This window comes from Actinoplanes couchii, from assembly GCF_016862075.1.
In the GTDB taxonomy this organism is placed as follows: Bacteria; Actinomycetota; Actinomycetes; order Mycobacteriales; family Micromonosporaceae; genus Actinoplanes; species Actinoplanes couchii.
The window spans coordinates 1-56421 of record NZ_BOMG01000102.1; the positions used below are offsets into that span (position 1 = coordinate 1).

51 protein-coding genes (1 of these 51 only partly in view) are annotated in these 56421 nt (G+C 71.1%); 22 read left to right on the forward strand and 29 right to left on the reverse strand.

Translation table 11 applies throughout. The annotated features are described in order from the left end of the window. Positions 1-88: 88 nt before the first annotated feature. Positions 89-1072, forward strand: a complete 984-nt coding sequence (locus Aco03nite_RS40500; protein WP_203806160.1) for a LacI family DNA-binding transcriptional regulator — start codon at positions 89-91, stop codon at positions 1070-1072. A 122-nt stretch (positions 1073-1194) separates the two neighbouring features. Here the strand turns inward: Aco03nite_RS40500 and Aco03nite_RS40505 are convergent, their stop codons facing one another. Next, a complete protein-coding gene (locus Aco03nite_RS40505) occupies positions 1195-2715 on the reverse strand; it encodes a UxaA family hydrolase (protein WP_203806163.1) in 1521 nt (506 codons plus the stop codon). Positions 2716-2872: 157 nt separating this feature from the next. Between Aco03nite_RS40505 and Aco03nite_RS40510 the strand changes: the two genes are divergently transcribed. The 7 genes from Aco03nite_RS40510 to Aco03nite_RS40540 all read left to right on the forward strand — a co-directional run bounded on the left by Aco03nite_RS40510 (position 2873) and on the right by Aco03nite_RS40540 (position 9182). Continuing rightward, positions 2873-3943, forward strand: coding sequence for a Gfo/Idh/MocA family protein (locus tag Aco03nite_RS40510; RefSeq protein ID WP_203806165.1), 1071 nt, complete (start codon positions 2873-2875; stop codon positions 3941-3943). Beyond that, positions 3928-4821, forward strand: a complete 894-nt coding sequence (locus Aco03nite_RS40515) for a DUF6807 domain-containing protein (protein ID WP_203806167.1) — start codon at positions 3928-3930, stop codon at positions 4819-4821. The genes Aco03nite_RS40510 and Aco03nite_RS40515 overlap by 16 nt, the downstream gene beginning before the upstream one ends. Beyond that, positions 4818-5495 (forward strand): cupin domain-containing protein, encoded by a 678-nt coding sequence (locus Aco03nite_RS40520; RefSeq protein WP_203806169.1) that lies wholly within the window; start codon positions 4818-4820, stop codon positions 5493-5495. Before Aco03nite_RS40515 ends, Aco03nite_RS40520 begins: the two co-directional genes overlap by 4 nt. Continuing rightward, entirely contained in the window at positions 5492-6718 is a 1227-nt protein-coding gene (locus tag Aco03nite_RS40525; RefSeq protein ID WP_203806171.1) for a Gfo/Idh/MocA family protein, read from the forward strand. Before Aco03nite_RS40520 ends, Aco03nite_RS40525 begins: the two co-directional genes overlap by 4 nt. Positions 6719-6783: 65 nt before the next feature. Further along, positions 6784-7719 carry a nucleotide-binding protein gene (locus Aco03nite_RS40530; protein WP_203806173.1) on the forward strand — a complete coding sequence of 312 codons (936 nt, stop codon included), beginning with the start codon at positions 6784-6786 and terminating at the stop codon, positions 7717-7719. 112 nt (positions 7720-7831) lie between these two features. After that, on the forward strand, positions 7832-8353 hold the full coding sequence (locus Aco03nite_RS40535) for a VanZ family protein (protein ID WP_203806175.1): 522 nt from the start codon (positions 7832-7834) through the stop codon (positions 8351-8353). Positions 8354-8408: 55 nt separating this feature from the next. Then, positions 8409-9182, forward strand: a complete 774-nt coding sequence (locus Aco03nite_RS40540) for a hypothetical protein (RefSeq protein ID WP_203806177.1) — start codon at positions 8409-8411, stop codon at positions 9180-9182. A gap of 124 nt (positions 9183-9306) precedes the next feature. On the opposite strand, the gene Aco03nite_RS40545 is transcribed toward Aco03nite_RS40540, so the two are convergent. From Aco03nite_RS40545 to Aco03nite_RS40555, 3 genes are all read right to left on the reverse strand, one after another. Next, a complete protein-coding gene (locus Aco03nite_RS40545; RefSeq protein WP_203806178.1) occupies positions 9307-10224 on the reverse strand; it encodes a dioxygenase family protein in 918 nt (305 codons plus the stop codon). Between the two features lie 99 nt (positions 10225-10323). Continuing rightward, a complete protein-coding gene (locus tag Aco03nite_RS40550; protein WP_203806180.1) occupies positions 10324-11211 on the reverse strand; it encodes an NAD(+)/NADH kinase in 888 nt (295 codons plus the stop codon). Then, a complete protein-coding gene (locus tag Aco03nite_RS40555) occupies positions 11208-12266 on the reverse strand; it encodes an SPFH domain-containing protein (RefSeq protein ID WP_203806182.1) in 1059 nt (352 codons plus the stop codon). Before Aco03nite_RS40555 ends, Aco03nite_RS40550 begins: the two co-directional genes overlap by 4 nt. Positions 12267-12338: 72 nt before the next feature. Here Aco03nite_RS40555 and Aco03nite_RS40560 point away from each other — a divergent pair, with 72 nt between their 5' ends. Then, on the forward strand, positions 12339-13058 hold the full coding sequence (locus tag Aco03nite_RS40560) for an NUDIX hydrolase (protein ID WP_203806184.1): 720 nt from the start codon (positions 12339-12341) through the stop codon (positions 13056-13058). On the opposite strand, the gene Aco03nite_RS40565 is transcribed toward Aco03nite_RS40560, so the two are convergent. Further along, entirely contained in the window at positions 13059-14684 is a 1626-nt protein-coding gene (locus tag Aco03nite_RS40565) for an FAD-dependent monooxygenase (RefSeq protein WP_203806186.1), read from the reverse strand. A 97-nt stretch (positions 14685-14781) separates the two neighbouring features. Here Aco03nite_RS40565 and Aco03nite_RS40570 point away from each other — a divergent pair, with 97 nt between their 5' ends. Next, a complete protein-coding gene (locus Aco03nite_RS40570; protein ID WP_203806188.1) occupies positions 14782-15555 on the forward strand; it encodes a TetR/AcrR family transcriptional regulator in 774 nt (257 codons plus the stop codon). Positions 15556-15682: 127 nt separating this feature from the next. Here Aco03nite_RS40570 and Aco03nite_RS40575 read toward each other — a convergent pair whose 3' ends face one another. After that, a complete protein-coding gene (locus Aco03nite_RS40575) occupies positions 15683-16618 on the reverse strand; it encodes an LLM class F420-dependent oxidoreductase (RefSeq protein ID WP_203806190.1) in 936 nt (311 codons plus the stop codon). A gap of 64 nt (positions 16619-16682) precedes the next feature. Here Aco03nite_RS40575 and Aco03nite_RS40580 point away from each other — a divergent pair, with 64 nt between their 5' ends. Next, the gene (locus Aco03nite_RS40580; protein WP_239145849.1) at positions 16683-17270 is read left to right on the forward strand and encodes a TetR/AcrR family transcriptional regulator; all 588 of its coding nucleotides are present in this window, start codon (positions 16683-16685) and stop codon (positions 17268-17270) included. Positions 17271-17273: 3 nt separating this feature from the next. Here the strand turns inward: Aco03nite_RS40580 and Aco03nite_RS40585 are convergent, their stop codons facing one another. Further along, a complete protein-coding gene (locus Aco03nite_RS40585) occupies positions 17274-18728 on the reverse strand; it encodes a cryptochrome/photolyase family protein (protein ID WP_203806194.1) in 1455 nt (484 codons plus the stop codon). Positions 18729-18827: 99 nt separating this feature from the next. Here Aco03nite_RS40585 and Aco03nite_RS40590 point away from each other — a divergent pair, with 99 nt between their 5' ends. Together Aco03nite_RS40590 and Aco03nite_RS40595 are read left to right on the forward strand one after the other, a co-directional pair. Next, positions 18828-20018, forward strand: coding sequence for a sensor domain-containing phosphodiesterase (locus tag Aco03nite_RS40590; RefSeq protein WP_239145850.1), 1191 nt, complete (start codon positions 18828-18830; stop codon positions 20016-20018). A 57-nt stretch (positions 20019-20075) separates the two neighbouring features. Then, positions 20076-20555 carry a hypothetical protein gene (locus tag Aco03nite_RS40595; protein ID WP_203806196.1) on the forward strand — a complete coding sequence of 160 codons (480 nt, stop codon included), beginning with the start codon at positions 20076-20078 and terminating at the stop codon, positions 20553-20555. Positions 20556-20559: 4 nt separating this feature from the next. Here the strand turns inward: Aco03nite_RS40595 and Aco03nite_RS40600 are convergent, their stop codons facing one another. Next, positions 20560-21555, reverse strand: a complete 996-nt coding sequence (locus tag Aco03nite_RS40600) for a hypothetical protein (RefSeq protein ID WP_203806198.1) — start codon at positions 21553-21555, stop codon at positions 20560-20562. A gap of 82 nt (positions 21556-21637) precedes the next feature. On the opposite strand from Aco03nite_RS40600, the gene Aco03nite_RS40605 reads away from it, so the two are divergent. Beyond that, positions 21638-23200 carry an MFS transporter gene (locus Aco03nite_RS40605; RefSeq protein ID WP_203806200.1) on the forward strand — a complete coding sequence of 521 codons (1563 nt, stop codon included), beginning with the start codon at positions 21638-21640 and terminating at the stop codon, positions 23198-23200. 4 nt (positions 23201-23204) lie between these two features. On the opposite strand, the gene Aco03nite_RS40610 is transcribed toward Aco03nite_RS40605, so the two are convergent. After that, positions 23205-24023, reverse strand: coding sequence for a transglutaminase-like domain-containing protein (locus Aco03nite_RS40610; protein ID WP_203806202.1), 819 nt, complete (start codon positions 24021-24023; stop codon positions 23205-23207). A 384-nt stretch (positions 24024-24407) separates the two neighbouring features. Here Aco03nite_RS40610 and Aco03nite_RS40615 point away from each other — a divergent pair, with 384 nt between their 5' ends. Continuing rightward, a complete protein-coding gene (locus Aco03nite_RS40615; RefSeq protein ID WP_203806204.1) occupies positions 24408-25400 on the forward strand; it encodes a nucleotidyltransferase domain-containing protein in 993 nt (330 codons plus the stop codon). Here Aco03nite_RS40615 and Aco03nite_RS40620 read toward each other — a convergent pair. Continuing rightward, positions 25373-26239 (reverse strand): sulfotransferase domain-containing protein, encoded by an 867-nt coding sequence (locus Aco03nite_RS40620; RefSeq protein ID WP_203806436.1) that lies wholly within the window; start codon positions 26237-26239, stop codon positions 25373-25375. The two genes, Aco03nite_RS40615 and Aco03nite_RS40620, sit on opposite strands and share 28 nt — an antisense overlap. 286 nt (positions 26240-26525) lie before the next feature. Next, complete coding sequence (locus Aco03nite_RS40625; RefSeq protein ID WP_203806206.1) at positions 26526-26996, reverse strand: hypothetical protein; 471 nt, start codon at positions 26994-26996, stop codon at positions 26526-26528. A gap of 133 nt (positions 26997-27129) precedes the next feature. On the opposite strand from Aco03nite_RS40625, the gene Aco03nite_RS40630 reads away from it, so the two are divergent. Both Aco03nite_RS40630 and Aco03nite_RS40635 read left to right on the forward strand, forming a co-directional pair. Beyond that, positions 27130-27810, forward strand: a complete 681-nt coding sequence (locus Aco03nite_RS40630; RefSeq protein WP_203806208.1) for an enhanced serine sensitivity protein SseB C-terminal domain-containing protein — start codon at positions 27130-27132, stop codon at positions 27808-27810. A gap of 109 nt (positions 27811-27919) precedes the next feature. Continuing rightward, the gene (locus Aco03nite_RS40635) at positions 27920-28921 is read left to right on the forward strand and encodes a LacI family DNA-binding transcriptional regulator (protein ID WP_203806210.1); all 1002 of its coding nucleotides are present in this window, start codon (positions 27920-27922) and stop codon (positions 28919-28921) included. Here the strand turns inward: Aco03nite_RS40635 and Aco03nite_RS40640 are convergent. From Aco03nite_RS40640 to Aco03nite_RS40685, 10 genes are read right to left on the reverse strand one after another with little or no spacing between them, the layout of a single operon-like run. Then, positions 28849-30087, reverse strand: coding sequence for an O-antigen ligase family protein (locus Aco03nite_RS40640; RefSeq protein ID WP_203806212.1), 1239 nt, complete (start codon positions 30085-30087; stop codon positions 28849-28851). The two genes, Aco03nite_RS40635 and Aco03nite_RS40640, sit on opposite strands and share 73 nt — an antisense overlap. Next, positions 30084-31349, reverse strand: coding sequence for a lipopolysaccharide biosynthesis protein (locus tag Aco03nite_RS40645; protein ID WP_203806214.1), 1266 nt, complete (start codon positions 31347-31349; stop codon positions 30084-30086). Before Aco03nite_RS40645 ends, Aco03nite_RS40640 begins: the two co-directional genes overlap by 4 nt. Further along, entirely contained in the window at positions 31336-32631 is a 1296-nt protein-coding gene (locus Aco03nite_RS53595; protein ID WP_239145851.1) for a GNAT family N-acetyltransferase, read from the reverse strand. The genes Aco03nite_RS40645 and Aco03nite_RS53595 overlap by 14 nt, the downstream gene beginning before the upstream one ends. Next, positions 32624-33670 carry a DegT/DnrJ/EryC1/StrS family aminotransferase gene (locus Aco03nite_RS40655; RefSeq protein ID WP_203806216.1) on the reverse strand — a complete coding sequence of 349 codons (1047 nt, stop codon included), beginning with the start codon at positions 33668-33670 and terminating at the stop codon, positions 32624-32626. Before Aco03nite_RS40655 ends, Aco03nite_RS53595 begins: the two co-directional genes overlap by 8 nt. Continuing rightward, positions 33667-34683: a glycosyltransferase family 2 protein gene (locus Aco03nite_RS40660; RefSeq protein ID WP_203806218.1), complete on the reverse strand. Its 1017-nt coding sequence runs from the start codon at positions 34681-34683 to the stop codon at positions 33667-33669. The genes Aco03nite_RS40655 and Aco03nite_RS40660 overlap by 4 nt, the downstream gene beginning before the upstream one ends. An 11-nt stretch (positions 34684-34694) precedes the next feature. Next, a complete protein-coding gene (locus Aco03nite_RS40665) occupies positions 34695-35807 on the reverse strand; it encodes a DegT/DnrJ/EryC1/StrS family aminotransferase (RefSeq protein WP_203806220.1) in 1113 nt (370 codons plus the stop codon). Then, complete coding sequence (locus tag Aco03nite_RS40670; RefSeq protein ID WP_203806223.1) at positions 35782-36729, reverse strand: transketolase family protein; 948 nt, start codon at positions 36727-36729, stop codon at positions 35782-35784. Before Aco03nite_RS40670 ends, Aco03nite_RS40665 begins: the two co-directional genes overlap by 26 nt. Beyond that, on the reverse strand, positions 36726-37532 hold the full coding sequence (locus Aco03nite_RS40675; protein WP_203806224.1) for a transketolase: 807 nt from the start codon (positions 37530-37532) through the stop codon (positions 36726-36728). Before Aco03nite_RS40675 ends, Aco03nite_RS40670 begins: the two co-directional genes overlap by 4 nt. Then, positions 37529-38269: a TylF/MycF/NovP-related O-methyltransferase gene (locus Aco03nite_RS40680; RefSeq protein ID WP_203806226.1), complete on the reverse strand. Its 741-nt coding sequence runs from the start codon at positions 38267-38269 to the stop codon at positions 37529-37531. The genes Aco03nite_RS40675 and Aco03nite_RS40680 overlap by 4 nt, the downstream gene beginning before the upstream one ends. After that, the gene (locus Aco03nite_RS40685; protein ID WP_203806228.1) at positions 38266-39660 is read right to left on the reverse strand and encodes a tyrosine-protein kinase domain-containing protein; all 1395 of its coding nucleotides are present in this window, start codon (positions 39658-39660) and stop codon (positions 38266-38268) included. The genes Aco03nite_RS40680 and Aco03nite_RS40685 overlap by 4 nt, the downstream gene beginning before the upstream one ends. An 86-nt stretch (positions 39661-39746) precedes the next feature. Here Aco03nite_RS40685 and Aco03nite_RS40690 point away from each other — a divergent pair, with 86 nt between their 5' ends. Further along, positions 39747-41201, forward strand: a complete 1455-nt coding sequence (locus Aco03nite_RS40690) for a polysaccharide biosynthesis protein (RefSeq protein ID WP_203806230.1) — start codon at positions 39747-39749, stop codon at positions 41199-41201. On the opposite strand, the gene Aco03nite_RS40695 is transcribed toward Aco03nite_RS40690, so the two are convergent. The 4 genes from Aco03nite_RS40695 to Aco03nite_RS40710 form a co-directional block, all read right to left on the reverse strand. Then, the gene (locus Aco03nite_RS40695) at positions 41178-45962 is read right to left on the reverse strand and encodes a PDDEXK-like endonuclease domain-containing protein (protein WP_203806232.1); all 4785 of its coding nucleotides are present in this window, start codon (positions 45960-45962) and stop codon (positions 41178-41180) included. The genes Aco03nite_RS40690 and Aco03nite_RS40695 overlap by 24 nt on opposite strands. Before the next feature lie 283 nt (positions 45963-46245). Then, the gene (locus Aco03nite_RS40700) at positions 46246-46956 is read right to left on the reverse strand and encodes an STAS domain-containing protein (protein WP_239145874.1); all 711 of its coding nucleotides are present in this window, start codon (positions 46954-46956) and stop codon (positions 46246-46248) included. Positions 46957-46975: 19 nt separating this feature from the next. Further along, positions 46976-47344 (reverse strand): STAS domain-containing protein, encoded by a 369-nt coding sequence (locus tag Aco03nite_RS40705; protein WP_203806235.1) that lies wholly within the window; start codon positions 47342-47344, stop codon positions 46976-46978. A gap of 116 nt (positions 47345-47460) precedes the next feature. Beyond that, positions 47461-48171 carry a TetR/AcrR family transcriptional regulator gene (locus Aco03nite_RS40710; RefSeq protein ID WP_239145852.1) on the reverse strand — a complete coding sequence of 237 codons (711 nt, stop codon included), beginning with the start codon at positions 48169-48171 and terminating at the stop codon, positions 47461-47463. 60 nt (positions 48172-48231) lie between these two features. On the opposite strand from Aco03nite_RS40710, the gene Aco03nite_RS40715 reads away from it, so the two are divergent. Further along, positions 48232-49311, forward strand: coding sequence for an alkene reductase (locus tag Aco03nite_RS40715; RefSeq protein WP_203806237.1), 1080 nt, complete (start codon positions 48232-48234; stop codon positions 49309-49311). Between the two features lie 190 nt (positions 49312-49501). Here the strand turns inward: Aco03nite_RS40715 and Aco03nite_RS40720 are convergent, their stop codons facing one another. Next, positions 49502-50635 (reverse strand): hypothetical protein, encoded by a 1134-nt coding sequence (locus tag Aco03nite_RS40720; protein WP_203806239.1) that lies wholly within the window; start codon positions 50633-50635, stop codon positions 49502-49504. A 106-nt stretch (positions 50636-50741) separates the two neighbouring features. Here Aco03nite_RS40720 and mptB point away from each other — a divergent pair, with 106 nt between their 5' ends. Continuing rightward, on the forward strand, positions 50742-52148 hold the full coding sequence (gene mptB, locus Aco03nite_RS40725) for a polyprenol phosphomannose-dependent alpha 1,6 mannosyltransferase MptB (RefSeq protein WP_239145853.1): 1407 nt from the start codon (positions 50742-50744) through the stop codon (positions 52146-52148). Between the two features lie 684 nt (positions 52149-52832). Here mptB and Aco03nite_RS40730 read toward each other — a convergent pair. Continuing rightward, complete coding sequence (locus Aco03nite_RS40730; protein ID WP_203806243.1) at positions 52833-53276, reverse strand: DUF6069 family protein; 444 nt, start codon at positions 53274-53276, stop codon at positions 52833-52835. 119 nt (positions 53277-53395) lie between these two features. Here Aco03nite_RS40730 and Aco03nite_RS40735 point away from each other — a divergent pair, with 119 nt between their 5' ends. Then, the gene (locus Aco03nite_RS40735; RefSeq protein ID WP_203806244.1) at positions 53396-53836 is read left to right on the forward strand and encodes a MarR family winged helix-turn-helix transcriptional regulator; all 441 of its coding nucleotides are present in this window, start codon (positions 53396-53398) and stop codon (positions 53834-53836) included. 281 nt (positions 53837-54117) lie between these two features. Here the strand turns inward: Aco03nite_RS40735 and Aco03nite_RS53600 are convergent, their stop codons facing one another. Further along, entirely contained in the window at positions 54118-54879 is a 762-nt protein-coding gene (locus Aco03nite_RS53600; RefSeq protein WP_239145854.1) for a TetR/AcrR family transcriptional regulator, read from the reverse strand. Between the two features lie 64 nt (positions 54880-54943). Here Aco03nite_RS53600 and Aco03nite_RS40745 point away from each other — a divergent pair, with 64 nt between their 5' ends. Next, complete coding sequence (locus tag Aco03nite_RS40745; RefSeq protein WP_239145855.1) at positions 54944-56050, forward strand: alpha/beta fold hydrolase; 1107 nt, start codon at positions 54944-54946, stop codon at positions 56048-56050. Positions 56051-56147: 97 nt separating this feature from the next. Here Aco03nite_RS40745 and Aco03nite_RS40750 read toward each other — a convergent pair whose 3' ends face one another. After that, a protein-coding gene (locus tag Aco03nite_RS40750) for a hypothetical protein (RefSeq protein WP_203806246.1) crosses the window boundary here: on the reverse strand, positions 56148-56421 show its 3' portion. It continues 74 nt past the right edge of the window; only the last 274 of its 348 coding nucleotides appear in the window; its start codon lies off the right edge, out of view — the gene reads right to left on this strand; it ends in the stop codon at positions 56148-56150.

Here is a 56421-nt window from a genome sequence, read left to right on the forward strand (position 1 = left end):
CATAAGCCGGCAGGCATACGAGGCCCGGGACCGTTCCCGGGCCTCGTTATGCTGACGCCACATTTGGTACGGAACTAGGGGTGGCTTGGTGCGCACGACCGTGCAGGATGTCGCGCGTGCGGCCGGGGTGTCGGTGTCGACGGTGTCGCGGGCGCTCACCGGCGGAGCGGTCAGCCCGTCGACGCGCGAGGCGGTCGTCGCGGTGGCGCACCGGCTCGGCTACCGGCCCAACCGGGCGGCCCGGGGGCTGATCACCGGGCGTACCGGCAACCTGGGTTTGATCGTCCCTGACCTGCGGAATCCGTTCTTCGCCGACGTCGCCAAGGGCGTGACCGCGCGGGCCCGGGCAGTGGACTGCGGCGTCTTCATCAGCGACACCGACGAGGATCCGGTCGCCGAGCTGGAGGCCGTCGCCACGTTGCGGCACAACACCGACGGCATCCTGCTGTGTTCGCCGCGGTCCACCGACGCGCAGATCCTGGCCGCCGCCGACCCGCAGAACACCGTGCTGCTGCACCGGCGGGTGCCGGGCATGACGTCGGTGGTCGCCGACGTCGCGGACGGGATCCGGCAGGCGGTGCAGCATCTGCGGGCGCTCGGGCACCGGCGGATCGCGTTCGTGTCCGGGCCGGAGGACTCGTGGGCGTCCCGGCAGCGGCTCGCCGGCCTGGCCGATTTCGATCGGGACGAGGAGTTGGTGATCCTGCCTGTCGGTTCGGTGGCGCCGACGTTCGACGGCGGGGTGCACGCGGCCGATCTGGTGCTGGCCGGTCCGGCGACCGCGGTCCTGGCGTACAACGACCTGGTCGCGATGGGGCTGTTGCACCGGCTGGCGGCGCGCGGGGCGGTGGTGCCGGACCGGATGAGCGTGGTCGGCTACGACGACGTCAGTCTCGCCGGGATGAGTCATCCGCCGCTGACCAGCGTCGCCGTGCCGAAGGACCGGGCCGGCGCGATCGGCCTGGACCTGCTGCTCGGCCGGGCCGGCACGGTGACCGCCGTCCACGGCGCCGAGGTGATCCTGCCGACGTCCCTGGTGATCCGCGCATCCTCCGGCCCGGCGCCCGCCTGATCAAAGCGCCTGGCCGAGAAGGACAAGGCCCCAGGACCGAGGCTAAGGAGGCAAGGCCGAAGTAACAATGCCAAGGAGGCAAGGCCGAAGAAGCGGGGCGGCGGCGAGCCCCGCCGGGTGGGTCAGGTGACCGCGCCCAGCTGCCACGGGACGAACTCGTCGCGGCCCAGGTCCAGGTCCTCGCTGGCGGTGGGCCTGCCGGAGGCGACCGCCAGGATCGCCTCGAAGATCTCCTGGCCGGAATCGGTCAGCGACAGAGCGCCGGTGACGATGCCTCCGGTGTCGATGTCCATGTCCTCGCGCATGCGCTGGTAGATCTCCGAGTTCGTGGCCACCTTCAGCACCGGCGCCGGTTTTCCGCCCAGCACCGAACCCCGGCCGGTGGTGAAGACGACGACAGTCGCGCCGCCGGCGACCAGCCCGGTCACCGACACCGGGTCGTAGCCGGGTGTGTCCATGAACGTGAATCCGGTGCCGGTGATCGGCTCGGCGTACTCGTACACCGCGGTCAGGGGTGCCGATCCGCCTTTGGCGACCGCACCCAGGGACTTCTCCAGGATCGTGGTCAGGCCGCCGGCCTTGTTGCCGGGGGACGGATTGTTGTCCAGGGTGCCCCCACCGGCCGACACGTAGGTGTGCCACCAGGCGATCCGGTCGAGCAGCCGCTGCCCGACCTCCTTGCTGACCGCGCGCCGGGTGAGCAGGTGCTCGGCGCCGAACACCTCGGGTGTCTCGGCGAGCACGGTGGTCGCGCCCTGCGCCACGAGCAGGTCGGAGGCGTGGCCGAGGGCGGGGTTCGCGGTGATGCCCGAGTAGCCGTCGGAGCCGCCGCAGTTCAGGCCCACCACCAGCGACGATGCGGGCACGGTCGCGCGGCGGCGTTCATTCAGACGATCCAGGAGGGTACGAATGACCTCGGTGCCGGCGCGCACTGTCGCCCGTACGCCGCCGGTGTCCTGAATGGTGAGTTTCTCGACGATCGTGTCCGAGTCGTCGGGCAGGCCGGCGAGGACCGTGTCCACCCCGATCATCTCGCAGCCCAGCCCGAGGACGAGCAGGCCGCCGATGTTGGGGTGGCTCGCGTAGCCGCGCAGGGTGCGCAGCAGGATCTGGCCGCCCTCGCTGGCCGGGACCAGTCCGCAGCCGGAGTCGTGGGCGAGCGCGACGACACCGTCCACGTTCGGCCAGGCGTCCATGATCGGGCCGCGGAACTGGTCGGCGATCATCCGGGCGGTGCTGGCGGAGCAGTTGACCGAGGTGACGATGCCGACGAAGTTGCGGGTGCCGACCCGGCCGTCGGCGCGCCGGTAGCCCTGGAAGGTGCGGGTCTCGGCCTTCTCCATCGGAATCAAGGCGGTGCCGAACTCATAGGCGTGGTCGACGGCGGCCATGCCGAGGTTGTGGGCGTGCACGTGCTCGCCGGCACGCACGGCGGTGGTGGTGCTGCCGATGACCTGGCCGTATTTGTGCACCGGGGCGCCGGCCGGCAGGTCGCGCAGGGCGATCTTGTGGCCGCGCGGGACGTCGGTCAGCACGGTCAGGTCCCGGTCGTCGAGGCGCAGGGTGTCACCGGCCGGCAGTTCCCGGGTCGCCACCGCGACATCGTCGTTCGCGCGGAGCAGCAGGAGGTCCAGGTGCGTCATCAGCAGTCCTTGACGATTTGCGGGAACGTTTGCAGGGTCCATCCTGACACGACCGGCACCGCGGGGAAACCCGCCGGAAACCCTTGACGGCCATCGAGGCGGATGAAAGTGTGGGAATGCGCTTTCCTGCAGGTGAACTTCTAGATCGAGGTCCTTGATGAAGCGATTCACCCGTCGAGCGGCGATCATCGGAACCGGGGCGATCGCGGCCGCCCACGCCGAAGCGTTGCGCGCCCACGGCGACCGTGTCCAGACCGTCGCGGTCCACGATCTGGCCCTGGACCGGGCCGAGGCGTTCGCCGAGGCCTGGCGGATCCCCAGCGTGCACGCGTCGATCGACGAGCTGCTGGCCAACGAGATCGACCTGGTCCACCTCTGCACACCGCCCTCCACCCACCTGCCGATCGCCCTGCGCTGCCTCGAGGCCGGGGTGACCGTGCTGGTGGAGAAACCGCCCACGCTGTCGCTGGCCGAACTCGATCGGCTGGCCGAGGCGGCGGCGAAGTCCGGGGCGTACCTGGCCACCGTCTTCCAGCACCGGTTCGGCTCCGGCGCCGCCCACCTGCGGGGCCTCGTCGACGCCGGCACCCTCGGGCCGTCGCTGCTCGCCACCTGCCACACGCTGTGGTACCGCGACGACGCGTACTTCCAGGTCCCGTGGCGCGGTAAGTGGGAGACCGAGGGCGGCGGGCCGACCATGGGCCACGGCATCCACCAGTTCGACCTGCTGCTGTCGGTGCTCGGCGACTGGGAGCGGGTCACCGCGATCGCCGCCCGCCGCAGCCGCCCGGTGCAGACCGAGGACGTGTCGATGGCGCTCGTCGAGTTCGCCGACGGCACGGTCGCGTCGGTGGTCAACTCGGTGGTCTCCGCGCGGCAGACATCGTCACTGCGGTTCGACTTCGAAAAGGCCACGATCGAACTCGACCATCTGTACGGGTACAGCGACGCCGACTGGACCGTCACGCCCGCACCCGGATCACCGGACGTCACCTGGCCCGCCGGGACGTCGAAGAGCGGGCACCACGATCAGATCGGGCTCCTGCTCGACGCCCTGGACGCCGGCATCGAACCGCCGGTCAGCGTCGGTGACACCCGCCGGACCATGGAGTTCATCGCCGCGCTGTACGCCTCCGCGGCCACCGGGCAGCAGGTGCGGCGCGGCGACATCAAGGACGGGCATCCCTTCTACGGCAGCATGAACGGAAACCGATGGACCTTCGGGTAGACCACCGCCTGGACCACTCGATCACCGTCTCCGCCGGGGAGGTGCCCATCGCGGAGTACGTCTACCGCCCGGACACCGTGCAGCTGGAGTCGCCGAAGCCCTACCTGCATCCGCTGCGGACCCTGGCCGGGGACGAGGTGTCGCTGTTCCGCCCGCACGATCACGTCTGGCACAAGGGCATCGCCTGGAGTCTGCCGCACGTGGGGGAGCACAACTTCTGGGGCGGCCCGACGTATGTGCACGGCTCGTTCTACGTCCAGAAGCCGAACAACGGCAGCGCCAAGCATGTCGAGGTGAAAAAGCTGGACTTGTCCGGATTTGAGCACGCCCTCGAATGGACGGCGCAGAGCGGCGAACCGGTGCTGACCGAGACCCGCGGGCTGACCTTCACGATCGTTGATCAGACCAGCTGGGTGCTCACCTTCGAGACCAGCATGACCAATGTGTCCGGGGCGACCCTCGCGTTCGGATCGCCGACCACGAAGGGCCGGGAGAACGCCGGCTACGGCGGCCTGTTCTGGCGCGGCCCCCGCTCGTTCACCGACGGCGTGATCCAGTCCCCGGACAAGGTCGGCGGCGACGACCTGCGCGGCACCCGGGCCGAGTGGTTCGCGTTCCGCGGCCGCCACGACGGCACCGGCCGGGCGTCCACCGTGCTGATCGTGGACGATACGGCGAACCCGCACCATCCGCCGCAGTGGTTCGCCCGTACCGAAAATTTCGCCTGTCTCAACCCCGCGCCGTTCTTCAGCGAGGAACTGGACCTGCCGGACGGCGAGACCGTGCGCTTCCGCTACGCCGTCGTGATCGCCTCCGGTGACCACGGCGAATCCGGCACGGCGGCCCTGGCCGCCCACGGCAGGGACGCCCTGGCATGAGCTCGTTCCCCGGCGGGACGTCGGTCACCCGGCTGCAGGTGTACGACGACGGCGGCGGCACCCCGCACCTGCACACCGTCTCCACCGAGGCGTACGTGGTGATCGGCGGCAAGGGCGCACTGCAGACCTTGGACACGTCCGGGTTCCGGGAGACCCCGCTGGCGGCGGGCAGCACCGTCTGGTTCACGCCGGGGGTGATCCACCGGGCGATCAACCACGGCGATCTGCAGGTGGTCGTGGTGATGTCGAACGCCGGGCTGCCCGAGGCCGGCGACGCCGTGATGACGTTCCCGCCCGAGGTGGTCGCCGACCCGGCCCGCTACCGGGAGGCGATCGCCCTCGGTGACGACCCGGCCGCGTCGGTACGCCGGCGCCGGGAGCTGGCCGTCGAGGGATTCGGCCGCCTGACCGCCGACCCGGTCGCGCTCGCCGCGTTCTACCGGGACGCCGCCGCTCTGGTCCGGCCCCGGATCGACGAGTGGCGGCGGATCTGGTCGCACACCGTCGAGGCACAGACCCGCCGGACCTCGGCCATGCTCGACGCCCTGGACCGGGGCGAGTTCCAGCACCTGCGCGACGCCGCGCTGCACGCCGCCGACCCCGATCCGGCGACCGCCTGGGGCATGTGCGGCCACCTGCATCCCCTCGAAGAGATCGGAAAGGGTGACTCATGACCCGTCGCTACGGCATCGTCGGACTCGGACACCGCGCCCAGCTCTACCTCGACGCCCTCGCGGGTGACTGGAGCGACGCCGGCACGGTCGTCGCGCTCTGCGACACCAACCACACCCGGATGAGCTACTACGACACCGGACTGCGGTTGTACGACGCCGCGGACTTCCCGGAGATGCTGGCCGGGATCGACGCCCTGATCGTCACCACGGTCGACGCCACCCACGCCGATTACGTCGTCACCGCCCTGGACGCCGGTGTCGACGTGATCGTGGAGAAGCCGCTGACCACCACCGAGGAGGGCTGCGCGCGGATCGCCGGAGCCGCCGCCCGCAGTTCGGCCCGGCTGATCGTGACGTTCAACTACCGCTACTCGCCGCGCAACTCCGCCGTCCGCGAGGTGCTCGCCTCCGGCCGGATCGGGCAGGTCACCGCGGTGCACTTCGAGTGGCTGCTGGACACCATCCACGGCGCCGACTACTTCCGGCGCTGGCACCGCGAGCACGATAAGTCCGGCGGGCTGCTGGTGCACAAGTCGACGCATCACTTCGACCTGGTCAACTGGTGGCTGGACAGCAGCCCGGCGACGGTGTTCGCGCAGGCGGGGCTGCGGTTCTACGGACCGGACGGCGCCGGGGTGGGCAGCGGGCCGTTCGATCTCGACCTCACCCGGGATCCGCGGCTGAAAGCGCTGTATCTGGACGCCCAGCACGAGGATGGCTACATCCGGAACCGGGACGTGTTCAGCGACGGCGTGACCATCGACGACACCATGTCGGTGCTGGTGCGGTACGCGAATCAGGCGGTGCTGACCTACTCGCTGACCGCGTACGCGCCGCGGGAGGGCTACCGGGTCGCGTTCTCCGGGACGCGCGGACGTCTCGACCTCGAGGTGTCGGAGCGGGCGTGGTGCTCCCCGGACGCCGCCATCGATCCGACCGCGGGCAAGAATGCGGAGGAGACGTACGAGCGGCTCACCGTCCAGGAGCACTGGAAACCGGCCGAGGAGATCGTCATCAAGCAGGGCGTGGGTGGCCACGGCGGTGGGGACGCGCTGCTGCTCGACGACGTGTTCCGCGGCGCCGGGACCGATCCTCTCGCGCGGCAGGCCGGCTGGCGGGACGGTATCCGCAGTGTGCTGACCGGGGTGGCGGCGGACCGTTCGGCGCGCTCGGGTCACCCGGTCCGGTTCATCGCGGACGGGCTGGCGCTCCGAAACGACTGACGGAACGAGTGACGGGGGTGTGGCGGTGCTTGCCATCGCACTGTGCCATCCTTAGCTTCGTGCAAATGAAAATCGCTTTCACTGGCAAAGGTGGCAGTGGGAAGAGCACGATGGCCGCGCTGTTCACGCAGTACCTGCGCACCGCCGGTCATCGTGTCCTCGCCGTCGACGCGGACGTCAACGTGCACCTCGCCCCGCTGCTCGGGGTGACCGCCGACGCCGGCACCGCCCTGTCCCACCCCGACAACACCCGGCGCGTCCGGACCCACCTGCTCGGCACCAACCCGCTCGTCGACGGCGTCGACCACTTCGTCGCCACCACCCCGCCCGGCCCCGGTTCGCACCTGGTCACCCTCGACCCGGCCGACCCGGTGCTGGCCGGCCACGCGACCGCCCTCGACCCGCTGACCCACGTCATGCACGTCGGCACGTACGAGCCCAAGGACATCGGCGCCGGCTGCTACCACGGCCACCTCGCCATCCTGGAGAACCTGCTCTCGCACCTGGACCCGGACAGTGACGGCTGGGTGGTCTGCGACATGGTCGCCGGGACCGACGCCTTCGCCAACTCGCTGCACGCCCAGTTCGACGTGATCGTGGTGGTCGCCGAACCCACCCCGGAATCCGTCTCGGTCGCCCGCCGCTACCTGTCGCTGGCCACCGCGGCCGGGGTCGCCGACGCCGTCGCGGTCGTCGGCAACAAGGTGGCCGACGACGTCGACCTGGAATACCTCACCGAGGAACTCGGGATCGCCCCGATCGGTGTGCTCGGCATGCAGACCGGGCTGCGCCGGGCCCGCCAGGCCGGTGTCCCGCCGCACCCGGGCGACCTCGACGACGCCTCCGCGCTGTCCGCGATCGCCGCGCACGCCGAGATCCGCTCCCTGCCACCCGCGCAGCGCGAGTCCCTGATGCGTACCCTGCACCTGAGACTGGCGAACAAGGGCTGGGTCAGGGCCGCCCACGGCGACGTGACAAGCCAACTGGGCGCCGTCCGATAAAGCCCACCGTAGGTCGCCGCGCGGTCGCTCTACGCGGCTCTACCTTTCGGCCGATCGGGGCTCTGCTCGGAGTGTGATGCGGGACGGGCCGGCGGAAAACGATCATGTGGGTATGCCCGAGATGCAGACCGAGATCCCCGCCTTGCCCGTCCTGGTTCCCCTCACCGCGGTGCTGCTGCTCGCCGCCTGGCTGAGGTTCCGGGGCGACCGGCCGCGCCTGCTGCCCGCCCTCGCCGGCGCGCTGTACCTGCCCGCGGTCGTCGGGGTCACCCTGCTTCCGCTGCAGATCGCCACCGGCATCTACGCGAACCAGGTCGCCTGGTACCAGAAGGCCAGCTACCTGCCGATCATCACGATCGACCCGCTGACGTTCGTACTCAATATCGTCATGGTGATGCCTTTCGGTTTTCTGCTGCCGATGCTGCGCCGGCAGACCTCGATCGCGACCGTCGCGTGGGCCTCACTGGCCCTCAGCGCGACGATCGAACTGACTCAGTTCGCCGCGAACGTTCTGGTCAGCAGCGGCCGGACGCCCGACGTCAACGACCTGATCGCGAACACCCTGGGTGGGGTCCTCGGCTTCCTGGTGTGGCGTGCGACCCGCCGTGTCCTCGAGCCCGCTTTGAGCGCGTGACGGCTTCTCTCGGTAGCATGTTCGCCGATCTTCGGTACGGCTGAGACGAGGCGACATGCGGTGGTTCCGGTTCGGGTCCGACAAGAACGCGGCCGAGCGGGATCCCGGCCGCCAGCAGGAGATCTACCGTGCACTGCAGCAGATGTCCGGGGCTGCACCGGCTCCGGCGCCCGGCGTCTACGGGCGGCCCGCCGGTGGCGGTGCTGTCTACGGCGCACCGGCCGGCGCCGTCTACGGTTCGCCGGCCGCCGGTGGGTTCGCGGAGAAAGCCGCCGAAGCGGTGCGGCTGCTCGACGGTGACGACGGCATCATGGTCGCCTCGGTGGTGCTGCACGAGTACGCCGACGCCGTCCACGCCGCCCTGCTGAACCAGGGTTTCGAAGTGGACCGCCGGCACTACCGGTGGACCTGGGAGGGCGCCGGGCCGCGGCTCCGCTCGCCGTTGCCGGCCGGGCCGACCGGGGCGTTCCACCCGTTCGTGCAGGTGGCCGCGGCGGTCACGGTCGTCGGCTCGCGGGCGAAGCAGGCGGTGAAGGTGGTCGCCGCCGGTCCGCTGCTGACGCACCTTCTGGAGATCCTGGACCTGGTGACCTCGGGCTGGGAGTACGGCGGGGTCCGCGCCGACACCGACCAGGCGACCCTGGCGGACTCGCTGATCCACGCGGCCAAGGAGATCCGGGACGCGATGTCCGACGAGCCGCCGCTGCCGAACCCGGTCCGTGAGCAGATGCGCCGCAACAACACCGTCGACGTCTGGGATCCCAGCGGCACCCGGGTGGTGGGCGGCTTCAACCCGGGCAAGGCGATGCGGGAGTCCCTGCTGGCCTGATCATCTCTGACTTTTCTGACTTTTCGGGCGGCTCGGGTTGCTCCGGCTCGGGTTGCTCCGGCTCGCGGGGGAGGAATCCGCGAACCGGAGCAGGTCTGCCCGAGGCCGGACCCGGGGCGGTTTCCTAGATGCCCGGCGTGGGTGTCTCGCTCGGTGTGGCGGATGCGGTCGGTGTGGCGGACTCGGTGGGGGAGGGCGACGCCGTCGGCGACGGGGACGCTGTCGGCGGGGGACCGGACGGCGGCGGGCCACCGGGACCGCCCGGACCGCCGCCGCTGTCGTCGTCGCCGACCGAGGTGTCGGACAGGTCCATGCCGATCGCGAAGCGGGCCGCGTACCCGCCGCGCACCCGTCGCGGGGTGAGCAGCATCTGTTCCCCGGCTTCCCGGTAGATGAAGTCGGTGGCGTTGGTGGTGTCCGGGGTGCCCTTGGCCGCGTACGGGTCGGTGGCCAGGAACGTCGTGTTGAACTCGTCGGTGAAGAACAGCTGGGACGTGAACTCGTACGGATTGCCGTCGGTCCCGGTGGTTCTGATCTTGATGTGGAAGTGCACGGTCCGGCCCTGGTACCAGCCGGGCAGCACGGTGATGAACCGGACCCGCCCGCACTCGTCGCTGACCTGGTAGCCGCGCAGGAACGTGTGCCCGACCGAGTCGTTGGCGGCCTGGTCGGAGTAGACCCCGTAGGCGTCGCAGTGCCAGAGGTCGACGATCGCGCCGGGCAGTGCGGTGCAGCCGCCGGCACCGATCTGCAGGACGTCGATGCCGAGGTCGAAGCGGGTGCCGTCGGAGATCGTGCCGTCGTAGGTGTCGATGCGGATGTCGGAGCGGTCGAGTCCTTCGTCGACGTAGTAGGGGCCTTCGGTCATCTCGGGTTTGGCCACGCAGTCGACGCTCAACGGTGTGCCGGTGGTGGTGCGGGGTTCGCCCGCGGCCTGGGCGGCGGTGCCGGCCAGTGCCAGGCCGGCGCCGGTGAGTCCGAGCACGGCGAGTGCCTGTCGCCGGCTCAGGACCCGACCGACCAGTTCGTCGTCGTTATCCATGGATCCTCCTCGTGGGATGGGACCCGGCCGACGCTAGGAATCGATACTCATAGATACCTCAACGATTCCTGTGCTGAGCCTGTGCGATGACCCCGCCGGCTACGACAGTCGCAGCTTCTTGTCGGCCACCCCGATCCGGAGACGCTGGCCCCAGGAGAGTTCCAGCGCGTCGGACTCCAGGCCGTCGGCGAAGACCACCAGGCGCTCGGACTCGCAGGTCAGCTCCAGCTCGGCACCGGCGGTGAGCAGGCCGGACGTCTGGGTCACGCCGGTCGCGGGGGAGGGCCACGCCTCCCGGACGAACCAGCACAGCGCCGGATCACCCGGACCCGGCAGCCGGGGCGGGGCCGGGCGCTCGCGGGCGATCGACGCGCACCAGCCGGTCGCCCCGGTGCCGGTGCCGACGATCAGACCCGACGACGACTGGCGTTCCCGGGCGCCGTCGGGAGTGCCCAGCACATAACGCGCCGACTGGTGGCCGGCGTGCCCGACATAGACCTCGTTCAGCCCGTACAACTCCTGGCCGTCGTCGAGCCGGGCCACCACCATGGTCCGCTCCTGGACCGCGCCCGGCCCGGACCGCAGCCGCGCGGCCAGACCGGCGGCCCGGTGCCGGGCGAGCACCCCCGGATTACGGCCCGGCTCCGGGTCGACCCCGATCACCGGCTGGCCGTCCAGATACTTCGCGACGTTCGCCACCAGGCCGTCCTGCCCGACCGCGACCACCACGTCCTCCGGCGCGAACAGGAACCGCGGCAGATCGGCGCGATCCACGTGACCACGCCGCCAGTCGACCGGCACCGCCGCGCCCACCTCGGTGAGCGCGGCCTGCAGAGCCTCGTGCCGGGCGGTGACCTCGTCCAGGTCACGGCCGCGCTGGCGCAGGAAGTAGGCGGCCGCGCCCATCGTGCCGTGCCGGGCGAGCAGCTCGGTCAGCTCGCTGCGCCGGGACACGATCACGATGCGCGGGGCCAGGGTGCTGCTCACTGCCCGAGCCGCCCGATCAGCTTCGTCAGCACGTCGGGGGTGATCGTCAGCTCGTTGACCTGCGGCAGCTGACCGGCAAGTTCCTTCAGAGCCAGTGCCTGCAGTACGGCCGGGGGCAGGTCCCGGTACGCCGCGAGTCGTGCCGCCTCCGCCTCGGCCTCGGCCAGACCGACCAGCCGGGCGCCGGTGGCCCGAGCCTCGTCACGGACCCGGGTCGCCTCCGACTCGGTGATCGCGCTGCGCTTGGACCGCTCGGCCGCCGCGATGCTCGCCACCTCCTTGCGGTCGACGTCCGCCTTCGCCGCGACCAGCTGGGTCTCGGCGTCCAGCTCGGCCTCCCGGCGGGTGTTGGCGCCGTGCTGCTCGACCAGCTCCTGCTGACGGCGGGCCAGCTCGATCTTGCTCTGCAGCTCGTTCTCGGCGATCTGGCGCTCCTGCTGCACGGCGTGGGCGCGGCGGGCGTACGTCGCCTTGTCCGCGTCCTGCTGCACCGCCTCACGGGTCGGGGTCTGCAGCGCCCGCTCCAGGTCCGGCTCCGGGCGGATCGCGACGACCCGGGCGCTGACCACCGACACGCCGGTCTCGATGAGCCGCGGATCGCCGGCGAGCGCGTCGGCGACCGACTGCCGCACCGGTGCGATCCCGGTGGTCAGAGCCTCGGCGAGCGGCACCCGGGCCAGCACGTCCAGGGCCGGCTGCTGGGCCAGCTCGGCGAGCAGGGTGGCCACCTGGTCCAGCGGCTGGCCGCGCCACTTGCCCCGGTAGGGGTCGATGGAGAAGTCGAGCCGGCCGGCGGCGGCCGCCGGGTCGCTGAACCGGTAGGTGACGGTGGCCTGCACTGTCACGTCGGCGAAGTCCTCGGTGCGGGCGTGGAACAGCAGCGGCAGCTCCCGGTCGTCGACCGGGACCTCGCTGAGCACGGCGGTCAACGGCCGGTACCAGAACGACAGGCCCTTGCCGGAACGCTTCTCCCTGCCCTTCACGGTGTGGCTGACCCAGCTGGTCGGGGCGCCACGCAGGTGCCGCAGGTGGAAGCGACGCGTCACGTCAGCCATCGGAGTTCCCTTCGTTCGGTGCCTTGCTTTTCGTCGTTATGACGATAATCCCGGGGCGCTATTATCGTCAACATGACGCGAACTGAGTTCTCCGTCACGGTGGATCTGGTGCTGCTGACGATCCGGCAGGCCGCGCTCCAGGTGATGCTCGTGAGCCGTGGCATCCCGCCCCACCAGGGGCGGTGGGCGCTACCCGGCGGATTTGTGCACGGCGACGAGGATCTCGGCGAGGCGGCGGCCCGGGAGTTGCGCGAGGAGACCGGGCTCGACCCGCGCGACGGATACTTCGAACAGCTCGCCACCTACGGGCGGCCGGGCCGGGATCCACGCGGCCGGGTGGTCACGGTGGCGTATCTGGCACTGCTGCCGGACCTGCCGACACCGGTCGCCGGCAGCGACGCGGCGGGCGCGGCCTGGCGTCCCGTGGACGAGGTGCGCGGCGACCTGGCCTTCGACCACGACGAGATCCTGGCCGACGGGATCGAGCGGGCCCGGTCCAAGCTGGAGTACACGCCGCTGGCCACGGCGTTCTGCCCGCCGGAGTTCACCGTGGCGGATCTGCGGGCGGTTTACGAGACGGTGTGGCGCGTTCGGCTGGATCCCCGGAATTTCCACCGCAAGGTGACCGGCGCCGACGGTTTTGTGGAACCGGCCGGCGGCACCGTGATCAGAGACCGGGGCCGCCCCGCACAGCTCTACCGCCGCGGCCCGGCCACGTCCCTGCACCCACCGTTGATGCGAGAGCCGACCAGACCCCCGGACCAGCGGCCCGACGGCAGGCGCACATCCTGATCATCGTTCCGGCAGTTCGATCGCGTTGGCTGCCCGGTGGATCGGCTCGATCACCTTGGCCATCAGACGGTCCCGGCCGGGCAGGTGCGCCATCAGCCTCAGCATCACCATCGACATGCGAACCTGACCACGGGTGCGCATCACCATGCGCTTGATGTTCGCCGGCCCCAGCTCCTGATTGCGAAGAGCGAAGGGCCGCATCCTTTCCTCGTACGCCAGGAAAGCGGTCGCAAGGTCCCCGAGGGCAAAGCCAGAAGCGGCCGCGCCACGAGAAGCGGCGGTGGAGACGGAGTCGGAAGCGGTCGCGCCACCAGAAGTGAAGGCGACGTCGGGAGCGGCCACCGAACCAGAAACGGTGGCCGTGGCGGAGTCGGCAGCGACCGCAAAACCGGAAGCGGCGACGGAGGCGGAGTCGGAAGTGGCCGCGGAGTTGGAAGCGGTGGTGGAGGTGGAGTTGGAAGTGGCCGCGGAGTTGGAAGCGGTGGCGGAACCGGAACCGGAAGTGGCGGTGGAGGCGGTGCGGGCCGCAGCTGCGGCGGTTGCCAGTTCGTGGGCCAGGAGGTAGCCGCCGACCAAGGCCAAGCTGGTGCCCTGGCCGGAAGCCGGTGACGCGCAGTGTGCGGCATCGCCGAGGAGTACCACCCGCCCGGTCGACCACCGCTCCATGTGGACCTGCGCGATCGCGTCGCAGTAGAAGTCGGGCGTGTCGTCGAGGCCGTCGAGCAGCCGCGGAACCTCCCAACCCTCCGCGGCATAGGCCCGGCGCAACGCCGCCTTCTGCGTGGCCGGATCACGACTTTCCACTGAGCCGGCGGGAGTGTCGCCCTTTCGTGAACCTGCCGGATCGCCGACCTCACCAGTTCCGGTGCTGACCTCTCCTGAGCCGGTGCCGATCTCTCCTGAGCCGGTGCCGATCTCTCCTGTCCCGTCGCTGACCTCTCCTGAGTCGGTATCGACCTCTTCTGAGCCGGTGTTGGTGAACAGGAACATCGCTTTGAGGGTGGCGTCGCGTGCTGTGCTGTAGACGAGAGCGGTGCGGCCCGGGCTGATGTAGGTCAGTTCTTCGCGGTCCAGTTTCAGATGGTTGGGCACGCTGAAGATGGCTATGCGATGGCCCAGGTCGCGGATGAAGTGTTCCTCGGGGCCGAACGCCAGTGCACGGGTCACCGAATGTGTCCCGTCCGCGCCGACCACCACGTCGAACTCCTCGACCCGGCCGCTCGCGAACGTCACCCGGCTGTCGTCGAGCGCGACGATCGAATCTCCGAACCGGTAGTCGGCGCTCTCCCGGGTCAGCTCGAACAGCACCCGCAGCAGATCACCGCGCAGCACCTCGGCGTCGTCGTGGACCCGGCCACCGAACGTGTCCGCGTCCATCGACGCGACCCGCTTGCCGGTGGTGTCGACCACCGAACCGGTGCGCACGTCGGTCCGCAACCGGCGCAACTCGTCCAGGATCCCCATCGAGCGGACCACGTCGAGGGCGGCGCCCCGAATGTCCACCTTGTAGCCGCCGACCCGGATCGCCGGCGCCTTCTCGACGACGGTCGGGGTGATGCCGTGCCTGGTCAGCCAGTGGGCGAGGGTGAGCCCGGCAACGCCGGCGCCGGAAATCAAAACCTTCATGCCCGGAACGGTACGGCCGTATCAGACGACTGTGCAATACGTTTGTATAAGACATATGTGCAAGACGTTTGTCTCAGACGGCGCGTAAGGTGAAAGCATGGGAAACCGGGAAGATCTGCTCGATGCGGCCAAGCGATGCCTGTACGACAAGGGCTATGCCCGCACCACCGCCCGCGACGTGGCGGCGGCGGCCGGGGTCAGTCTCGCGGCGATCGGCTACCACTTCGGTACCAAGGAGTTGCTGCTCAACGCCGCGCTCCGGCAGGCCCTCGAGGAGTGGGGCGACGACCTGGCCCGGGTGCTGAACACCGACCACGAAGAGACCCCCGCCCCGGGAACGCGAGACCCGGCGACGCGCGGCCCGGCGATGGCGGACTCAGGGTCGGCAGGATTAGCCCTTCCCGGCGCGGGCGCAACCGACCTCGGATCGGACGGGGCGGTGGCCAACGTGCGGATGACCGGCGCGGCGAGGGTCGGCGCGGGGGTGGGTGGGGCCGGGGCGGCGGAGCGGTTTGCGGTTGCCTGGGACAAAGTTATTGCCTCGTTTGTTCGGAACGAGGCTTTGTGGGCTGTGCAGTTCGAGATCATTGCGCACCTCGACCGTACGCCGGAATTGCGAACTGCTTTTTCCCAAGCCGGTAGTCAAGCTCGGCTCGGGCTGGTGGAGCTTTTTCAGGTCGTGGTCCCGGCGGGACTGGAAGAGGCGGCCGGGACGCTGCTGCAAGCCATGCTCGGCGGGCTGGCCGCGCAGTGGCTGGTCGATCCGCGTAGCGCCCCCACCGGCGCGGAACTGGTGGGAGCGCTACTGGCGATCGCGGAGGGGCTCACCGCGGGATCACCCGCGGAGGGGCCCACGACAAAATCGCCTTGAGGTCCGCAGGGTGTTACCGAGGAACAAGAGGTTCCGCCGGGTGCTACGGAACAACAAGAGGTTCCGCAAGGTGCTCACGAAATAACACCCTGAGGTTCGCGAGGACCTGCGAGAGAGGTGGCGAGGGCTACGACACCAGGGGCTTGAGGGCCGCCCCGACATGCGAGACGAAACCGGGGCGGTGGCCGTTTCGGGGGAGGTTGATGGTGATGCCGTCGATTCCGGCGTTCAGGACGCGCTCCTGGATCTGCTCGGCCACCTGGTCCGCCGTACCGAGAATGGTCCGGTTTCTGCGGTCCTCGGGGATCTGGGATCCGAGTTCCTTCACCTCCTGCTCGTCCTCGCCCACCAGGCCCATCACCAGGTAGCTGGTGGCCAGGGTCGCCGGGTCGCGGCCGATCTCCTCGCAGCGCTGGCGCAGCACCTGCACCTTGCGCGACAGGTCATCCGTGTCGCAGATGATGTTCATGTGGTCGGCGAACCTGGCGGCCAGCCGGAACGTCTTCTGCTCGCCGCTGCCGCCCAGCATGATCGGGATGTTCGGCCGGACCCGCGGGTTGTTCATCGCGCCGCGGGCGGTGTACCACTTGCCGTCCAGCACGCCGGGCTCGCCCTTCAGCATCGGCGTGATGATCTGCAGTGCCTCGTCGAGGCGTTCGAACCGCTGGCCGAAGGTGCCGAACTCGAAGCCCATGTCGTGGTGCTCGCGTTCGAACCAGCCGGCGCCGATGCCGAGGATCGCCCGGCCATGCGAGACCACGTCGAGAGTCGTGACGGTCTTCGCGAGAAGGGCCGGATTGCGGTACGTGTTACCGGTGACCAGTGTCGACAGTTGGATGGTCGACGTGCCACCGGACAGTGCCCCGAGGGTCGTGTACGCCTCGAGCATGGCGTTCTCCGGGGCTCCGATCCCGGGCAGTTGATAGAAGTGGTCCATCACCAGCACGGTGTCGAAGCCGGACGCCTCGGCCTCCTTGGCCTGCGCCAGGACGGTGTCGAAGAGGGTCTCGACCGGCCCGGGGTAGGTGTAGTTCGGAATCTGGTAACCGAGTCTGATGGTCACGATGTCTCCGATGTAAGAGGGCTATCACTTGCTAATGTAAGAGCCTACTCACATGGAGGCAAGCGTGTCGGCGAATCGGGCCTACCACCACGGTGATCTACGGGCCGCGTTGATCACGGCCACTTTCGAGCTTCTCGCCGAGCAGGGTCTGCAGAAGTTCTCGGTCGCCGCGGTGGCCCGCCGGCTCCAGGTCAGTTCGGCCGCGCCCTACCGGCACTTCCCCGATCGTGACCACCTGCTGGCCGCCGTGTCGGGGGTCGCCGCCCGCGAGCTGAACTCCGCTGTCGCCGAGGCCGCCGGCGCCGCCGGCCCCGACCCGGGCGACCGTCTCGCCGCGGCCGCCGGCGCCTACGTCCGGCACGTGTACCGCACCGGCGCCGGTCTCCCGGTGATCTACGCGGCCGGGCTGTCCCGGATCGAGGACGACGGCCGCCAGCAGCACACCCGCGCGCTGATGGCGACCCTGATGGACCTGGCCGCCGCCACCGGCACCCCCGACCAGCGGGAGACGTTGCTGCTGGTGGAGGCGACCATCGCGGTGGCGCACGGCTACATCGCGCTGTTCGCCGACGGCTTCTTCACCCGCGGTCATCACAGCGCCGACGACATCGCCGCCCGCGCCATCGAGGCGGCCCGCACCCTGACGAAGTGAAGTTCAGGGTGCTCGTGACCCGCGGGCGTTCTCCTGCTCGACCAGGGCGTCCAGATCGGACAGCCGGCGCAGGCCCCGCAGCGGCTGCCCCATCCGGTGATTGCCGGCCAGCCGCGGTTCGTTGCGGGCCAGGAAGTGCCAGTACCCGGCGGTGTACGGGCAGGCCGAGCTGCCGACGCGGGACCGTGGGTCGTACCGGCAGCCGGAGCAGTAGTCGCTCATCCGGTTGATGTAGGCGCCCCCGGCCGCGTACGGCTTGGTGCTCATCCGTCCACCGTCGGCGTACTGGCTCATCCCGATCACGTTGGCCGTCATCACCCACTCGTAGCCGTCGACGAAGTTGCGGTGGAACCAGTCGGCCATCGCCGCCGGGCGCCAGCCCCGCTGCATCGCGTAGTTGCCCAGCACCATCAGCCGCGGGATGTGGTGCACCCAGCCCCGGTCCCGGACCCCGGCCAGCACATCGGACAGGCACCGGGCCTCGACGGCGTCGGCGTCCAGGGTGGCGAACCACTTCGGCAGCCGCCCACCGGCGCCCAGTTCGTTCGCCGAGCGGTAGCGGGGTTCGAAGTACCAGTACAGGTGCCAGACGAAGTCGCGCCAGCCGAGGATCTGCCGGATGAACCCCTCGGCCCCGGCCAGCGGCGCCCGCCCGGCCCGGTAGGCGTCCTCGACCGCGGCGATCACCTCCACCGGATCGAGCAGTCCGAGATTGATCACCGGGCTGAGCATGCTGTGCGCCATCCACGGATCCCCGGCGAGCATCGCGTCCTCGTGCGGGCCGAACTCCGGCAGCCGGTGCTCGACGAAGTGCCGCAGCCGGGCCAGCGCCTCGTCCCGGGTCACCGGGAACAGACGGGGCCCGTCCCGGCCGGTGAACTCGATGCCCTCGGCCTGCCAGCGATCGAGGTCCGCGCGTACCTCGTCGTCGATCTCGTCCTCGATGATCTCCGGAGGGCTGGGGACGTCGAGCCGGTCCGCACCTTTCGGGGGTGGTTCGCGGTTGTCGGCGTCCAGGTTCCAGCGGCCACCGGCCGGTTCGGCGCCGTCCATCAGCACGTCGTGCCGCTGTCTGGCGAACCGGTAGAAGTCCTCCATCCGCAGGTGGTCCCGGCCGTCCGCCCAGGTGGTGAAGTCGCGGGGCGCGGTGACGAAGCCGCGCGGCGGCAGCATCTCGACATCAGGCATCCGGCGCACCAGGTCGCGGGCCGCCCGGGACGTCGGATGGCACACGGTGACCGGTTCGCCGACCGCCTCGCGGTACGTGCCGGCCCGGATCAGCCGCACGTCGCCGTCGCGGGCCCGGTGCCGCAGCGCGGACAGGATCAGGTGCGCCTTCTGCCGGTGGAAGGCCCGCCGCCGGAACGCCGCCTTCGACTCGACCAGCAGCACCGGCTGGCCGGGATCGTCGAGAAAGTGCGGGCCGAGTTGGTCGGCGAACAGCCAGCGACGTGTCATCCCCACATCGTCACCCCGGAACACCTTCAGGATTGCGTTTTCCTGACCGACATTGAGGGTCCGGCGGCGTGACCGCCGACGGATCGGGGGAGTGACGACGTGCAGACAGAGACGTTCGTGCCGTGGCAGCCGGCCGACGCCGACATCGCGGTGGTGGAGCGGATGCTGAACCTGGTCCGGTCCCATCTCGGGGTCGAGGTGGCCTGGGCGTCGACGCTCACCCCGGATCAGCAGACGATCTGGTCGGCGACCGGCGAGGTCGCGGCGATGGAGATCCCGATCGGCGAGGCGCTGGACGGGCGGGGTTCGTACTGTGCGCGGGTCCTGGCCGGCGTCATCCCGGCGGCGATCCCGGACGCCCGGCTGCACCCGGTCACCCGCGACCTCCCGGTGACCCGGGAACTGCACCTCGGGTCGTACGCCGGGGTGCCCTGGCGTGGCCCGGACGGCGCGGTGGCCGGCATGGTCTGTGCGGTCAGCCGGCAGCCCGACCCGTCGCTCGACGAGCAGGCGCTGCGGTACATGGCCCTGATCGCGGACGTGATCAGTGATCACATGAGCAGCCCGCTCGCGGTCCAGCGGCATGCGGCGGCGTCGGTCCGCCGCATCGTGCAGGGGGTTCTCGACGCCCAGTCGGTGCGGATGGTCTTCCAGCCGATCATGCGGATCAAGGACGGGGCGATGCTCGGGTACGAGGCCCTCGCCCGTTTCGACCCGAACGACTTCGCCGGCCCCGACAAGGCGTTCGCCGCCGCGTCGCGGTGCGGTCTCGGCGTACCGCTGGAGCTCCTGGCTCTTCGCCAGGCCCTGTGGCGTCTGCCGGACCTGCCGCCGGACGGCTGGCTCGCGGTCAACCTGTCCGCCGAGGCGCTGCTCGACCCGCACGTCCGTGACATCCTGCTGCTGCACGCCGAGCACCGTCTGGTCATCGAGGTCACCGAGCACACCCAGGTCGGCGACTACGAGCAGCTCGGCGAGGCGCTGGCCCGGCTGCGGCAGGCCGGGGTGCGGCTCAGCGTCGACGACGCGGGCGCCGGATACGCCAGCCTCCAGCACATCCTGCGGTTGCGCCCGGACCTGATCAAGCTCGACATGAGCCTGGTCCGGGGTGTCGACACCGATCCGGTCAAGGCGGCGCTGGCCCGCTCGCTGGCCGGTTTCGCCGCTCAGATCGGCGCCGAGTTGGTGGCCGAGGGTATCGAGACCGAGTCCGAGCTGGCCTGCCTCATCGACATCGGCGTCACCTACGGGCAGGGCTACCACCTGGGTAAACCCGCCGAGTTGTGCTGACCGGTGGGATGATTCAACCCTCGAGGGGCGGGTACTCGGCCCTCACAGGGGGTAGTCATGAAATCGATTCTTCTCGTGACGATGCTGGCCGGTGCCGGGCTGTCGATCGCCACGCCGGCGCAGGCCGAGACCACGTGCGGTCCGGCCAAGAACGTCGAACTGAGCACACCCGGCTTCGACACCGATCTGTCCGTGACGCTGTGTGTCACGCACGGTTCACTGGACGTCGGGGCCTACGCGATCGTCAACTGGAAGGACGGCGGCAGCGGCGGCGACGACGGCAACCGCAAGTTCGACTCGCTGCTGATCCACTACCAGCTCCAGGCGTACGACGAGGTTCTGGCCAGCGGCTCGTGCAACCTGTCCGGGCGGGTCAACGGCGCGGAGAAGGGCACCCGGGCCTGCAAGACCGTCTACCCGCAGACGTCCCGGGCGGGTGGCCTGAACGCGCGCGGCTACGTCGACTACAACGTCGACCGCGACGGCCTCGGGACGAAGCGGTTCGACCTCGTTCCGACGCCGTTCGTCACCAGCTGAGGCGTCACCTGTCGCTCCCGCCGTGGTCGAGCCACGCCGACACCGACGGCATCGCCAGCAGCAGCACCGCGACCAGGTGCAGCAGCGCGGCGACGACGGCGCCGGTGATGGTCACGGTCGCGAAGACGCCGCCGGCGCCGCCGGCCTCCCGGCCGGCCTGGTCGACCAGCACCGCGAAACAGAACGCCGCCGGTGCCATCGCCAGCGACGTGATCAGGCCGAGCACGTAGGCGGAGGCCCGGTAGGCCCGGCTGCCGGCCAGCCGGGCCATCAGCGTGCAGCCGAACACCACGACCTGCACGATCGCGGTGCCGCCGGCCAGGATCGTGGCCAGGGTGAGGTAGCTGGTCAGCTGCTCACCGTCGCCCGCACGTGGGCTGATCGCGGTGTACGCCGCCACCGACAGGTTGATCGCGGTGGCCAGCCCGAGCAGGACCACCGCCACGGTGATCGTCCGCCGTCCCCGCGGCGACCGGCCGGGATCCCGGTGGCGGCTGACGAACTCCCGCGCGGCCGGCATCAGCAGGATCGTCGCGCTGATGGTGAGCGCCGCGTAGTACAGCACCGCACCGGTGATGGACAGCACCCCCGCCACGATCTCCAGCGGTTGCACCCGCCGGACCCGGGAGACGCCGATCAGCATGGCCGTGGCCAGCGCGAGGACCGCCGTCGTGGCGGCCGGCCCGAGCGACCACAGCACCGCCCGGGCACCGCCCCGCCCGGCCGCGGCCCGCGACACCGCCCGGGACATCAGCACCAGCGGTGAACCGAGCACCGCGAACAGCGCCACCAGGGCGAGGGTCTCGCCGGGTTCGCCCCGCTGCAGCCCGTCCGCGACGATCAGCCCGAGGAAACTACCGACATGCAGCAGGCCGCCGGTCAGAGCGAGCCAGAAGATCCCATGAACGAACGTCATCTCCGCCGGTACGCCGGGAGCGGCGCTCGGTGGCGGCCCGGTCACCGGGGGCCGGCCGGAAAGCTGATCGAGGGGCGACGGCATGCGGTAGTCCTACCGGATCACCGGCGCTCGCGGCGACCCCGAGTGACCGGGTCCTCAACACCGGCCCCATAAGGTTCGCCGGATGAACTCATGGGCGCCGCTACGGCAACCGGTCTTCCGCATGCTGTGGCTGGCCGTGCTGGCCGGCAACGTCGGGACCTGGATGCAGACCGTCGGAGCGCAGTGGCGGGTCGTGCACGAACCGGATGCCGCCACCTGGGTCAGCCTGGTGCAGGCCGCCACCACGGCGCCGGTGCTGTTGCTCGCGCTGCCGGCGGGCACCCTCGCCGACGGGCTGGACCGGCGGCGCCTGTTGCTGGGCGTACAGCTGGGGCTGTTCGCCGTGGCGGCCGGCCTGGCCGTGCTCACCCACCTGGATCTGGTCGGACCTCCGCTGTTGTTGCTCTTCACCTTTCTGCTCGGGGCGGGGCAGGCGCTGACCCTGCCGTCCTGGCAGGCGCTGATCCCGGAGATCGTGCCGCGTGATCAGCTGGCCGGCGCGTCGGCGCTCGGGGCGGTCAACACCAACCTGGCGCGGGCCGCCGGGCCGGCCGCCGGTGGCCTGATCGTCGCCCAGGCCGGTCCGGCCGCGGTGTTCGCCCTCAACGCTGTTTCGTTCGCGGTGTTCGCGCTGGTCCTGGCCCGGTGGCGACGGGTGGCGCCACCGCCGCCGCGCCGCCCGGAACGGTTCGGGCCGGCCTTGCACGACGGCACCCATTACGTGCGCTACTCCGGCGATGTCCGTCGCATCCTCGGGCGGGTGCTGCTGTTCGTCCTGCCCGGCAGCGTGATCTGGAGCCTGCTGCCGCTGGTCGCCCGCCAGGGACTGGGCATGGGCGCGGACGGGTACGGCATCCTGCTGGCGGCGCTGGGCGCGGGCGCGGTGGCCGGCGCTCTGCTGATGCCGAGGGTGCGGGAGCTGCTCAGCCCGGACCGGCTGATCATCGGGACCGGTGCCGTCTATACGACCGCCCTCGTGGTGATCGCTCTGGTGCCGCGGGTGGCCGCGGTCGTCGCCGTGCTCGCCGCGGCCGGGCTGGCCTGGATGATGCTGGTGTCCCGGATGAACGCCGCCATGCAGCTGGTCCTGCCGAACTGGGTCCGGGCCCGGGCTCTCGCCGTCTACCAGGTGGTCTTCGCCGGCAGTCAGGCCGTCGGCGCGCTGGTCTGGGGGCAGGTCGCCTCGGCCTTCGGCCTGCGTGCCACGTTCCTCGCCGCGGCGTCGCTGATGGTCACCGGCCTTCTTCTGGTACGGGTGTGGCCGGTCCAGCCCCGGGAGGACCGCGACACCGACCCGGCCGTGTTCTGGCCCGAACCGCACCTGCTGACCCAGCCGGGTCTCGACCAGGGGCCGGTGCTGGTGCAGGTGACGTACCGGGTGACCGCCGAGGACGCGGCCGCCTTCACCGCCGCCCTGCTGGAGCTGCGCGAGTCGCGGTTGCGCACCGGTGCCACCCGCTGGGGCATCTTCCGGGATCCCGCCGATGCGGAGGTGATCGCCGAGGCGTATCTGGTGCCCACCTGGGAGGAGCATCTGCGCCAGCACGAGGGGCGCCTGACCGGCAGCGACGAGGCGGCCGAGGAGCGGGTGCGGGCGCTGGCGGCCGGCCCGCCGGTGATCAGTCATCTGCTGGGCATTCCGTGACCGGTCAGGTGGTGAGGGCGGGTGGGACCTCCAGGTCCTCGGATTTGTAGAGGGCCACCAGCGCGGCCGGGTCGCCCCCGGCGCAGGTGGTGGCGACCGTGTCGATCAGGTGGTCGTAGTCGGCGCCGGTACGGCCCTGGTAGGAGGCGTCCATCCGGCCCCACTCGTCCCACGGCAGGGTCTCCACCCGGTTCAGGGCGGCCAGGTCGCGGACGGCGTTGCCGCGGATCTCGGCGGGGCCGAAGTTCTCCGTCCCGTGGACCCCGAACCGGGTGGCGTCCAGCCGGCCCGCCCGGAACGCGGCCCACGCCTCGCCGCCGGTCAGGAACTGGCCGGGCACCAGGGCCTCGGGGTTGGCGAGCACGGACAGGCCCATCGCCTCGGGATCGGCCCGCACCCAGTCGGTGCTCGGCAGCCGGTACTCCACCACCCAGTGGTCCAGGCCGAAGCCGGGCTGGAAGTAGGTGGCGAACCCGCAGCGGGCCCGCGCCGCGATGCCCCGGTGACGCAGCAGGGCGCAGGTCAGGACGGCGAAATGGCGGCAGGTGCCGATCACCCGCTGTTCGGCCGGCCGGCCGGCGGCCAGCGGCGCCGGGTCCAGGGTGAGCAGGACGCGGATCAGGCTGGCGGCGGGGCGGAGCTGGTTCTCCGAGAACCGGCCGGGTGGCAGGTCGAGCTGGCCCGCGTCGGTCGGCTGGATGACTAGCCGGTGCGCCAGGGCGCAGACGGCGACCGGGTCCTCGGGCAGATCGTCGAGGGCGGCCCGGTGCACGGTGCCGAGGTCGGTCAACGGCCCGGCTGCTGCGTAATCGATCCCCGTCATCACCGCATCGTAGGCGCGTTCCGGCCGGTCAGACCGGCACCGTGAGGCCGCTTTCCGGGGCGGGACGGCAAAGTCTCAGGGGGCGTTACGACGAATCGGGCCGCCGGCTTGGCTCCGGCGGCCCGATTCGATCACTTCTTCTTGTCCTTCTTGGACTTCTTGTCCTTCTTGGACTTCTTCGACTTCTTCGCCATGGCAGCCTCCTCGGGTACCGCTGGGTTCTTCCGGTCCGATCCTAGGCGTGAAGATGACTGACGGTCGCCGTTTGGCTACGCCGAGTTAGTACGTCGTTCATCGGCTCGCCGCGACCGGGGCAAACCTTGCGAGCCGGGCACAAAACGGCTTGGGTGGGCGTACCGGATGATCGTGGAAAGGGTGGTGACCATGCGGCCTTCCGTCCGATGGCGGCAACTTCTGGACGAGCGGGTCGACGAGGCGGTCACCTACCTGGGGCGTGCTCCCGGGGTGTCCGGGTTCCTGATCGGGGGCAGCATCGGGCGGGGTGAGCCGTGGCCGATGTCCGACATCGATCTGCTGCCGGTCTATCCCGGTGACACGCCACCGGACGGCCCGCCGCCCGCTCTCGATCAGCGCCGGGCCGACCTGGTCGACTGGTGGACCGGCTCCGGGCGGGCCCAGGCGCTGGATCTGGCCCGGCTCTGTTTCACCGTCGGCGAGATCGGCCCGGCGATGCGGGGCGGGCCGGAGTGGGTCGCCGGGCGGATGGGCGAGCACCGCTGGTTCCACGGTTCCGACAAGGCGTACGGCGCCCGTCCGGTGGTCAGCGGCGACGATCCGGCCGATGCGGTGATCGGGGAGTTCGCCGAGTGGCTGACCGGGGTGCGGTTCCACCCGGCGGTGGTCGCGGCCCGGCTCACCGAGTGGCGACGGCAGGCGGAGGTCGCCTGGGCGGAGGCCGACCGGCTGCAGGGCGAGGACCCGGTGACCGCTACCTACCATCTGCGCGAGTCGGCCCGGGCGTACCGGATGATCCTGATCGAGGGGTGGGGTGACCGGCTCGGATCAATGGGACGGGAGTGGACCCGGTTCGAGCGGATGGCTGCCGGGAACGGGCAGGCCGACCTCGCCGGGCGGGTCGCGGTGCTGGCCGGGGCGGACGCCCGGGACGCCGCGGACCGGGCCCGGATCGCCCCGATCTGGCTGCGGGAGCGGATCGGGTTCTGCTGGGCCGCGCGCCGGGAGGTGGGCGAGGACGTCACTGAGGAACAGAACGCGCGCGACCAGCTCGCCGCGTACACCCTGCACGTGGTCCGCAAACGGCCCGAACTGGACGGACCGTGGACCGCGAGCCCCGATCCGCTGCTCGGCCGGCACCTGACCGAACTGCGTCAGTTGCTGACCGCGTCCTTGTCGTAACCGAGCTTGTCCATCAGATTGCCGGTGGCCCGGGCGAATTCCCGGGTCAGGTCGTCGTCGAAGTGGTTGCGCCAGTCGCCGGACTGCCCCTTGCGGTAGTGCGAGACGGCGCCCGCCTTCTTCCGGTCGTTCATCCGGTCGAAGCTGTACTTCTCCAGCAGAACGGTCAGTTCCGGGCGCGGCACCGCGATTCCGCAATGCCGCATCAGCGCTTCCATCTCGTCGAGCTGGTGCTCGCCGGTCAGATCCTCGTAACGCACCAGCCGCACCTTTTCCGACGGCGGCGCGTCGACCCAGGAACGGACCGCGTTGAACATGCCCTTCTTCGCGAGATGGTCGATCAGATGGAGCATCCCGTCCTTCTTCGACTTCTCCCGTAGGATTGCCCGGACTTCGAGCACGTCGCCCATCGGGGTGTGCGAGTCACGGGTCGAGAAATAGCTGGAGACGACGAGGTCGCGCGGGTCGCGGTAGATGAAGAATGCGCGATGGGCGTCGGGTTTCGGCATCTTGCTGAACCGCTTGTACGGGAAGTAGAGCGACAGGCCGATCCGGTTCGGCGGGACGACCCGCGGATCCTTCCAGCCGTAATAGCGTGGATCGTAGGTGACCAGGCCGGAATGCCGGTAGACGATCGGGTCGCTGAACACCGACTTCACCCATTGGCTGGCGGTCTTGCGAACCGCGCAGTGATAGATGTTCACCGACTCGCAACGGTTTGTCACCGGAACCGTCAGGCGGAGGCGGGCGTTGTGCGCCTCCAGTTGCGCGCGGCGGGCGATCACGCGCACGGAATCGGGGGAGTGCTGCTTGGCGAACATCATCGCGCGATTGAACATCGTCAAAGTCCCAATTCCTGCCAGGCGGAACGGCGCGCAGGCAGCGCGCACGCCGTCGTGCGTTAGTGCACTTTACAAGAACATCGAGACTGTTACGAGAGTGTCTCGTCTTGCAGCGCGCTTCCAGGCTGTGAAAAGGCTTGGGCGGAGCTGAGAAGGGGTGCCGGTTCGCGCTCCCGCAAAGCCGCCCTACCAGCTCAAACGATCGAGCCCGGTGAACGTGACGGCCGCCGTGAAGCTGAAAGGATTCACAGTTAACCGGTGTTGCGGGACAATCTCGCCGCCGTCAACGACCGATATTCGCGATGAATCGGCCCACGGTGGCCGGGTCGGTGGGCAGCACGAGGGCCCAGGCGTTGCTCCCGCGGGCGATGTCCAGGCGGATGGTGCTGTGCTCCCACTCCCGGTTGCGGGTGAACACCTCGGCGTAGGAACCGCCGCCTGTCGCGTCCCACTCGCGCAGCACCCCGACCGGCCGCCGGGCCGGGTCGTCCTCCCGGACCACCACCGAGTAGCGGAAGGCGATGCCGCTCTCCCGCTGCCGCCGGATGCGGGCGGCGTCCGCCGCGTCGATCGGCTGGAGTCGACAGTCGACCTCGCCGGCCGCGATGCGGTCCAACAGGGTCGTCCACTCCCAGGCGGCGTCCTCGTTGAGACGGGTGATCCCGTGCGGCCCGGCGCCCTCCAGCACCCGGATCACGGTGACCGGGTCGCGCACGTCGTGCCGGTCGTCGACGACGGCGAAGTAGCGCTTCATCACTGAAGCGTCCCAGACGGGTGACCGATGGTGAACCGGCCGGGGCCGGTGCTGGTACTCCCAGCCGGAGCCGTCGAAAAGGCCGGAGCCGTCGAAAAGGCGGAAAGGCGGGAGTCGCTGATCGGAGGGTGCGGTGCCGTTTCCTGACAACGCCCTGGAGGCGGTGCTGCTCGACGTCTGGCGGGGGATGGTGTCCCCGGAGGCGCTGCTGGTGGCGGTCGCCGACCATCCGGTGTGGGTACCGCTGCCGGACCAGGGCCCGCCGCCGGTGCTGCTGATCGACGCCGAGCCGTACGTCGCCGTGTTCACCTCGGTGGAGCAACTCACCGTGGCCGGGGCGGGGGATCTGCAGCGGCTCCGGATCGACGGTCGCCGGTTGTCGCTGCGTACCGGCAAGGGAACGGGTTTCGCGGTGAATCCCGGATGCCGGGTCGGGATGCCGCTGCCGGCCGTCGCGGTGGACCGGCTGCGGGCCGAGCGGCCGGCCCCGGGACGCCGGGTGCGCCTGGACATCCCGCGGCCGCAACCCCGGGAGCTGATGAATGCGCTGATCGCCGAGTTCCACCGGACACCGGCCGTGCTCGAGGCCCGGATCGTGTTGAGCACCGTCGACGACGAACCGGGCACCCTCGTCGTCGGGATCCGGCCGGACCGCGGTGTCGCCGGCTGGCTGCCGGACGCGCGCGCGGCGGTGGACCGGGCCACCCGGACCATCCTGCTCGCCTACACCGTGGACGGTCTCTTCCTCGACGAGCCGGGCAGCGTCGTGAACTGGATGATCCAGAAAACCGAGCCCTTCTATGTCCGGTGGTAGATCGGTGTTTCGGAGCCGATACCGGTTGAACTAGGCTGACCTCTCATCGGATCGTCCGAAAACCTTTTCGAATGCGTAGTTTCGAAAGTGTATTGAGAAGGAAAAATCCTTGTCACGAGCCACCCTTCGAGACGTCGCCAAACTGGCCGGCGTCTCGGTCGCGACCGCCTCCAAGGCGCTCAACGGCCAGCCGCAGGTGCGGGCGGAGACCCGGGAACGTGTCGTCCGTGCCGCCGAGCAGCTCTCCTTCTCGCCGAACACCCTGGCCCAGGGCCTGATAACCCAGCGCAGCGGTACGGTCGGACTGCTCACGTCCGACCTGGAGGGCCGGTTCTCCATCCCGATCCTGATGGGCGCCGAGGACGCGTTCGGCTCCGACCAGACCTCGGTGTTCCTCTGTGACGCGCGCGGCGACACGATCCGGGAGAAACACCACCTGCGGGCGCTGCTGTCCCGGCGGGTCGACGGGTTGATAGTGGTCGGCGCCCGCCCGGACAGCCGGCCGTCGCTGGGGGAGCTGCCGATCCCGGTGGTGTACGCGTACGCGCCGTCCGACGATCCGGGCGACATCTCGCTGGTCACCGACAACGTGGGCGGTGGGCGTACCGCGGTGGACCATCTGATCCGCTGTGGCAGGCGCCGGATCGCGCACATCACCGGTGACCCCGGTTACAGCGCCGCCCAGGACCGGGCCCGCGGCGCCCTGGACCGGCTCGCCGAGGAGGGCCTGGAGCTGTCCGGCGGCGAGGTGTGGTTCGGCATGTGGTCCGAGGCGTGGGGCCGCGGCGCCACCCGGATGCTGCTCGACCGCGACCCGGGCGTGGACGCGATCTTCGCCGGTTCCGACGAGATCGCCCGCGGTGTCCTGGACGTGCTGCACGAGGAGCGCATCGACGTGCCGTCACAGGTCGCGGTGATCGGTTTCGACAACTGGAGCGTGCTGGCGGCGAACTCACGGCCACCGCTGACCACCATCGACCTCAACCTGGAACAGCTGGGCCGGATCGCCGCCCAGCGCCTGTCCGCCGCGATGGAGGGTCACCCGGCCTCCGGCGTGGAGACCTTCCCGGTCCGCCTGATCACCCGCGAGTCGACCGCCCCGCTGCGCTGAGGGACCGAGCGGATCGCGGCCAGGACCAGCAGGATCCACATCAGTCGCGCGTCGAAGTAGTCGCCGGAGAACAGGCAGGTGGCGCCGATGAAGATGCCGCAGTAGGCGGCCGTCCGGGCCTCCGGGGTCCGCAGCGCCCTCGGGGTCCGGGCGTACGCCCGCCACAGTCCGAACCAGGCCAGCCCCAGCAGGGTCAGGCCGGCGAAACCGCCCTCGGCCGCCACCGACAGCGGCAGGTTGTGCACGTACCGCTCGCCCTCGCCCAGGTCGGCGATGGCGTGGAAACCGTTCAGGCCGGTGCCGATCAGCGGGTGCTGCCAGAACAGGCGCAGCGCCCACGCGAACAGCACGTCCCGGTCGGAGGTGTAACCCTGCCCGACGGTGGCCTCCACGAACCGGGACTGAACAAAACCGGCGATCGTCGGGCCGGCGGTCACCGCGAGCACCACCGACAGCACCAGCAGCAGACCGGCCGGGCGGGCCAGCCGGTCCCAGCGCGGGCGGGGCCGGATGGCCAGCAGCGCGACACCGGCGGTGACGGCGAGCGCGGCCATGCCGCCCCGGGAGCCGGAGGCGATGGCGCCGAACAGGAAGCCGGGGATCGGCACCAGCCAGCGCAGCCGGTCGCCGGAGCGGATGTAGAGGTAGAGGCTGGTCAGGACGCCGAGGATCATCACGCGTACGAACACGTTGGGTCCTCCGCCCAGCGCCGCCCACCGCCCGCCCGGCGCGTGCCCGCGGCCCGTGCTCGCCGCCAGGAGGTAGACCCAGGCGGCGGCGTGGAAACAGCACAGCGTGACCCGGGTGACGTGCTCGCTGTCCCAGCGGGCCATCACCAGGTAGACGACGACCAGGAACGCGGTGGCGGCGATGTCTCCGGACATCGGCCCGGTGACCGCGTGCGACGGTGCCCAGGTGACCGACAGCAGTTGGTAGCCGAACAGGCCGAGGATCGGCAGGACGCACCAGGTGCCGGTGGCCGCGCGCGGGCCCATCCGGTGCGACTCCAGCATCAGGCACAGCAGCAGCCCGATGTAGAGCGGCACCCGCACGTCGTCGAGGATCGGCACGTCCAGGCCGATCCGGGTCAGCACGAACCGGCCGGCCAGCGCGGCCACGAACGCCAGGATCACCACCAGGCCGGGCCGGTTCGTCGACTGGTTCACGTGGTCAGGGCCCGTTCGACCAGGGACACCGAGCGGATGCCGAGGACCGTCGCGGCGGCGGCCATCGCGGCCAGGGCGGCGTACTCCGGGGACAGCACCGTCATCGCGGCGTGGGTGAGCAGCACCTGCAGGGTCAGGCAGCCGAGCAGCAGCCGGTTCAGGCGTGGTGGTTCGGGCAGGGCGTCCAGGGTGGGGCGGGCGGCGTAGAACATCGCCAGGGGGACGGCGGCGAAGATGCCGACGTGCAGGACCCGGACCGCGGCGTGGAACTCCGGGCCGAGGAAACCGCGGATCAGGTACGGCGCGGCCAGGGCGATCGTGACCGCGGCGACCGCTGCCAGGGCTCCGGCCAGCACCGGCAGCGAGGTGAGGATCCGCAGGGTGTGCCCGTCGTGGCCGGAGCGGTGGAACATCCGGCTGAGCCGGGGCAGCAGCACCGGCGACAGGGTGCCGAACAGCGAGCAGATCAGGGTGATCGCCGAGGTCACGAACCCGACGTACCCCGCCTCCCCGCCGCCGGGCCGGGCCGCCGCGACCACGAGCGTCGGGTAGGTGAACAACGCGGGCAGAGCCATGTCCGCGGGCAGGCGTTTGGCACCGTACGACAGCAGGTTGATGAAGGTGGGTTCGGGTTTGCCGGGGTGTGGCACGGTGCGGCCGCGGACGGTGAGCATGCCGGCGACCGCGACCACCGCCGCACCCGCACCCTGCAGGATCAGGAACCGCTCGACACTGTCGGTCATCTGGATGGCGGCCAGCGGGACGAGCCCCAGACCGGCTCCGGCGACCACGTTGGCGTGCACCACCTGATGGGTGCCGCGCAGCGCGGCGACCGTCACCGTGCACAGGCAGGTGCCGGTGAGCAGCACCATCGTCGCGACGACCGACGAGGCGCCACCGGGCAGCCCGAGGAACCGGTCGGCCCACGGGGAGAGCGCCACCCCGGCCAGCGCGAACACCCCGGCGGCCCCGGCCTGGACGGCGAAGGCGCTGCGGGCCGTCCGCTCGGCGCCGGCGCTGGTGCTGATGCGCGGCAGGTAGCGCTGCAACCCCTGCACCAGACCGCCGGTGGCCAGCGGCTGGAAGGTGCTGACCACCCCACGGGCGATCTGGTAGTACGCGAAACCGCCGACCCCGCCGACCGCGGCCACCAGGTGGAACAGGAACAGCCCGGCGCCGAGGACGAACCACTGCACCAGGGTGGTGGCCACGTAGTCGCGGGCCAGCGCCCGGATCACACGGCGGCGGTCACCTACGGACATGCGCCAGATCGAGCGGCACCGCCCGCCGGAGCATCTCGCCGGACCGCCGGTACCCCAGCAGCGTGACCGCGGTCAGCACCAGGATCCGCAGGTCGGTGCGGAAGCCGCGGTGCTCCACGTAGGCCAGGCCGAGTGCGATCTTGCCGGGGCGGATCAGTTCGTCGTACGCCCGGTCCACGTCGTCGTGCCCGGCCAGGATCGTGCCCTCGTCGTGGAAGACGATCGACGCCCAGTCGGTGACGCCGGGCCGCACGTCCAGCAGCCGCATCTCGTCCTCGGTGTAGCGGCTCACGTCCGAGGCCACCTGGGGGCGCGGGCCGACCAGGCTCATGTCCCCGGTCAGCACGTTGACCAGCTGCGGCAGCTCGTCGAGTTTCCAGCGGCGCAGGAACGCCCCGGTGCGGGTCAGACGCGGGTCGTCGTCGGCGGTGGACGGGCCGCCCAGCCGGGACGCGTCGACGACCATGCTGCGGAACTTGAGCATCGCGAACGGTCTGCCGTACCGGCCGATCCTGGTGCCGCGGTAGAGGACCGGGCCGCCGTCCTCGCGGTGGATCATCCAGGCGGCCGCGGCGGCGATCGGGGTGGTGGCGAGCAGCGCGGTCGCGGAGACGGCGATGTCGAGGGCGCGCTTGGCCCTTGATTCCGGCTTTTTCACCGGTGAATCGGACAGAATGTATTTGTAGATCCGTGATGCCGTGCCCCGGTGAACCTCGGTGCTTCCGGCCGCGACCGCGCCGGACTTCTCGTAGAACCCGATCGCCCGGGTCTGCCGCTCCCCGGTGACGACCTTGACCGCCGGCACCTTCTTGACCGCGAACCACTCCATCAAGCGCTCGAACAGCCGCTCGGCGACACCCCGCCCCCGCAACGACGGCACCACCACGAAGTTGACGATCTCCGCGGCCGGCAGCCCCGGCGGCGCCGACGACGGGTAGGCGAGCGTCTCCAGCATCCGGAACATCCGGGCCGGGCTCAGCAACCGGGGCAGCACCATCGGCACCGCCGTCGGCCAGGACCGCCGCGCGAACTCACCGAACAGCGCGCCGGTGTCCACCGCGCCGCAGATGTAGCCCAGCGGCTCGCCGGACGGCACCGACTCGGCCACCAGCAGGATCGCGTGCGGGCTGGACGCCAGATGCCGGTACAGCATCCGCAGCACCGGCTCGCCCATCGACGACAGGAACCCGTCCGGCACCTCGTCGATGTGCATCCGGGCGACCGCGCTGATCCGGCCGGGACAGAACGGGCCGGCGACGATCCGGAACTGTTGTTCAGGCATGAGCGCCCACCGGGCGCAGCTCGGCGAGCAGGTCGGCGGCCCGGCCGATGGAGTCCCGGCGGGTCGCGGCCCGCACCGGCAGGGTGACCACGTGCGCGGCGGCCCACTCGGCGTTCGGGCAGGAGCCGGCGACGTACCCGGCCCGGGCCAGGTCGACACCGGACAGCGGATGCACCGGGGTGGCGAACCAGTCGCTCAGCTCCAGCCCGGCGGCGGCCGCCGCCAGCAGCGCCTCCTGCTTGTCGGCGACCACCGCCGGGAACTTCAGCGGCACGCCGGGCACGACCCGGTGCAGTTCGATCTCGTACGCGTCGGTCAGCTCCCGCCGCCGTTTCAGTTCGGCCCGGCCCGTCGCGATCCGGGCGGCCAGCCGGCTGCGGGTGCCCTGGCTCATCCGCCAGCCGTACTCCGCGCTGGTCCGGGGATCCGGCGCGTACGAGCCGACGACCAGCCCCATCCCGGACAGCTGCCGGTACAGCGACCGCATCCGCCACACCACCCCGGCCCGGTCCGCGGCCCGGAACGCCAGGTACTCGGCGTCCGTCATCAGCTCCCGTGACTCCGGCGGCGCGGTGTACCGGGCGTAGTGCTCCCACATCACGTCGGCGAGTTCCGGATCGTGCACGACCGCGCTGCCGCCGATCCCGGCCACCACCGGTTTGCCCCACTCGAACGAGTAGAACGCGGCGGCGCTGCGCGACGTGTCGATCAGGCCGGGGGTGACGTGCGCGCAGTCCTCGATGATCGGCACGTCCACGTCGATCTCCTCGACCGGGACCGGGATGCCGAACGTGTGCTGCACGATCACCGCCCTGGTGCGGGAGGTGACGGCTTCGGCGATCAGGTCCGGGTCGGGGCCGAAGGACTCCCGGTCGATGTCGACGTACACCGGTTTCACGCCGAGGCGCAGCAGCGGTTCGACCACGGCGGCGCAGGTGTAGGCCTGCAGGATCACCTCGTCGCCGGCTTTGACCCCGAGCCCCTGCAGGATCGCGTGCAGGGCGACCCGTCCCCGGTGGTAGTGCAGCACTGTGCTCATCGTTTGCCTCCCCGTCGGTCGAGGACGGCCCGGATCGAGCCGATCCCGTAGATCACGTGTGTGGCCAGGAAGACCGCGGGCAGTGCCGCGGCCAGGGCGGGATCCTTGCGCCGGCGCGCCTCCCGGGCGGCGAACCCGAGGGCCGCCGCGCCGTAGGCGGCCAGGACCGCGCCGGTGAGCCGCCGGGCGGTGCGGCCCACCCGCGGCAGCGGCGCCAGCGCGGCCCCGGCTGCCAGGGTCAGCACGAACCCGGCCGGTACGACGTTGCGCCACGACCCGATCCACCGCCCGACCAGCCGGCTGGCCTGGAACGGCCAGTAGCCCGCCTCGAACGTCCACGCGCAGAACTCCCGCAGATCACTGCGCGCGTAGTAGGTGCAGGTGATGTCCGGCAGCAGCAGGATCTGCCCGCCGGCCGCCCGCAGCCGCTGGTTGAACTCGCGGTCCTGGGCGCGGGTCAGCTTCTCGTCGAAGAGCCCGATCCGCTCGAACACCGACCGCCGGTAGCAGCCGCCGAACACCGTGTCGACCCACTGCGGTTCGGCCGCGCCGGTCCGGTAGCGGGAGTTCCCGGCGCCGAACACGCTGGTGGTGGAGACGGCGATGGCCCGGCCCAGCAGGGTCTCGTCGCGGGCCCGGGACAGCCGGATCCCGCCGACGTTGTCCGCGCCCGGGTTGTCCAGCAGGCCGCGCACGCAGCGTTCCAGGTAGTCCGGCGGATAGTCGGCGTGCACGTCCAGCCGGATGATCACGTCGCCGCGGGCCCGGCGGATGGCCCGGTTGAGCCCGGCCGGTTTGCTGTGGCCCGGGTTGTCGACCAGGAACACCCGGTGGTCGCGGGCCGCGTACCGGCGTACCACCTCGCGGGTGCCGTCGTCGGAGTATCCGTCGGCGAGCAGGATCTCCATCCGGTCCGCCGGGTACGTGTTGCCGAGCACCGAGTCGAGGAATCCGGCGATGAACCGGACCTCGTTCCAGCACGGGATCACCACGCTGAGGAAGGGCATCTGCATGTCCGGTCGCCTCAGCCCGCGCCGAAGAAGCGGCGGATGCTGCCGGCCACGATGTCGATCTGGTCGTCGGCCAGTTCCGGGTGCAGTGGCAGGGACAGCACCCGGTCGCACAGGCGTTCGGTGTGCGGCAGTTTCCAGTGCTCCAGCCCGAGGCCCTTCTGCCGGTGCAGCGGGACCGGCCAGGAGATCAGCGTCTCGATGCCGTCGGCGCGCAGGTGCTCGACGAGCCGGTCCCGGGCGTCGGTGGTGACCGGATAGTTCTGGAACACGTCGTAGCGGCGGCCGTCGGCGTTTGGCCCGACCGGCAGTTCCAGGTCGGGGACGTCACCGAGTTGTTCGTCGTAGCGGCGGGCCAGTTCCCGGCGGCGTTCGATCCATTGCGGCAGCCGGGCCAGCCGCCAGTCCAGGACCGCGGCCTGCAGGTTGTCCAGCCGGCAGTTGTAGCCCCAGCCGTCGATCTCGGCCTTGGCGACCCGGCCGTGGTCGCGCAGGTGCAGCAGCCGGTCGGCGAGCGGCTCGTCGTCGGTGAGGACCGCGCCGCCGTCGCCGAACGCGCCGAGCAGTTTCGCCGGATAGAACGAGTAGGTGCTGGCCAGCCCGAACGTCCCGGCGGTCTGCCCGTCCAGGGTGGCGCCCAGAGCCTGCGCGGCGTCCTCGATCACGGTGGCCCCGGCCTCCCCGGCCAGGTGCATGACCGTGGGCATGTCCACGGTCCGCCCGTTCAGGTGCACCGGGATGATCACCCGGGTCCGGCTGGTGATCTTCGCTGCCAGGTCGTCGATGTCCATCAGGTGGTCCGGGCCGATGTCGGCGAAGACCGGTTTGGCCCCGCGCAGCACGAACGGGGAGATGGTGGCGACGAAGGTGTGCGCCACGGTCAGCACCTCGTCGCCGGGGCCGACGTCCAGGGCGTGCGCGAGCAGCCGCAGCCCGTCGGTGCAGTTGCTCACCCCGACCGCCCGGCGCGAGGTGTTGAACGCCGCCAGGTTGTTCTCGAACTCCAGCAGCTGGTGGCGCAGCATGAGGTCGCCGGCGGCGAGGGTGTCCTCGATGAGCGGCAGCAGTTCCGCGCGCTGCCGTCGCCACTGTTCGGGGTAGTCAACGAATCTGACTCGCCAGTCCACGGTGGGCCTCCAGATGGTTACGGACCCGCCGCCGGATCGACTCCGGGTCCAGTTCGTACGCGCCGCGCAGGTACTCCTGGTCGCCGACGACCGACATCGACTGGTTCGGCAGCGCGATCCGGACCAGTGGGGTTCCGGCCGCCGCCTCGGCCAGCACCTCGGCGACCGCGCTGCCCAGCCCGCCGACGATCGAGTGCTCCTCGACCGTGGCGATCAGGGCGTAGGCGCCGGCCGCCTCGCGGATCGGAAGGGTGTCCAGCGGGTCCAGCCACGGGAAACTGCGCACGTCGGCCCGGATCCCGTCGAGTTCCAGCAGCTCGGCGGCCCGGCAGACGTTGTCCAGGATGGCGCCGGTGGAACACAGCAGCACCTCGCCGCCGTGCGACAGCGGGATCGACGTGCCGCGCGGGGCGTCGACCGGGTGGGTGTGCACCGTACGCTCGCCGGTCTTGCCCAGCCGCAGGTAGGCGGGGCCGCCACCGGCGAGCAGATCGGTGAGCACCGCCCCCACCTCGGCCGGGTCGCCGGGCGCGGCGACCGCCATGCCGGGCAGCGCCCGCATGATCGCCAGGTCCTCGGTGGCGTGGTGGGACATGCCGAGCGCGCCGTACGCCATCCCGCCGCCGACCGCGACCACGGTGACGTCGGCGTGGTGGTAGCAGATGTCGTTGCGGATCTGTTCCAGGCAGCGCAGGGTCGGGAAGTTCGCGATCGAGTAGGTGAACACCCGCCCGCCGGCCAGGGCGATCCCGGCGGCCAGCCCGGCCATGTTCTGCTCGGCGACCCCGGCGTTGAGGAACTGCGCGGGCCGGACCGCGGCGAACTCGTCGACCGCCCCGAACCCGAGGTCCGCGGTGATCAGCACCAGATCCGGGTCGACCAGGGCGGCCGCCAGCAGTCCGGCGAAGAACCGGTCCCTCATCCGGTGCCCACCTCGGCCAGCGCCCGTTCCAGTTCCTCGGGTGACGGCGGCCGGTAGTGCCAGAGCACCTGGTTCTCCATGAACGAGACACCCTTGCCCTTGACCGTACGGGCCAGCACGCACCGTGGCCGGGCCCGTCCCGGTTCCCGCGGCACCCGCATGGTGGCGGCCAGGGCCTCGTGGTCGTGGCCGTCGACCTCGGCGACCTCCCAGCCGAACGACTCCCACTTGGCCGCGAACGGTTCCAGCCGCAACGTGTCCTCGGTGGTGCCCATCGACTGCAGCCCGTTGCAGTCCACCACCGCGACCAGCAGGCCCAGCTCGTGGTGCCCGGCGAACATGGCCGCCTCCCACACGCTGCCCTCGTCGCATTCGCCGTCGCCGAGCAGCACGTAGGTGCGCCACTCCCGGCCCATCTGCCGGGCCCGCCAGGCCAGTCCCGCGCCGACCGGCAGGCCGTGCCCGAGCGAGCCGGTGGACAGGTCGACGCCGGGGATGCCGACGTGGCTGACGTGCCCGGACAGGTAGGAGCCGTTCTGGTAGTGCCGGTGCAGCACGGCCGGGTCGAAGAAGCCCCGTTCGGCGAGCACCGCGTAGAGGGCGGCGCCGGCGTGGCCCTTGCTCATCACGAACCGGTCCCGGTCGGCCCAGTGCGGCTGTTCCGGGTCGACGCGCAGCACCTCGGCGTAGAGCACGGCCAGGATGTCCGCGCAGGACAGCGCGGAGCCGACGTGCGAGCTGCGCCCGACGCTGGTCATGGTCAGGACGTGCCGTCGCACCGCGTCCGCGAGTCGCCGGCTCATAGGACGGCGTACCCGATGTAGGGGTCGAAGTCGAACCGGCGCAGTTCCAGGGTGTTGATCCCCACCTCGTCCAGGACCGCCGTCGTCTCGCCCGGCCAGAGCGGGTTGTCCAGCTCGTCGAAGGCCAGGACCGCGCCCTTGGGCATCCGGGGCAGCAGGTGCCGCAGCGCCGCCTTGGTCGGTTCGTACAGGTCCAGGTCGAGGAAGAGCAGGCTGACCACCAGGTGCGGGTTCTCGGCCACGAACGACGGGATGGTCTCGGTGACGTCGCCCGGGATCAGCCGGGCCTTCGGCAGGTGCCCGAGGAAACGGTCGGTGTCGTAGATCTCCAGCAGTTTCGACAGCTCGTCGTAGCTGTTCGAGGCCAGGTCCCCGGCCCGCGCGCCGGTGCTCTCCGGCCGGTCGTTCGCGCCCACCTCGGGGAACCCGCCGAACGAGTCGAAACCGTACAGCCGCCGGGTCAGGTTGGTCGGTTCCAGGGCGGCGCTGAGCTGGGCGAACGTCATGAAGCTGCTGCCCCGGAACACGCCGCACTCGACGATCGAGCCCTTCACCGGCAGCGCCAGTTTGAACAGCTCGTAGAGGGCGGCGAACCGGGTCACCTGGGCCCGCCGGGCGTACCGGGCCATGTTCGCCAGCCGGGTCGGCAGGTCGTCGGCGCTGTGCGTGAAGACCTCGGCGATCGCCGCCGGCACCCGCCGCTCGGTGTCGGTCTGCAACGCTCCCGGGCTGGTCATGCCGCCGCCTCCATCGACATCCGCCCCCACCAGCGTTTCTCGGCCGGGCGGGGGCTGGTGTACTCGTCGAAACCGGGGGTGGCGTCCGGGTCGCGGCGCGGCACCATGTTCAGCACGCAGCCCAGCAGGGACGCGTTGACCGCGTGCAGCGCCCGCACCGCCGCGGTGACCTGGGTGCCGGTGGTCCGCCGGGACCGCACCACCAGCAGGGTGCCGTCGGCCCGTGCCGCCACCACCTCACCGTCGGTGACCGGCAGCAGCGGCGGGCAGTCGAAGATCACCACGTCGAACCGGCGGCGCACCTCGTCGACCAGGTCGGTCATCCGGGGCGAGCTGAGCAGTTCGCTGGGATTGTGCGGCGGCGGTCCACCGGCCAGGAGCCACAGACCCACACCCCACGGTTGTACGGCCTGATCGAGGTCGGCCGTCCCGTTCAGCACACTGCTCAGCCCGGTCTGCCCGTCCAGCCCGAGGAACCGGCCCAGTCGCGGGCGGCGCAGTTCGGCGTCCACCACCAGCACCCGCTGGCCGGTCTCGGCGAACAGCAGGGCCAGGCTGCACACGATCGCCGACCGGCCCTCGCGGGGGACCGCGCTGGTCACCGCCAGGGTCTTCAGCGAACTCCCGGCGGCCGCCGACTGCAGCAGCGTGCGGACCTGACGCAGCGCCTCGGTCCGCGCCGACGTGCCGGGTGACACGAACGGCCCGGACACCGCGGGCGCCCCGTCGTCCTGCGGCACCCGGGCCAGCACCGGGGTGGCGGCCAGTTCCCGCAGCGAGTCCGCGGACCGGACGGTGTTGTCGGAGACCTCCCGGACCACCGCCGCGCCGGCGCCGACGATCAGCCCGGCCATCAGGGCGAGCGCGTAGTTGTCGATCGGGCGCGGCGCCACCGGGTCGGGCATCATCCGGGGCCCGTCGACCACCTCGACCCGGATCACCGGATCACCGCCGGGTTGGGTCTCCAGGTTCTCCACCGTGGTCTTGAACAGCACCGACAGCTTGCGGGACAGCAGCATGGCCCGGTCCGGCGAGGTGTCCTGCACGGTGACCTCCATCAGGACGGTGTCGGCGACGGTCTCGGCGGTGATCTGATCGCCGATCTCCTCGGGTGTCAGGCTCACGCCTTCGACGGTGGACAGGGGGAGTTCGATCTCCTCGCTGGTGAGCAGTTCGGCGTAGGTGGCGAGCCGGCCGGAGGAGAACATGCTGGCCGGGTAGAGCTCGGCGGCCTCGGCCATCGGCGCGGTGAAGAAGAACGTGACCCGGGCCGCGTAGACCGGAGTGGTCCGGACGTTCACCACCAGAGCCACGCCGAGCGCGACGACGACCGAACCCACCAGCAGCCACCAATGTCTCTTGGCCACACGGAGGTAGTCGCGCAGGCCCATGCAGAGACCTTAGGGCGATAGCCGACAAGCCTCGCGGATATCGAAAAATCACTCTTTGGGGTATTACCCGCTGATAGCCTGCCGACGTGCGAGTCCCCTTGGTGCCGATCGGCGCGGCGATCGCGCTGGTCCTCGGTGTCCGGTCGGCACGCTCGCGGCGGCGCCGGCGCCACCGGCGCTCGGACGACCGGGTGATCCTGTTCGGCGCCGGCCGGGCCGGTTCCCTGCTGCTGCGGTCGATGCTCGCCGACCCGGACGAGCGGTGCCTGCCGGTGGGGCTGCTCGACGACGACCCCGGCAAACACCGGCAGCGGGTGCACGGGGTACCGGTCCTGGGCGGGCGCGCCGACATCGGGACCGTGCTGCGGCGTACCGGCGCGGGAACCCTGGTCTTCTCGGTCGCCAACGCGGGCGCCGACCTGGTCCGCGACGTCCGGGAACGCACCGTCGCGGCGGGCGCGGCCTTCAAGGTGGTGCCGTCGGTGACCGAGTTGGTGGACCATCCGGTCGCCGTCGACGACATCCGCGACGTGCAGGTCGCCGACCTGCTGGGCCGGCACCAGATCGACACCTGCCTGGACGCCGTCGGCGGGTTCCTGACCGGGCGGCGGGTGCTGGTCACCGGGGCCGGCGGCTCGATCGGCTCGGAACTGTGCCGGCAGATCCACCGGTTCCACCCGGGCGAGCTGATCATGCTGGATCGCGATGAATCGGCGTTGCAGGCCACCCAGCTCTCCATCGACGCCCGGGCCGGCATCGACGATCCGTCGATCGTGCTGGCCGACCTGCGCGACGCCGCCCACCTGCGGCAGATCTTCCGCACCCACCGGCCCGAGGTGGTCTTCCACGCCGCCGCCCTCAAACACCTGGCGCTGCTGCAGCGGTTCCCCGGCGAGGCGTTCAAGACCAACGTGCTCGGCACCCTGAACGTGCTGGCCGCCGCCGAAGGGGTGGAACGGTTCGTCAACATCTCCACCGACAAGGCCGCCGACCCGACCAGTGTCCTGGGCTGCTCGAAACGGGTCACCGAACGGCTCACCGCCTGGACCGCGGCCCGGATGCCCGGCACGTTCCTCAGCGTCCGGTTCGGCAACGTGCTCGGCAGCCGCGGCTCGGTCTTCACCACGTTCACCGCCCAGATCGCCGACGGCGGCCCGGTCACCGTCACCCACCCCGACGTGACCAGGTATTTCATGACCGTCCAGGAGGCGGTGCACCTGGTCGTGCAGGCCGCAGCGATCGGCCGCGACGGCGAGGCGCTGGTGCTGGACATGGGCGAGCCGGTCCGGATCGCCGAGGTGGCCCGGCAGATGGTCGCGCTGCGGCCGCACCCGGTGGACATCCGCTTCACCGGGCTGCGGCCGGGGGAGAAGCTGACCGAGACCCTGTTCGGCGCCCGCGAGGTGGACGAACGCCCGTTCCATCCGCTGATCTCGCACGTCGAGGTGCCGCCGCTGAGCGCCGCCGACGTCACCCGCCTCGACCCGGACGGCTCCCCGGAGGACACCGTCGAGGGTCTAGCCGAGCTCTGCCGGTGCTAGCGCGGGCAGCTCCAGCACCCGGGCCACCGGCGCCCGGTCCGACAGCACCACCCGGGGCGCCCCGGCGGACAGTTCCAGCGCCGACCGCAGCCGTTCCTCCTCGCGCTCCCGGTCGCGGTACCAGGCGATCGACCAGATCCGGTGCAGCTTCCAGCCCAGGTTCGCCAGCACCTGACCACTGAGCCGGTCACGGTCGCGGGCGGCCGAACAACCGGCGTACGACGGCCCGTCACACCTGATGCCCAGCGCGAAACCGGCGTCCGCCCGCCCCGGCACCCGGACCCCGATGTCGATCCGGCCGCCCGACGACCCCAGCGCCGGGTACGCCGGATACCCCCAGGACCGCACCGCCGCCAGCACCGACTCGGTGAACGCGCCACCGGTCGCGACCGGGGCCTCGGCGGCCACCGCGCCGTGCTCGGCGTACTCCAGGTAGCGGGCCAGCAGGCGAACCCCCTCGTTGTCGGTGATCGGCACGTCCCGGGCGCTGATCGAGGTCACGATCTCCACCCGGTACCGGGCCCGGGTGATCGCCACGTTCAGCCGCCGGCCGCCGTTCGGCCGGTTCAGCGCCCCGAAGTTGGCGCTGATCTTCCCGGCCTCGTCGTAGCCGTACCCGATCGAGAAGATCATCACGTCGCGTTCGTCGCCCTGCACCGACTCCAGGCTCTTGACGAAGAACCCGTGCAACCGGTCGTCGTCGAAGACCCGCCCCCGGGCCAGCACCTCCAGGGCCCGCTCGATCGCCTCCGCCTGCGCCACCGAGAACGTCACCACCCCCAGCGACAGCCCTGGCCGGGTGGCGAAGTGGTGCAGGATCCGCTCGGCGACCCGCTCCGCCTCGACCGGGTTGTCCCGCCCTCCGCTGCGCCGGTAGACACCCCCGGCCGGGAGCAGCGCCACCCCGGTGTCCGGCCCGGCCTCGGTCGCGCTCGGGAAGACACTGAGCCGGCCGGAGTAGAACTCGTGGTTGGAGAACGCGATCAGCGCCTCGTGCCGGCTGCGGTAGTGCCAGTTCAGGCCCAGGCTCGGGAACGCGCCACAGCCCTTGGCCAGCTCCAGCACCGACTCGAAGTCCAGCACCGGCAGCTCGGCGCCGGGCTCCTCGGGGGCCACCGCGGCCCGGTCGAAGAACGACGTCGGCGGCAGCTGCCGGTCATCGCCGGCGGTGATCAGTGCCGTTCCCCGATAGACGCAGTTGATCGCGTCGGCCGGGGTCACCTGGGACGCCTCGTCGAAGATCACCACGTCGAAGCGGATGTCCGGCGGCAACGACTGGCTGACCGTCAGCGGCGACATCAGGAAACACGGCCGCAGCCCCAGCACCAGGTCCCGGGCCTGCCCGATCAGCTCCCGGACCGGCAGATGCCGGCTGGCCTTCACCGCCTCCCGCCGGATCAGCTCGGCGCCGGGCGAGCCGGCCTCCGGGCGCCGGGACACCACGGCCCGCTCGATGTCGGCGGCGGCCGCCGCGCCCAGCCGCTGGTCCACGATCTCGAAGTCGGCCACCAGCCGGTCCCGGTCCGGGGCCCGCCACGGGCGCAGCCGCTGATCGGACTGGATGATCGCGTCCGCCCAGGACCGGAAGAACGCCCGCTCCACCGCCGGGCGCACCTGCTCGGCCGGGACGTCCCGGTCGGCGCAGAACTCGATCACCCCGTCCAGGCCGTATCCGCTGAGCACCGCCCGGGCGTCGGCGGCGGCGAACCACTCCTCCTGACCACCGGCGTCGGCCCGGATCGCCTCCAGGAACTCCCGGGCCCCCTCGTGCCCGGACAGCTGCTCGGCCAGCTCCGGCCGCCGGTCCTCGGCGAACGCCTCCAGCACCGCCTCCCGGGCCATCGCCCACTGCTCGGCCAGCCGGCCCAGCCCGGCGACCGGCCGCAGCCGCCGCAACTCCTCGGCGTGCGCGGCGGACAGCGGGCGCTCCTCGCCGGCCAGCAGGGTCCGGGCGGCGGCCGTCCACTCCAGGGCCGCGGCGAGAGCCTTCTCGTCGGTGTCGGCGCCGCGGAACGCCGCACCGAACACGGTGGTGTAGTCGGCGGCCCGCTCGTCCATCGCCGCCTCGGCCCGCACCGTCTCCTGCCGCAGCCGGCCCAGGTGCGAGACCTCGGCGAAGTCCAGGGTGCGGCCGGTCGCCGCGTCGTAGGCGTGCACCACCGCGGCCACCGCGGCCAGGGCGGCGGCGTGCGCGCGCAACCAGCCGACAGCCGCCTCGATGCCGCCGGTGACCAGTTCCGGGCGGTCGGCGGCGTACGGGCCGGGCCGCCCGGCGAGGACCGCGTCGCGGGCGGTGGTGGCCAGCCGGATCAGGTCCGGGTCCGGGCGGGGCGAGCACAGGTACGCGGCCACCGCACCGACCGACTCGGCCGGCGCCATCCGCAGTCCCGCGTCGACCACCTGCAGCGCCTCGGCGATCGCCGTGAAATCGGTGCCCGGGCCCTGCCAGTACCGGCCGAGCACGGTCCCGTAGGCCTGCTCGGCCGCGGCCAGGTCCAGCCGGGCCCGCTGCCACGCCACCGCCGTCTCCAGCCGCGGCAGGGCGTCCCGGATCGACGCGGTGGGCAGCACGAACGCGGCCACCACCCGCTTGTCCCGGCGATAGCCGCCGAGCATCCGCCGCCAGCCCCGGTGCACCCGGGCGAACCGGTCGGCCATCTCGTCGACCGGCTGGGTGAGGATCGCCTCGGCGAAGAACGGGCGGGCCCGTACCTCGGCGGCCATCAGGTTCTCCAGGGCCCGGCGCAGCACCTGCGCGCCGGTCGCCACGGTCGCGGCGGTACCCGGCCCGAACCAGAACGCCTCCGGCCGGTTGCGCCGCCCGCCCAGTTCGGCCAGCGCCGCGATCCGGCTGATGTCGGCGACCGCGACCGCGTTCGGCAGCCCGAGTTTCGCGGTGACCTGGTCGACCGCGCCGCGATGCCGTTCCAGGGTGTCGGCGGCCTCGGTACAGGCGCGGGCCTGCCGGTCGGCCTCGGCCGCGGTCAGCGGGTTCAGGTCCACCGGTTCCGGAGTGAGCCCGGCCAGGTGCGGCACCGGCGGCAGATCGCCGGGGATCGGCAGCGCCGACCAGAGTGTCCCGGCACGCTGCCCGGCGGCCTCCCGGGCGGCCCGGACCGCGGTCAGGTCCCGGCCCAGGGTCTGCGCGGCCTGGTGCACCGGCGCCAGATCGCCGGCGGTCAGCCACTCGTCGCGGGCCGCCTCCGGGCGTTTCCCGGCGTGCGCGGCCAGCCCGGCGAGCACCCCGGCGTCCCCGGGACCGGCCAGCCCGAACGGCGCCTGCCCGGCCGGCACCGACCGGGCCAGCCCGGCGAGGGCGCGTTCGGCCCGGGACAGCACCGGATCGAGCGGTTCGCGGCGCAGCACGTCCCGCCACGGCAGCGCGTCCCGGCCGGTGACGGTGCGCCAGACCGCGGACAACCGGTCGGCGGCCTCCCGGATCCGGCGCAGCGACTCCGGGGTCACCGACGCCGGCGGGATCACCGGGACCGGCGCGGCCGGGGCCTCGGCCAGCCGCGAGCAGATCCCCAGCACGTCGTGCAGGCTGCGGCCGAGCGGTTTACGGACCTCGTTCATCGCGTACGCGTATCCGCTGAGCCGTTCGCGCAGCTCCCGGGGCGCCCGCCGGTCCAGGGTGTCCGCCGTCCGCGGGGGACGCCCCTCGTCCAGGGCGGCGGCCAGCGCGGTCGCCACCTCCTTGCGGCCCGCCTTGTGCCCGTGCAGCTCCAGGACGTGCCGGTGCAGCCCGGCCTCGGTCAGCCGGTGGTGCACCACGTCCAGGGCGGCGGCCTTCTCGGAGACGAACAGCACCCGTTTCCCGGCGTGCAGCAGGCAGCCGATCATGTTGGCGATGGTCTGCGACTTGCCGGTGCCGGGCGGCCCGTCCATCACGAAACTCCGGCCGGCCACCGCGGCGGCGACACACGCCCGCTGCGAGGCGTCGGCGTCCAGCACCAGCGGGATGTGCTCGGGCGGCGCCAGCCGGTCCAGATCACCGGCCTGGATCGCCGCGAACCGGAACTCCTCGGACCGTTCCTGATCACCGGCGAGCGCCCGCACCACCGGATGCGCCACGATCCGGTCCTCGTTGACCAGCAGATCCCGGTAGATCGCCTCCTTGTGGAAGGTCAGCCCACACAGCAGCACCGCACGCTCGACGTTCCATCCCCGCCGCCGCGACACCCGGCTCTGCAGCGACGACCACACCTCGCCCAGATCAAGATCACTTTCCGCCGGTACGCCGGGAACCTCCACGCCCAGCCCGCGCAACCGGATCGCCAGGGCCGGGTTGAACACCACGTCGTCGTCACGCAGCCGCAGCCGGGGCGGGTCTCCCGGGCCGGGCGTGACCAGCTCCACCGGCTGCAGCAGCACCGGACTCGCGAACCGGTCGCCGGCTTCGTCCCGCCAGTGCAGCAACCCCAGCGCCAGGTGCAGCATCGACACGCCCCGGTCCAGGTACTCCTGCCGGGCCCGGCGCGCCATCCGCCGTAGCGTGGCGTCCAGTTGGGCCTCCGGCATCTCCGACCGCAGCACCGGATCGTCACCGGCCAGCCGGTCCGGATCCGCGCCGGTGCCGGCCACCGCGCAGTCGTCGTGCCGGCGCAGCGCGGCGAGCACCGCCTCCGGCTCCGGGCCGACGACCTCCACCAGATCCGGGTGGTCCGGCGGGAAGCTGATCAGCCGGTTGGTGTCACCCAGATCGACGAGGCTGTCACGCCAGGCGTGCAGCGCCGCACGGACGTCGGCACGATCTCTCATGCCACGATTGCAACAAGAGGACCCGCCTCTTCGCTGGCGAATCAGAATCCCCGCCGGTCCGCCTTTGCTTTTCCCGGCTCGTCCCTGCTCAACGACCCCGCCGGCCGCTCCTTGTTCTCCGCGGCTCATCTCCGCTCAGCGACCTCGCTGGTCCTCTGGCCGGGCGGCCCTTCCTTCGGCGGCTCAGCGGCCTCGCCGGTCCGCTTCCTGCTTTTGCCGGCTCAGCGGCCCAGCGGGTCTGTTTTTCCTTGGCGGCTCAGCGGCTTCTTCTTGTTTTCGCGGCTCAGAGGCCTCGTAGGGTCGCCCACACCACTTTGCCGTCCGGGGCGGGCAGCACGCCCCAGCGCGCGGCCATCGCGTCGACCAGCAGCAGACCGCGCGGCGCGTCCGGATCCTCGGACGGCTCGGGCAGCACCGGCTCGGCGGCCGAGCCGTCCCGGACCCCGATGATCAGGTAGCGGCGGCCGCGGGTCAGCCGCAGGTCGATCATCGTGTTCGCGTGCACCACGGCGTTGGTGACCAACTCGTCGGCGACCACCCCGGCCGGCCCGATCAGGGTCGGCGCCGACCAGCGGACACACGCCTCGGTGGCCAGCTCACGGGCCCGGTGCGCGGAGCCGCGGACCGGCAGCAGGGTCTCGCCGATCGACGGCATCCGCGGGCGGGGCTCGGCGGTCAGTGCGGCCTCGACCGAGGGGAACACCGGGTACCGGCCGGGACCGGTACTGATCAGCCGGGCCACCTCCGGGTCCGGCGCGACGACCAGCACCGGGACGCCCGGCCACAGCGACGCCTGCCGGGCCACCGACGGGAAGACCGAGGCCGCCGCCGGGTCGATGACGGTCACGCCGGTCAGATCGGCGACGATCGCGTCCGGATGGTCGGCCAGGCACTTCAGCAGCGCCGCCCGCACCCGGGGGACCGACAGCAGCGTCAGCTCGCCCCGGATCCGCACGATCAGGCGCGTGCCGACCGGCTCGATCTCACACCGCATCGCGGACACCAGTCGATTGTCACCTCATCGCGTCTTCTCCGCACCGGACGGCCGTCAGGTCCGGCCCCACCGTGACGGACAGGGCCCGGACCACCCCGGCGGCCCGGATCACGTCCAGGGCCAGATCGCTCGCGCCGACGACGCGGAACCCGCAGCCGTGCCGGTTCGCCTCCCGCCGCCCGGTCAGCAGGCTCCGCACCCCGGCCGCCCCGAGATGCGTGACCCCGGAGAGGTCGACCACCAGCATCCGTACCGCGGTCTGGTCCAGGGCATTGAGCAGGATGTGGGTGAGCGCTTCGCTGACGTCGTGGTCGATGTCGCCACTGACGGCGATCCGGACGGCTCCGCCGCCGTCGTGATGCTTGCGCACCGTGAACGGGCCGGTCATCGGTGTTCCTCTCGTCGATCCCGCCGGTGGCGGGCGCGCCTCGATTGTGGTCCACCGGCGCTCCCCCGTGGGCCGGATTCACCCGTGGGATCGAAACGTTCCCCCGGAGATCGTCCTCAACCCCGCACCGCGAACATCGCCCGGTCCAGCAGCTCGTCCCGGTCGCCGGCGCCACCACCGGCCACCCACGAGCGCATGGCCGCGTTGAAGCAGGCCAGCGCGGCGGTCACCAGCGCCCGCGGCGCCGGATCGAGCCCGCTCTCCGCGCTCTCACCCGGGTGGCCGGGACCGCTCCCGCCCACGCGGGCAGCGCGGTTCTCGCCCATGCGGGCGGCGCTGTTCTGGCCCACGCGGGCGGCATTGCTCTCGCCCACGCGGGCAGCACTGCTCTCGTGGAGGCGGGCGGCCATCAGCGGGACCAGCAGCTCCACCCAGCCGTCCTGTTTGTCCCGGTGCCGGGGGCCCATCGTCGGGTTGGCGTCCAGCATCCGGTAGAACGCCAGCGACTTCTCCGGCTCATCGGCGTTGATCGCGGTGATCACGTCGAAGGTGCGCCGCAGCGACAGCCACGGGTCCTCACCGGCGGGCCGGGCGGTGAACGCGGCGGCGAGCCCCGGCCCGAGCTCGGCCAGCCAGGTGAGGACCACGTCCTCCTTGGTGCCGAAGTAGCGGAAGAACGTGGTCCGCGACAGCCCCGCCTCGGCGGCGATCTGCTCGACGGTGGTGTTGTCGCAGCCCTGCTCGGCGAAGAGGCGGGTGGCGATCGCGCTGACCTCGGCCCGCATGGCCCGGCGGGTGCGTTCCCGCAGATTCGGTGTGTCCGTCACAACAGAACAGTACCCGGTTTCTATGTGGGACTCAGTACCACTTCGGGCTACGGTTCCGGTATGCCTTCCGATCTTCTCGCACCCCTGCAGCTCGGCGCCGTCCGCCTCGCCAACCGCCTGGTGATGGCCCCGCTCACCCGCCTCCGCGCCGGTGACCAGGGCATTCCTGGTGACCTGCAGGTGGAGTACTACCGGCAGCGTGCCTCCCTCGGCCTGATCGTCACCGAGGGCACCTATCCGATCCGTGAGGGCCGCACCTGGATCGGCCAGCCCGGCATCGAGACTCCCGAGCAGATCGCCGGCTGGCGCCGGGTCGCCGACGAGGTGCACGCCGCCGGCGGCAAGATCGTCATGCAGGTGATGCACGGCGGCCGCATCTCGCACCCGGCGATCAGCGAGTCCGGCCGGATCGTCGCGCCGTCCGCGATCGCCGCCCCCGGCGAGACCCGCACCCACCAGGGCAAGGCCGCCTACCCGGTGCCGCAGGAGCTGCCCGTCGGCGAGATCGCCGGCATCGTCGGCGCCTTCGTCACCGCCGCCCGCAACGCGATGGCGGCCGGCATGGACGGTGTGGAGATCCACGGCGCCAACGGTTACCTGCTGCACCAGTTCCTGTCCCCGGCGGCCAACACCCGCACCGACGGTTTCGGCGGCAGCCCGGAGAGCCGGGCCCGCCTGGCGATCGAGGTCGTCACCGCGGTCGCCGCGGCCATCGGCGCCGGCCGCACCGGTCTGCGGATCTCGCCGGAGCACAACATCCAGGGCGCTCTGGAGACCGACCCGGCCGACGTCGCCGCCACCTACACCGTGCTCGCCGAGGCCCTCGCCCCGCTCGGCCTGGCGTTCCTCGACATCCTGCACGCCGACCCGGCCGGCGAGCTGGTGCAGAAACTGCGGCACGCGGCCGCCGCCCCGGTCATCCTGAACACCGGCTTCGCCGTGCCGACCACCCGCGAGGAGGCCACCCGGATCCTCGCCGACGGCCTCGGCGACGCGGTGGCCGTCGGCCGCCCCGCGCTGGCCAACCCGGACCTGCTCACCCGCTGGACGACCGGCGCCGAGGAGAACACCGCCGATCCGTCCACCTTCTACACCCCGGACGGACGCGGCTACACCGATTACCCGAGCCTCGCCGGCTGATTCCGGGCGAGTGGGATCTGTCGTGGCAGGGCTGGTGGGGCGGCGGACCCCCGTACCGGAAACCGGTCTTCGTCCTGACCCACCACCCGCGCGAGGATCTGCCGATGGCGGGCGGCACGACCTTCCACTTCGTCACCGGTGGACCGCACGACGCCCCGGAGCGGGCGCGCGCGGCCACCGGCGGCGCAATCTACCGGGCCGTCCGCTGGAACATCGGCTTCCAGGCGGTCCCGCCGTCCGCGCCGGCCAGGGCCTCGGCGACCGCCGCGCTCAGATCCGGCCGGTCCACGGTGGCGAGCTGGTTGGCCAGTTCCCGCCACGAGTCGGATTGTGACCAGCCCCGCAGCCGGGTCTGCCGGACCAGTTCGGTGTCCAGGTCGTGCGGTAGGGTCGCGCACTCGCCGAGCCCGCCACCGATCTCCAGCGCGATCATGGTGGACACGCACTGGTCGCAGGCGCCGCAGTTGAGCCCCGGCTGGGTGCGGCCGCAGACGGTGAGGGTGCGCAGGGCCAGCGCCGAGTGCACCAGGTACTGGGAGATCTTCTCGACCCGGGCCGCCTCCACCCCGTCGTGCACCAGCGCCAGCCCTTCGGTGGACCAGAGCGGGTCCAGCAGCGGGTGCGAGCCCCACGGTGGCAGGTGCCCGTAGTCCTCGCCGGCCGCCAGCAGGCAGGTGCCGAGCACCCCCTCCAGGGCCAGTGCGACCGCGGCGAGGGCGGCGCCGTGGTACTCGTTCCAGCCCACCACCTCCTCGGTCAGCGCCCGCAGGTTGGTCTCGACGATCAGCAACTGCTTGCCGGTCTCCTGCGCCACCTCGGTGAGACGTGTCACCAGCCGCTCGTGGTCCGGGCCGTCGTCCTCGTGCACGTTGGCGAACACCAGGTGGGTGATCTCCCGGTGCCCCGGGGCGTCCGCCCGGCGCAGATCCTTGAGCAGGCTGTAGTGCGAGTCGACCCCCGCAGTGAAGAACAGCCCCACCCCGGAGGCGGCGGCGGTCGGCCCGGCCGTCGAAGCGGGCGCGATCTCCACCGGTTTCACGTCCCACCATCGGTGGTACAGGTCCATCGCGTCGCGGGCTCCCCGCAGCAACCGCCCGGAGACCGGCGCGTTGACGATCAACGGTTCGCCGATGGCCATGGCCGGAAGCGTGAAGGCGGGCACAAAAGTGTTCCCGGGATTGGCGGGTGGTGGTGGAGGTGGCCCGCCGGCCGCGTCGCGGATCCGGAATTCCAGCAGCTCACCCTCGCTGCGTGGCCACCGGACCATGCCCAGGACGCGGGTCTCGTAGGCGCCGGTCTCGACTGCTACACGTTCGAGCATCACGCGAGGAGTATCCGGACTATACGGACTTTAGGTGCGATATGTCCTGGAAAGTCCTCCTTAAGTGGGCCGTCGACTGGCGTTCATCGGCTAAAGAGAGCATGTGCACGTGCTGACGTACCTCCGACTCATCGGCCTCGCCGGATCGCTCATGCTCGCCACCGCCGGGTGGTTGGGCGGGGCGGTACCCGACGCCGACCTCACCAGCACCCCGATGAGCATCGCCAGAGGCCCGTACGGCCCCGCGATCCTCGGCCTGTGGGTGATCGGAACCGGACTGCAAGCGTGGGCGTGGTGGTCGGCCAGAGACCGCGTGCCCTCGACGAGATGGGCGGTGATCACCGCCCTGCTGTGGATGGCCCCGTTCCTGTTCACCCCACCGATGGGCAGCCGGGACTTCTATTCGTACGCCTGCCAGGGTGAGATGTTCCTGCACGGCATCGACCCGTACCTGCACGGTGTCGACGCCCTGCCGTGCAGCTGGCTGGAGACGGTGTCGACGATCTGGCGGGACACGCCCACCCCGTACGGCCCGCTCTTCATCCTGATCGCTGCCGCAGCCGTCAAACTCACCGGCGGCCTCACCGGCTCCCTGATCATTTTCCGCCTGGTGACCCTTGCCGGCCTGGCGGCGATCGCCGTCGGCCTGCCCGCACTGGCCCGGGCTTGCGGCATTCCCGCCGAGCGCGCGGTCTGGCTGGCCCTGGCGGGCCCGCTGGTAGGGGCGCACATGCTGGCCGCCCCGCACAACGATGCGGTCATGCTCGGGTTCGCGGTGCTGGCGCTTTTCCTGCTGGTACGGGTGGGCTCACAACCGTGGGTCCTGGTCACTTCCGGGGCACTGTTGGGCCTGGCGGTGGCGGTGAAGGCGACCGCGGGGGTGCTGATCCCGTTCGCGGTCCTGATGACCGGTTTGGCGTTCGTCCGTTCCACGCTCCTGATCGGCACCGGGGCGCTGTTGTCGTTCGGCACGGTGACGCTGGCGAGCGGCCTGGGCCTGGGCTGGATCCCGGCGATGCGGGTGGGCGACAGCCTGATCCAGTTCACGTCCCTGCCCACCGCGGTGGGGATGACCCTGACGTACACGGGCCGCCTGTTCAGCCCGACGTTCGACGCGGTACCGGCGGTCCGCAACGTGGCGCTGGTGCTGCTGATCAGCACCCTGGTGTTCCTGTGGTTCCGCGCGTTCCGAGCAAGCCCCGAGAACCGCCGGAAGGCGGCCCTGCACAACGCGGCCCTGTCCCTGGCGGCGTTCGTGGCTCTGGTCCCGGTCTTCCACGCCTGGTACATCCTGTGGCCGTTGACGTTGCTGGCAGCGACGACGTTGAGAACCAGACTGGCAATGCTGCTGACAATCGCAGCCGCCTACCTGGTACTCCCGGACGGCGGAGGCTTGTCCCGTTTCGTGAAGTTCCCCGGAGCCCCGCTGGTGGTGCTGGCGCTGATAGCCCTACTGATAGTCGAAACCCGCCGCCGCCGCCGAAACCCCGCCGAGCCAACCCCGGTCCCAGGCTGACCCACCCACCCCGAACCTGTCGGCCTGGTGAGGTTCGCCCGAGCCGGCGGTCTGGCGAGCCTGTGGCCCGGCGAGGCTCACCCCAAGCCAGCCGCCCGGCGAGGCTTGCCCGAGCCGACTGCTCGGAGAACGGTGTCCGGATAGTCATCCACCAGCCTTGGTCACCGGTAGCCGCCGGTGACCGTTCGCTGGTCGCCCGGCGCTGCCCGACGCTCGGAAGGCGATCACCGTTATCCGGATGCCTACCATCCACCGACCACGAACCACCAACCGTGGGCCACCGACCACCGACCACCGACCACCGACCACCGACCACCGACCACCGACCACCGACCACCGACCACCGACCACCGCCACCCGGCCACGTTCGCTGGTGCCCGGTAGTGGGTGGCCGCCCACTACCGGGTGCCGTTAATTGGCTATCGGCCGTCGTCTACTGGCTCGTTGCCGCCAGTCGCCAGCCACCCGTCACTATTCGCTGGTCACTGCTCGTCGGCCGCCGGTGTCCGGCCTTCGGCGAACGGAGGTCTGCAGCAGTTGCTGTTCACGGGCCACCCGGGAGTCGTGTTCTTCGGGTGCCGGGTCGCCGGTGGCCGGATGCCGGTGGCCGGTGGCGGCGGGCGGTGGCGGCGGGCGGTGGCGGCCGGTGGCGGCGGGCGGCGGGCGGCGGGCGGTTGGTTTGGGTTATCTGACCGTGTTCTGGGTCGGGGTGGTTTGGGGCTCGGGCTGGGTCTTCTCCGTCTCGGGCTTGGTGGCTGTGCTCCGGAAGCCCGGGATCAGGACGGCCGCGACTGCCACGTGGGTCAGGGCCAGCACCACCTTGCTTCCGGTGGTCGCCTCCACTCCGGCGAAGGGCAGGAACGACACCGCCGTGATCAGAGCCGCCGCTACCGTCCAGATGGTGAGGGCGTGCCTGGTGAAGCGCTCCAAGACTGCGAGTGTCGCCCATCCCAGCAGGCTCGCCGCCGCTGCTACGAAGGCGATCTGGCTCAGCCCGAGATCCATGGCCGGCTGGCCGGGGGAGACCACCACCAGATCGTGCCCGAGCACCGGTTCCCCGATCACCCAGACCAGGACGGTTGCCAGAACCGCACCTACGACCACGATCGCGCGTTTTCCAGCCTGCATCGTCACTCCTCCTCAGAAGACAAACCTTGACTAGGTCGATTGTTGAGGTGCTCAAGCATTTGTGAGCCTAATGTAGATACTTGAGCAACTCAACTATTGAGGCGAAGTATCATCAGGCCATGAGCGACGCCCCCGCCGACGATCAGTTGGTCGTCGAACTGACCGACCTCGTCTTCCTGGCGGCAGGCCGGCTCCGGCAGGGTTTCAATGCGATCGCTGCCGAGCTGGGTCTCACTCCGGCCCAGGCGCTGGCCCTGGTCAACTTGCGGGGCCCGGCTCCCATGCGAGACCTGGCCGACATCCTGAGTTGCGATGCCTCGAACGTGACCGGCATCGTCGACGGCTTGGAGAAGCGGGGCCTGGTCACCCGCCGTCCCGATCCGGCCGATCGGCGAGTGAAACACCTGGTGCTGACCACCGAGGGCAGCCGCCGCCGAGATCAGCTGACCACCGAGGCCAACGCCCGCGCGGAAGCCCTCTTCGCCGCCCTGGGCCCCGACCGAACCCACTTGCGCGACCTACTCGCGGTGGTAGCCGCCCGGCAAGATCCGCAGCCCTGATCCACCCGACCCCGCATCGCGGCATCACAGTGGGCTCACCGCATTCGTGGCTGTCTCGGCCCCTCACCTCGTGTGTGGCCGGTTCGGACCTCTCGCCACATAAGTGGCCGACCTGATCGCTCATCGCGTTTGTGTCTGTCCTGGCCCCTCGCCTCGCGTGTGGCCGACTTGATCGCTCACCGTGTTCGTGGCAGTTCTGGCCCCTCGCCTTGTGTGTGGCTGACCTGACCGCTCATCTCATCCGTGGTCGGCCTGGCCAGTCGTATGGTGGCGGCCTGGTGTCAGCGCAGGGATCGGCGCAGCAGGTTGATCAGGGATTCGGCCGCTGCGGTGGTGTCGAAAGTCGGGTCGGACAGGTTTTCCGCGACTATCGCGTCCAAGGCTCCGTTCACGATCACCGCCGTTACCGACGGGTCCACGTCGGGGCGATAGTCGCCGGCCTCGCGGGCCGCCGTTATCAGGGCGGCCACCGACTGATGGCGGCTCGGGGCGTTCGGAGTGTCGCCTACGGTCGGTGCCTCGCCGATCGCCTCGATGATCATGCGGGTGTGTGTCGGGTTCTCCCGCAGGTAGCCGATCAGAGAACGGATGTACGCCTCCAGCGCCGCCTCACCCAAGGTTGCTTCGCCTGACGTCGCCTCACCCAAGGTTGCTTCCCCTGACGTCGCTTCGCCCAAGGTTGCTTCGCCTGACGTCGCTTCGCCCAGGGGTGCCTCGCTTGGTGCCGCCTCGTTCAGGAGCGCTTCGCCTGACACTGCTTCGTTCGACTCCGCTTTGTCGGACGTCGGCCTGCGGGTGGCCGCTTCTACAGCGGCTCCGACGTGGGCGGTCACGGCGTCGATCACTGAGTCGTAGGCGGCCTGGACCACCGCGTCCTTCGACGGGAAGTGGTACAGGACCGCGGCCTTGGAGATGCCGGCTGCCTCGGCGATCCGGGCCAGCGACGTGCCCGTGTAGTGGTGCCGGGCGATCAACTCGATGGTGACGCTGATGAGCTGGGCTCGGCGGGTCTGTTCAGTGAGCGTGAGTGGCTTGGTGGGCACCGCACCACCGTAGGAGATAACCCCGCGGTTGAAAATTCTACCGATTGGTAAGTAATCTGACCGGATGGTTAGAGAGACGATTCGGAAGATCGGAAACTGGTTCTCCAGGCGCCGTCGCCCGCTCGTCCGGCCGTCCGTGGTGCTCCTGCTGCTGGTGGCCGCGACCGCGTATGCGCTGCGTGACCCGTCTCCGGTGGGTTACTTCACTTCGGGCGCGGCGTACGACCGGTTCCGCGCTGCCTACCAGGCGGCGATGGCCGACATGCCCGTCCCGGACCAGACCCTGGACATCAGAACCGGATACGGCGTCGTGCGGGTCTACCACTTCAAAGGAGCCGGAGCCGGAGCCGGAGCCGGAGCCGGAACCGGAACCGGAGCCGGAGCCGGAACCGGAACCGGAGGCGAGAGGGGAGACGAGGCCGAGGGCGAGAGCCGAAACCAAGCCGAAGCCGGGGCACCGCCGCTCCTGCTGCTCCCCGGGCGCGCCTCGGCCTCACCGGTCTGGGCCGACAACATGCCGACGCTGCTGAAACTGCGCGACGTCTACACGGTCGACCTGCTCGGCGAGCCGGGCCTCAGCGTCCAGCAGCGCCCGATCACCACCGCCGAGGACCACGCGCAGTGGCTGCACGAGGTGCTGATGGCACTGCCCGAACCGAGATTCCACCTGTTCGGACTGTCGATCGGCGGCTGGACCGCGATGAACCTGGCCCTGTACCTACCGGAGAAAGTGGCCGGGGTGATCCTGCTCGACCCGGTGCTGACCTTCGCCGACCTGTCGGTGGGGGCGGTGCTGCGCTCGATCCCGGTGAGTGTCCGCTGGGCGCCACGATCCTGGCGTGACGACTTCGCGAGTTGGACCGCCAACGATGCCCCGGTCGAGGACGTTCCGGTGGCCGACATGATCGAGCAGGGGCTCCAATCGTACAAAATCAAGCTCTCCGCCCCGGCCCGCCCGAACCGCGACCGACTCGCCGGTCTTGCCGTCCCGGCCCTGGTCCTGATGGCCGGCGCCTCCCGGATGCACGACGCCGCCGAGGCCGCCGCATACGCCGGCGAGGTGCTGCCGAACGCCACCGTGAAGACCTACCCGAACGCTTCCCACGCGATCAACGGCGAACACCCGACCGAGATAGCCGCCGACGTGGCAACGTTCATCGGCCCCGGCTGACCCCGCCGGAGTCGGTCCCGGCAGGCCTCGCGGGAGTTGGTCACGGCAGGCTCCGCAGGAGTTGGTCGCGGCTGACCCCGCAGGGGGCCGGTTGTGGTCAACCCCCGCAGGAGACCGGCCCGGCCGACAGTTCCATCAACACCGCGGCCACCCCGAAGTAAGCGCCGAACAACGTCACCAGGACACCGGCGGCAGCCAGCAGGAAGTCCCCGGACCCGAACCGCCGCCCGCGCTCGGCCCGAACTGCCGCCACCACCAGCACCACCGAGACCAGCGCCAGCGCCACGGCGACGATGCCGAGCGGCAGCATGGCTCCCGGAACCGCTGGCCGGGGCGTTCCACAGGACCGAGCCACCGCCGCGGTGTAGCCC

Coding starts and splice junctions, on each gene's coding strand:
- Aco03nite_RS40745 (WP_239145855.1), top strand. CDS start 54,944: ATGGTTAGAGAGACGATTCGGAAGATCGGAAACTGGTTCTCCAGGCGC.
- Aco03nite_RS40510 (WP_203806165.1), top strand. CDS start 2,873: ATGAAGCGATTCACCCGTCGAGCGGCGATCATCGGAACCGGGGCGATC.
- Aco03nite_RS40695 (WP_203806232.1), bottom strand. CDS start 45,962: ATGAGAGATCGTGCCGACGTCCGTGCGGCGCTGCACGCCTGGCGTGAC.
- Aco03nite_RS40570 (WP_203806188.1), top strand. CDS start 14,782: ATGGGAAACCGGGAAGATCTGCTCGATGCGGCCAAGCGATGCCTGTAC.
- Aco03nite_RS40505 (WP_203806163.1), bottom strand. CDS start 2,715: ATGACGCACCTGGACCTCCTGCTGCTCCGCGCGAACGACGATGTCGCG.
- Aco03nite_RS40595 (WP_203806196.1), top strand. CDS start 20,076: ATGAAATCGATTCTTCTCGTGACGATGCTGGCCGGTGCCGGGCTGTCG.
- Aco03nite_RS53595 (WP_239145851.1), bottom strand. CDS start 32,631: ATGCCTGAACAACAGTTCCGGATCGTCGCCGGCCCGTTCTGTCCCGGC.
- Aco03nite_RS40600 (WP_203806198.1), bottom strand. CDS start 21,555: ATGCCGTCGCCCCTCGATCAGCTTTCCGGCCGGCCCCCGGTGACCGGG.
- Aco03nite_RS40625 (WP_203806206.1), bottom strand. CDS start 26,996: ATGAAGCGCTACTTCGCCGTCGTCGACGACCGGCACGACGTGCGCGAC.
- Aco03nite_RS40685 (WP_203806228.1), bottom strand. CDS start 39,660: ATGGGCCTGCGCGACTACCTCCGTGTGGCCAAGAGACATTGGTGGCTG.
- Aco03nite_RS40525 (WP_203806171.1), top strand. CDS start 5,492: ATGACCCGTCGCTACGGCATCGTCGGACTCGGACACCGCGCCCAGCTC.
- Aco03nite_RS40545 (WP_203806178.1), bottom strand. CDS start 10,224: ATGGATAACGACGACGAACTGGTCGGTCGGGTCCTGAGCCGGCGACAG.
- Aco03nite_RS40645 (WP_203806214.1), bottom strand. CDS start 31,349: ATGTCCGTAGGTGACCGCCGCCGTGTGATCCGGGCGCTGGCCCGCGAC.
- Aco03nite_RS40535 (WP_203806175.1), top strand. CDS start 7,832: ATGCCCGAGATGCAGACCGAGATCCCCGCCTTGCCCGTCCTGGTTCCC.
- Aco03nite_RS40520 (WP_203806169.1), top strand. CDS start 4,818: ATGAGCTCGTTCCCCGGCGGGACGTCGGTCACCCGGCTGCAGGTGTAC.
- Aco03nite_RS40530 (WP_203806173.1), top strand. CDS start 6,784: ATGAAAATCGCTTTCACTGGCAAAGGTGGCAGTGGGAAGAGCACGATG.
- Aco03nite_RS40610 (WP_203806202.1), bottom strand. CDS start 24,023: ATGACGGGGATCGATTACGCAGCAGCCGGGCCGTTGACCGACCTCGGC.
- Aco03nite_RS40715 (WP_203806237.1), top strand. CDS start 48,232: ATGCCTTCCGATCTTCTCGCACCCCTGCAGCTCGGCGCCGTCCGCCTC.
- Aco03nite_RS40680 (WP_203806226.1), bottom strand. CDS start 38,269: ATGACCAGCCCGGGAGCGTTGCAGACCGACACCGAGCGGCGGGTGCCG.
- Aco03nite_RS40515 (WP_203806167.1), top strand. CDS start 3,928: ATGGACCTTCGGGTAGACCACCGCCTGGACCACTCGATCACCGTCTCC.
- Aco03nite_RS40655 (WP_203806216.1), bottom strand. CDS start 33,670: ATGAGCACAGTGCTGCACTACCACCGGGGACGGGTCGCCCTGCACGCG.
- Aco03nite_RS40585 (WP_203806194.1), bottom strand. CDS start 18,728: ATGACACGTCGCTGGCTGTTCGCCGACCAACTCGGCCCGCACTTTCTC.
- Aco03nite_RS40615 (WP_203806204.1), top strand. CDS start 24,408: ATGCGGCCTTCCGTCCGATGGCGGCAACTTCTGGACGAGCGGGTCGAC.
- Aco03nite_RS40660 (WP_203806218.1), bottom strand. CDS start 34,683: ATGCAGATGCCCTTCCTCAGCGTGGTGATCCCGTGCTGGAACGAGGTC.
- Aco03nite_RS40705 (WP_203806235.1), bottom strand. CDS start 47,344: ATGACCGGCCCGTTCACGGTGCGCAAGCATCACGACGGCGGCGGAGCC.
- Aco03nite_RS40565 (WP_203806186.1), bottom strand. CDS start 14,684: ATGAAGGTTTTGATTTCCGGCGCCGGCGTTGCCGGGCTCACCCTCGCC.
- Aco03nite_RS40675 (WP_203806224.1), bottom strand. CDS start 37,532: ATGAGCCGGCGACTCGCGGACGCGGTGCGACGGCACGTCCTGACCATG.
- Aco03nite_RS40620 (WP_203806436.1), bottom strand. CDS start 26,239: ATGTTCAATCGCGCGATGATGTTCGCCAAGCAGCACTCCCCCGATTCC.
- Aco03nite_RS40735 (WP_203806244.1), top strand. CDS start 53,396: ATGAGCGACGCCCCCGCCGACGATCAGTTGGTCGTCGAACTGACCGAC.
- Aco03nite_RS40730 (WP_203806243.1), bottom strand. CDS start 53,276: ATGCAGGCTGGAAAACGCGCGATCGTGGTCGTAGGTGCGGTTCTGGCA.
- Aco03nite_RS40670 (WP_203806223.1), bottom strand. CDS start 36,729: ATGAGGGACCGGTTCTTCGCCGGACTGCTGGCGGCCGCCCTGGTCGAC.
- Aco03nite_RS40555 (WP_203806182.1), bottom strand. CDS start 12,266: ATGGCTGACGTGACGCGTCGCTTCCACCTGCGGCACCTGCGTGGCGCC.
- Aco03nite_RS40540 (WP_203806177.1), top strand. CDS start 8,409: ATGCGGTGGTTCCGGTTCGGGTCCGACAAGAACGCGGCCGAGCGGGAT.
- Aco03nite_RS40700 (WP_239145874.1), bottom strand. CDS start 46,956: ATGCGGTGTGAGATCGAGCCGGTCGGCACGCGCCTGATCGTGCGGATC.
- Aco03nite_RS40560 (WP_203806184.1), top strand. CDS start 12,339: ATGACGCGAACTGAGTTCTCCGTCACGGTGGATCTGGTGCTGCTGACG.
- Aco03nite_RS40605 (WP_203806200.1), top strand. CDS start 21,638: ATGAACTCATGGGCGCCGCTACGGCAACCGGTCTTCCGCATGCTGTGG.